Origin of the sequence: Streptomyces sp. NPDC127068, assembly GCF_042724695.1 — a bacterium.
Classification (GTDB): domain Bacteria; phylum Actinomycetota; class Actinomycetes; order Streptomycetales; family Streptomycetaceae; genus Streptomyces.
This window is the reverse complement of the sequence record NZ_JBHXEN010000004.1, coordinates 166632-224302: the sequence shown is the minus strand read 5'-3', so window position 1 is coordinate 224302 and position 57671 is coordinate 166632. Positions and strand designations below refer to the sequence as shown.

Genomic DNA, 57671 nt, shown 5'->3' with positions numbered 1-57671 from the left:
GGTGGCGGGGTCGGGAGCGGCGGCCGGGGCGGGGCCCCGGGTCTAGATCAAGCCCCCGAAGCGAGCGCCAGGTAAACGGCGGCGAAATCTGTGACGGCGATCAGTTCGGCGAGTGCTTCGAGTGCGTCGTCGCCGGTGCGGTCGGCGTCGTCCCGGGGTTCGCCGGGGGTGCCGGGTCCGCCGTGGTCGCCGGGGTCGCCCGATCCGTGGGGTGCGTGCGGGTCGTCGTCGCCCGTGAGGCCGGGTTCGAGTTCGCTGATGGCGGTGTCGTGGCCGAGGGCGAGTTCGCGGGCGGCGGGGGCGGCGCTGAGCTTGCCGGTGGCCCGGTCGCGGAGGAGGACGACCCGGGCGCGCAGGGCGGGGGCCTCGTCGACGCGGTCGCGGAAGAAGTCGTCGGGGTCGGCGCCCGCCGCGAGGGTGCCGGTGAGGAGCGCGCCGTGCGCGGGGAGGGCCTCGGGGAGTTGGGCGGCGAGGGCGGGGCGGCCGGCGAGTTCGCCGATGGCGGCGGCGAAGCGGCGGCCGGCGGGTCCGGCGGACGGGCCTTCGGTCCAGATCAGCGGCAGCGAGTCGGCGAGTTCGGCGGCGAGGGTCTTCGCGGGGTTGGCGTAGGTGGCGGTGGCGGGGCCGCAGCGTTCGGCGGTGCGGTCGAGGCGGTCGGCCACCCGTTCCAGGGCGTCGGTGGGGGCGCTGACGAGTCCGGTGCGGTCGAGGAGCATCAGCAGCGGGGTGAGCAGGGCCCACAGGGCGCCGGGCGCGGAGGCCGCGTCGGGTTCGTCCTGTTCGTAGGGTGCGGTGGCCATCGGCAGGGCGAGGCCGTGGACGCCGTCGACGGCTTCCCCGAGGGGGGTGCGGTCGGGTGCGACGGAGACGACGGTGCAGCCGCGGCGGTAGGCCTGTTCGGCGAGCAGGGCGAGGCCGGGTTCGGTGCCGTCCGGGGTGGCGATGAGCAGCAGGTCGACGGGGCCGGCCCAGCCGGGCAGGGCCCAGCGCAGGGCGCCGGGGGCGGCGGCCACTCCGGTGGGGTCGAGGCGGACGACGGGGCAGCCGGCGCCGGCGAGGGAGCCGAGGATGTCGGCGGCGGCGTTCGCGGCGGCTCCGGGGCCGGCCATGAGGACGGCGCGGGGGCGGCCGTCGGGTCGCAGGTCGGCCAGGCCCGCTTCGGCGGCGTGTCGGGCGGCGGTGCGGACCCGGGCGCCCGCTTCGGCCGCGCCCCGCAGCAGGCGTCGCCGGTCGGCCCTGGCGAGTGCTTCGGGTGCGTCCAGCAGCGATTCGTCGAGCATGGGGGCGGCCTCCGATTCGCTGGGGGGTGGTGCGGGGTGCCGGGTGGCGGGCGTGGAGCGGCGAAGGGTGTGGTCCATGGTCGGACGGGTGCGGCTCGGGTGTGCGGGTGTGCTGCCGGGTGGGCGGTGTCGTCAGTCGGGGCGGCGGGCCTCGTCGACGAGGAGCACGGGGATGTCGTCCCGGACGGGGTAGGCGAGGCCGCAGTCCTCGCCGGTGCAGATCAGCTCGGCCTCCGCCTCGGTCAGGGGGGCGTGGCAGGCCGGGCAGGCCAGGATCTCCAGGAGTCCGGCTTCGAGCGGCATGGCGGTGGTTTCCTTCCGGGTGGCGGGCGCGCGGGCGTCGGGTCCGCGGCGTGGTCAGCGTACCGCTGTGCCCTGGTCCGTGCCGGGCTGGCGGGGGTGCCCGGCCGGGGGTCCGGGGCGGGTGGGGACGGGTACCGGGGGCCGGTACCCGTCCGGGTGCGGCGGCGGGGGGTCAGCCGCGGATGAGGTCCAGGACCTCGTCGCGGACCTTGGCCATGGTGGCCTGGTCGCGGGCTTCCGCGTTGAGGCGGAGCAGGGGCTCGGTGTTGGAGGGGCGGACGTTGAACCACCAGTCGGCGGTGGTGACGGTGAGTCCGTCGAGTTCGTCGAGGGTGACGTCGTCGCGGCCCTCGTAGGCGGCGCGGACCGCGGCGAGGCGGGCGGTCTGGTCGTCGACGGTGGAGTTGATCTCGCCGGAGCCGGCGTAGCGGTCGTACTGGGCGACCAGGGCGGAGAGGGTGCCGTCCTGCTCGCCGAGTGCGGCCAGCACGTGCAGGGCGGCGAGCATGCCGGTGTCGGCGTTCCAGAAGTCGCGGAAGTAGTAGTGCGCCGAGTGTTCGCCGCCGAAGATCGCGCCGGTGTTCGCCATCTCCTGCTTGATGAAGGAGTGGCCGACGCGGGTGCGCACGGGGGTGCCGCCCTGTTCGCGGACGACCTCGGGGACGGACCAGGAGGTGATGAGGTTGTGGATGACGGTGCCCCGGCCGCCGTGCTTGGCGAGTTCGCGGGAGGCGACGAGGGCGGTGATCGCGGACGGGGAGACGGGGTCGCCGTTCTGGTCGACGACGAAGCAGCGGTCGGCGTCGCCGTCGAAGGCGATGCCGAGGTCGGCGTGCTCGGTGCGGACGCGGGCCTGGAGGTCGACGATGTTCTTCGGGTCGAGGGGGTTGGCCTCGTGGTGGGGGAAGGTGCCGTCGAGTTCGAAGTACATCGGCACGAGGTCCAGGGGCAGGCCGTCGAAGACGGTGGGGACGGTGTGGCCGCCCATGCCGTTGCCCGCGTCGACGACGACCTTGAGCGGGCGGATGCCGGTGAGGTCGACCAGGGAGCGCAGGTGGGCGGCGTAGTCGCGCAGGGTGTCGCGCTGGGTGAGGGTGCCGGGGGTGGCGGCGGGTTCCGGGGCCGCGGCGGTGCCGGCGGCCCAGCCTTCGACGAGGGCGCGGATCTCGGCGAGTCCGGTGTCCTGGCCGACGGGGGCGGCTCCGGCGCGGCACATCTTGATGCCGTTGTACTGGGCCGGGTTGTGGGAGGCGGTGAACATCGCCCCGGGCAGGTCGAGGGCGCCGGACGCGTAGTAGAGCTGGTCGGTGGAGCAGAGTCCGATCTCGGTGACGTCCACGCCGCGGGCGGCGGCGCCCCGGGCGAAGGCCCGGGACAGGCCGGGGGACGAGGGCCGCATGTCGTGCCCGGTCACGATCGCGTGAGCGCCCGTCACCTGTGCGAAGGCCGCGCCGAAGAGTTCGGCGAGCGACTCGTCCCACTGGTCGGGAACCACCCCGCGGACGTCGTACGCCTTCACGATCTGCGACAGATCAACAGCCACGGCCAACCCTCCTGGAGGTCCTCTGAGGCCCCCAAACTACCCGCAGGGTGCGGGGGCCGGGTGGGCGACGCGGTTCCCCGACGGGGTCGGGGCCGGGTTTCGGCCGCGGGGGTGTCGGGGCTGGTCGCGCGGGGGTTGTTCGAGGGCCGCTGCGGGGGCGGGAGTTGGGGTCAGGAGTCCGGGGAGCGCAGGACCCGCAGGTGGCCGCGGCGGCCGACCTCGACGGGGTCGGCGCCTGACCTGCCGCCCGCGTCGGTGGTGCGCTCGTGGGGGCGGGCCGCCTCGCGCACGGCGTTGGCGAGGGCTTCGAGGTCGTCGCCGCTGGGGCGGGCCGGGCCGCTGGCCTCGGCGAGCCGGACGACCTCCCAGCCGCGGGGCGCGGTGAGGCGCTCGGAGTGCTCGGCGCAGAGGTCGTAGCAGTGGGGTTCGGCGTAGGTGGCGAGGGGGCCGAGGACCGCGGTCGAGTCGGCGTAGACGTACGTCAGCGTCGCGACGGCGGGACGGCCGCAAGCGGTGCGCGAACAGCGACGTACAGGGCTCACGATGATGGACGCTACCGCACTCTTGAGCGGGCCGCGACGACTCCTCGGCACGTCACCCCACCGTGTCGTGGCGTGAACTCGATCCTCGTGGTTTCTGGTATTGCCCCTCGGTCCCGCCGGGTGACCTCCGGCCGGAAGAGGAGGGCGGGTGACGACTGGTAATGAATAGGGGCATTCTCGTCATTTTGCAAGGGGGCACCCCCTTCTGAAGTGATCAATTTCGATCATGACCTTGGCTGGAATGGTCAGTAAGTGACATGCCCTACATCGGTTCGCCCGGGTGTGCCGCCGTGCAGGTCACCCGGGGTGCGGCGGAGCGCTGACACGGGCCGCGCCGACGACCGCGGAGTCCACCGGAGGACTACGCTTCGTCGGTGATGGACAACCCCGTGCCCCCCAGCGCCGCCGACCGCGGTCCCCGCCGCCGTGACCGGCACGGCAGGGGGATGCGCGGCCCCGTGGCCCCGCCGCAGGTGCCGCTCGCCGCCAGCCGGGCCGAGCTGTTCACGGACCTGGTGCAGGACTCGGTCGAACGGCTGGAGCGGCGCTGGCCCCAGCTCGCCGACTTCGACTTCATGGTCCTGGAGGTCCCCCGCTTGGACGCCTCCGAAGACGGCTGGAACGAGGACCCCGTACCGCTGGGCGGGATCGTCCCGGCCCGGGAGGGGCGCCGCGCCCGGGTCGTGGTCTACCGGCGGCCGGTGGAGATCCGCACCAAGGGGCGCGACGAACGCGCCGCCCTGGTGCACGAGGTGGTGGTGGAGCAGGTCGCCGAACTCCTGGGCCTCACCCCGGAGACCGTCGACCCCCACTACGACGAGGACTGAGCCCCCGGACCGTCCCTCACTCCTGGAGCACGGACAGGTCCTGGTCCGCGTCCGGCACCGAGACGGTGCCCCGGTCGTCGGCGAGGGCCTGCACGGTGAACATCGGAACGCCGTCGTCCGGGGCTTCGAGCATCCGCGAGGCGTGCACCGGGCCGCCGGAGAGCGACTCGACGGTCAAGGCGTACGTCCCCTTGAGGCCCCGCGGCACGGGCGGGCCGGCCAGCAGCGTCGACCCGCTCTTGACGGTGTACGTCTCGGTGACGGCCTCGCCGCCCTCGCTGCCCGCCGATGCGGTGACCCGCACCTTGGCGGCGCCGCCGGGGGCGACCAGGGACAGCGCGGTGCCCTTGGCGCGGTTGCCGGCGACCGTCGCCCGGGCGCCGACCGCGGTGCTGGCGGGGAGGTACGCGGTCTCCTGGCGGTCGCCCTTGCCCCGGACGACCTGGAGGGCGGCCACCACCGGCGCGGCGGACCGGCCCTTGGGGGTCAACAGCAGGGAGCCCGCCTCGCCCTTGGTGACGTCACCCAGGTCGACGACGGCCGTCATCCCCGCCTTGACGTGCAGGCTCTCGTTCCCGGCGGGAGTGATCGGCCCGTTCGGGGAGGCCACCCGGACGTCGACCTCCGCGTCGCTCTCACCGGGGGCGAAGACGATCAGACGGGCCGAGGTGACGTCCGTGGGGATGCCCGGCACCACCAGCGCGGGCGCGGGGTCGGCGGCGGGGGTCAGCCAGTCGGAGCCGCGCCGGGCGTCGGTGGCCCGCACGGCGGCGGCCACCCGGCCGCTGCGGACCGTGACGTGCGCCGTCAGATCGGCCTGGGGCTTCTCGGTCAGCGTGGACAGCAGCACCGGCACGCTCGCCCGCGGCTGCACCTGGATGCCGTCGCCGAGCGCGGACTTGAGGGCGCCGTCCTTGCCGTAGAGCTCGATGTCGACGACGGCCGCCGCATCGTCCGGGTTGGTCAGGTGGAGGTAGTCGGTGCGGTCCTCGGCGGTGCTGACGCCCGGCAGCCAGAAGTCGGTGTCGGGAGCGGCGCAGGCGAGGCCGAGCACCCCGCGGCCCTGGCCCGCCGGGACGGTGGTGGTCTGCTGGACGGTCCAGCCCGGGGCGAGGTCGCCCTCGGCGGCGCCGATCAGGGCGGGCGCGTCCGCACCCGACTCCTCGCCGGTGACCTGGACACCGGGTTCCTTCGGTACGAGGAAGGGTGCGGTGTCGTTCGCGTTCTTCCCGCCCTTGCCGTCCTTGCCGGTGCCCGAGTCGCCGGTGCCCTTGGTGCCCTTGGGCTTGCCCGAACCGGTGGACCTCTCCTCGGCCGGGGTCAGCCGTGCCGTGCCGGTGGCGGCGGTACCCGCGGACTTCGGGGTGAAGGAGCTGTAGACGGTGTCCGCGAGGTCCGAATCGCTGGGCGCGGGGCACAGCACCCCGGAACGCTCGACGGGCAGCCGGGCGGCGGCCGGGGCGCCGTCGGCCCCGGCCTCCTCGGGCACGGACACGAGGGCGAGTCCGGTGACGGCGGCCAGCGCCGCCGTGACGGCGAACAGGGACAGGGTGGTGCGGTTCACTGCTGGCTCCCGTCGGGGCGCTCACGTTCGGTGCCGTGCGGGTGCCCGGACCCCTCGGGGCCGGGCTGTCCGTACACGGGGGTGTTGCTGTCGTAGCCGCCGTCGTAACCGGAGTAGCCGTAACCCGGCGCGTCCGGCGGGGCCTGGTGGCCCGGGGCGGGGTCGGGGTACGGGGACACCGCGGCGTACGGGTCGTGGGTGCCGTCCTGCGGGTACGGGGCGTAGCCGCCGCCCTGGTACGGGTCCTCGTACGGGGTCTGCTGGGGGACCGCGGCACCGGGGTACGCGGGGCCGCCCTCCGGGAGCGGGGGGACCTGCGGGGCCGGGGCGTCGTCCCAGGCGGGGTGCGCGACCTGGTGCGGGACGGGGGCCGGCGGGGCCTCGGTGGCGGGGTCCGGTGCGGGCGCCCGGTCGCGTAGTCGGCGGGCCCGGCGCCCCTCCGGCTGTGCAGGGGGTGCGCCGGGTTCGGTGGCCACCGGTGCGGCGGCGACGGGCTGCTCCGCGTCGGGCAGGTCGTCGTCGACCTGCCGGCGGCGGCCGGGCAGCGCGAGGACGACCAGGACCAGGGCGAGCGCGCCCTGCGCCCACACCCACGCGGTGTGGGTGAGGGGCGCGTCGTAGGTGATGTCGAGGCGTCCGCCGGAGGTGGGCAGGGTGAAGCCCTGGGCCCAGCCGTCGACGGTGACCCGGGGCAGCGGCTCGCCGTCCAGGGTCGCCGTCCAGCCGGGGGCGGCGGTGTCGGCGAGGCGCAGCACCCGGCCCTCGGGGCCGGGGCGGAGGTCGGTGTGGACCTCGACGGGACCGGCGGCCACGGGCTGCGGGTCGCCGGACTTCGGGACGACCGCGGCGCGGGAGACCTGCCGGTCGACGCGCCACAGGGAGTTGCCGTCCTGTTGGCTGAGCCGGGACAGGCCGGGGGTGGTGTCGAGCACCCGGCTCATGCCGCGGGGGGCGCCGTCGCGCACGAGGACGTAGCGGACGGCGTAGCCGCCGAGTTCGTCCGCCTGGTCGGCACCGGAGCCGGCGACCAGGTTGGCGACGACCTCGTCCAGCCGGGGGGCGGCGGGGGCGGCGGGGGCGGCGGCGGTGAGTTCGGCGTCGCCCAGCCGGGCGCCGGAGCCGCGGACCAGGGTGTAGGCGACGCGCGCCGGGGTCTCGCCGTCGAGGACGAGGGTGCGGGCCTGGTCCTGGGTGCCGCTCTCCTCGGCGACGAAGGCGGGCACCTGGACCGGGTCGCGGCGGTCGAGGGGACCGTCGGCGCCGCGGATCATCCAGCCGGCGGCGGCGAGGAAGGTGCCCGCGGCGGCGGCGAAGGCGATGAGCGCGGCGACCGGCTGGCGCCAGCCGAAGCTCTGTTCGGCGACGCGGTGGCGGGCTCCGTCGGCGCCGATGATCGCCGCGCCGAGCAGGGCGATGCCGTAGACGAGGGTCGCCGGGCCGGCCCAGCCGGAGCCGTTGGACAGGGCCGCGAAGACGAGGGCGACCAGGGCGACGGTCCAGGCGGTGAGGACGCCGGTGCGGCGCTCGGCGCGCAGCAGAGCGGCGAGCGCGGCCAGGACGATGCCGACGAGCAGCAGCCCGCCGACGGTGCCGGGGCCGCCCGGGGAGGCGCCGAGCAGGTCGAGGGCGCTGGCGGGGTCGACCCGGTGGTCGAGTCCGGCCTCCTGGAAGAAGCCGGTGGGCAGCAGGGACAGCGACCAGGGCGCGAGGACCAGCAGCGGGGTGGCGAGGGCGGCGAGGAAGCGGGTCGCGTAGGCGATCGGGTCGCGGCGGCGCACCGCGAGCAGGGCCAGGCCGAGGACCAGCGCGAGGGGCCACACCACGGGGGTGAAGGCGGTGGCGACGGTCAGCAGCAGGGCGAGCGCCCAGGTGGCGCGCCAGCTGCCGCGCTTGGTGGACGTGCCGGACAGGGCCAGTCCCCCGGCGGCGACCGCGGCGCGGGCGATCAGCGGGAGCAGCACGGCGAGTACGGTGGTGCCGATCCGGCCGCTCGCGAGGGCGCCGGTGACGGCGGGCAGGAAGGCGTACGCGATGGCGGCCCAGGCGCGCAGCAGCCGGGACATGACGAGGGGTCGGGACGCGAAGTAGGCGGCGATCCCGGCGAGCGGCACGGACCCGATGAGCAGGACCGTGACAGCGAGCCCGGTGGAGCCGAACAGGGCGCTGCCGAGCAGGGCGACGAGCGCGAGGTAGGGCGGGGCGGCCTGGGTGCCGCCGGTGCCGACGGGGTGCCAGCCGTCGGTGTAGCGGGCCCACAGGTCGGCGGCGTCGGCGGGTGCGGGCAGCAGGGCGCCGCCGGCGAGGGCGCCGCCGCCGAGCAGGGCCCGGCAGGCGATCAGGGAGAACAGCAGCAGGACCACGAAGAGCACGGGGCCCGGCTTACGTCCCACGCGCTTGAGCCGGGCGAACTGTTCGACTTCGAGGAAGTCGGCGTCGTCGCCGCCGGGTCCGGACTCGACGGCTCCGTGGCGTCCGCCGGTGCCGGCCTCGGCGTCGCCGCCCGCGCCGCCGACGAGGTTGCCGGTCACCTGTTCGACGGTGGCGCGGATCGTGGCGCCGGGCGGCGGGAACAGGGGGCGCAGTTCGCCCTTGTCGACCTGGGGGCGCCCGCGCGTGCGGCGGGCGGCGAGGACGCGGCCGGGGCGCAGCAGGGTCGCGGCGAGGCCGGTGATCTCGTCGAGGGCCTGTCCGGGTGCCTTGCCGACGAGGTAGGCGAGGGCGCGCAGGACGGTGCCGACGACGAGTCGGACGAGGATCCAGGGCAGGGCCGCGGAGCGTGCGTTGGCGAGCAGCGCGTAGGCGGCGCCGGCCTTGTCGACCTTGCGGGGGGAGGTGGCGCCGCGGCCCGCGCAGTCGACGCTGCGGCGTTCGCGGGAGGCCGCCTCGGCGTGTCGGACGACGGCCTCGGGGGCGACCAGGACCCGGTGGCCGGCGTGGTGGGCGCGCCAGCACAGGTCCACGTCGTCGCGCATGAGGGGCAGGTGGCGGTCGAAGCCGCCGAGCTGTTCGAAGACGTCGCGGCGGACGAGCATGCCGGCGGTGGAGACGGCCAGCACGGGGCGTACGTGGTCGTGTTGGCCCTGGTCCTGTTCGCGGCGGTCCAGGCCGGTCCAGCGGCGTCCGCTGTGGGCGAGGGTCACGCCGACTTCGAGGAGTTGGCGGCGGTCGTACCAGCCGCGGAGCTTGGGGCCGACGACGGCGACCTGGTGGCCGAGTTCGCGTTCGTTCTCCACGACGCGCAGGAGCTGGTCGAGGGCGTCCGGTTCGGGCGCGCAGTCGTCGTGCAGGAGCCACAGCCACTGCTCGGGCTCGCCGTGCGGCAGTTCGGGCAGGTCGTACGCGTCGTCGTGCCAGGTGCGGCTGACGGGGTCCCAGCCGCTGGGGCGCTTGAGGTACGGGAGGTCGTCGGGGGTGAGGGCCGGTGCGCTGCGCACGGCTTCGTCGACGGCCTGGCCGAAGCCGGTGCGGCGGGCGAGGTGCAGGACGCGGTCGTCGCCCAGCGCTTCGGTGACCAGTCGGGCGGATTCGTCGGCGCTGCCGGTGTCGGCGGCGACGGCGTCCTGCACCGGGCGGGTCTGGCCGAGGAGACCGGCGAGGGTGTCGGGCAGCCAGCGGGCGCCGTCGTGCGTGACGACGACGGCGGTCACGACGTGTCGCGGGTGCGCGGGCGGGCTGGTCGGATCGGGCAGGGCCGGTCGTGGTGACGCGGGCGCGCTGGCCGGGACGGCGTGGTGGCTGTGCAGGGACATCGAGGTGCGGGCCCCGGTTCGCTGGACTGTGGTCGACGCGCACGGCGCTCCGGTGGCCCCGGGCGCGGTGGCCGCGGGTCACGGAGGTGGTGGGTCTCGGACGAGCGACCACACTAACGGCTGGCCGCGGAACCGGTCGCCGCCGTGGACAACCCCGTGACCGGCGCTCCGCGACGGGGACTTCGCCGTCGGGGTGCCCTTCGGTGTCCGGTGCACCCGGTGACCCCGCCGGCCGGGCCCCGCCGGGGTGGGGGCGGGCGCCGGGCGGTGGAGCGGGGGCAGCGGGTGCGCGGGGGTGGGTACGGGTGCGGGTGCGTGGAGTGGGGGTGGGATGGTGATGGAGGTGGTGGGGGTGTGGGTAGGGGTGGGGTGCGAGCGGCTGGGACGGGCGCGGGGCTGTCGGGGCTCCCGGTGCCGTCGGGCTCAGATCGCCGCCTTCTTGAGGCGGCGGCGCTCCCGCTCGGACAGGCCGCCCCAGATGCCGAAGCGCTCGTCGTTGGCGAGCGCGTATTCAAGACACTCGGAGCGGACCTCGCAGGCGAGGCAGACCTTCTTGGCCTCGCGGGTGGACCCGCCCTTCTCGGGGAAGAACGACTCGGGATCGGTCTGGGCGCACAGTGCGCGCTCCTGCCAGCCGAGTTCCTCTTCGTCCATGCCCTCGACGGTCTCCACTGATTCGATCAGCAGGTGCTGGAACAGCTCGGTCATGTAGCGCCCCTCGTCTGTTTTTGCGTCCCCGTGATGGTGTCGCGCCTGCTCGGGCCGAACGACACGAGTGAAATTACAAGTGTGCTGATCCAAGCCAGTCAAGCCGGGATCTGCTATTGGGCCCCTTATTCACTCTGCGGAACCAAGGGTATACGGTAAGTGTTCAAATCGGCATAAACCGAGACACCGATGAGGGGCCGCTTCCTGGCACCGTCTCACCAGGGGAGACGGCTCGGGACGAGGTCTCGTTGCGGTGACGGTGCGGAAGCGAAACTGATCACACCCGCGTCACGGCTCCACGACGCCACGGGGGACGGCCGGCGCCGCCGTGCGTTGCCGCGTGTTTCCTAGTCAAGGGGCGCGCAATCCTTTCGGCAATGGGCGCCACCGGAACAGGTGAATCTCAGCCAGCCAACCGGCGTCCTGGTTGACATACCGGGCATGAACCGGTTGCCTGGTGGGCATGCTCGCGAACTTGGCGCTTTCCGCGACCCGCCCCGGGTTCCTCGGTGCTGCCCGCTCGCGCTGTAGCTGTTGCCGTTCCTGCTGTTGAGCCCACTGCGCTCCGGCCGCTGATCCGCATCTGCCGCGCCACCCCCTGGTCTGCGTTCCGCCCGTCCGCGTCGTCGGGCACGCCGCCCTCCCCCACTCTTCTTTTCTCTTCGCCGAGGACATCACCGCACCCCATGAACAGCGACAGCGACCTCCAGATCGCGGGCGACATCCTTGAGGTACCGCACCTCCTCCAGCCCGCGCGCGAACACCCGTTCACGGTGGCGGAGTTCGCCGGGCTCGCCCGGTCCATCGCCGCCGACCGCGCCCAGTGGGCGCACCTGGTGCGCTACGACGCGACCAGCCGTTGGTACCACCGTTTGCGCACCGGGCCCGGGTACGAGGTGTGGCTGCTGTCCTGGGTGCCCGGGCAGGGCAGCGGGCTGCACGACCACGGGCCCTCCAGCGGGGTGCTCACGGTGCTGGAGGGGGAGCTCACCGAGCGCACGCGGCAGGCTTCGCACGTGGTGCGGCCGGGGGCGCAGCGGGTCTTCGCGCCGGGGTACGTCCACGAGGTCGTCAACGCGGCGATGGAGCCTGCGGTGAGCCTTCATGTGTACTACCCCGGGCTCACGGAGATGCGGATGCATGCGGCGCAGTGTGCGGGTGCGGCTGCTTCTGTTTGAGCGTTTCGCTCGGGTGCGTGCACCTGGCGGTGTGCGGTCCGGTGCGGGTGCGCTGTCCAGTGCGGGTGCGTGGTGCGTTTCGCGCAGTTCCCCGCGCCCCTATCGGGTGCGTTCGCCTGGCCGTGCGCTGTCCGGTGCGGGTGCGCTGGGCTTTCGCGCAGTTCCCCGCGCCCCTTGATCTCGGGCGCTACTCGGCGTCGTCGTCCGCCCCGCCGAAGCCGCAGCCAAGCCCCGGCCAGGGCCCCGACAGGGGCGCGGGGAACTGCGCAACAGCCCAGCGCACCCGAAGTGAACAACGCACCACCAGATGAACGCACCCGACAAGGGGCGCGGGGAACTGCGCAAAACGCACCGCGCACCCGCACGGGACGGCGCAGGCGAGCCGGAAGGCGCACTTCGTGCCTGACAGACTGGGCCGCATGCGCATTGTGGTTCTGGCAGGCGGCATCGGCGGCGCCCGATTCCTCCGCGGTCTCAAGGAGACCGCACGGGAGTTCGGGGTCACCGACATCACCGTCATCGGCAACACCGGGGACGACATACACCTCTTCGGTCTGAAGGTCTGTCCGGACCTGGACACGGTGATGTACACCCTCGGCGGCGGCATCAACGAGGAACAGGGTTGGGGACGCGAGGACGAGACCTTCCGGGTCAAGGAGGAGCTCGCGGCGTACGGCGTGGGCCCCACGTGGTTCGGGCTGGGCGACCGGGACTTCGCCACCCACATCGTGCGGACGCAGATGCTGTCCGCGGGCTACCCCCTCAGCGCGGTCACCGAGGCGCTGTGCGAGCGCTGGCAACCGGGCGTGCGGCTGCTGCCCATGTCGGACGACCGCATCGAGACGCACGTGGCGATCACGGTGCCGGAGGGCGAGCCGGGCGCCGGTGAGCGCAAGGCGGTGCACTTCCAGGAGTACTGGGTCCGGCTGCGGGCCGCCGTCGACGCCCATGCCGTGGTCCCGGTCGGCGCCGACCGGGCGAAGCCCGCGCCGGGGGTCCTGGAGGCGGTGGCGGGCGCCGACGTGGTGCTGTTCCCGCCGTCGAACCCGGTGGTCAGCATCGGCACGATCCTCGCCGTGCCCGGCATCCGGGAGGCCATCGCGGAGGCCGGGGTGCCGGTGGTGGGCCTGTCCCCGATCGTCGGGGACGCACCGGTGCGCGGGATGGCCGACAAGGTCCTGGCGGCGGTCGGCGTGGAGTCCACCGCCGCGGCGGTCGCCGCGCACTACGGCTCCGGGCTGCTGGACGGCTGGCTGGTGGACACCGTCGACGCGGACTCCGTCGCCCGGGTGGAGGCCGCGGGCATCCGCTGCCGTGCGGTGCCGCTGCTCATGACGGACCTCGACGCCACCGCGCGGATGGCCCGCGAGGCGCTGGCCCTCGCCGAGGAGCTGCGGGCATGAGTACGGACAACGGCACCGGTTTCCGGGTGTGGGCGGTGCCCGGCATCGGCGAGGTGGTGCCCGGGGACGACCTGGCGAAGCTGATCGCCGCCGCCGAACCGGCCCTGCGGGACGGCGACGTCGTCCTGGTCACCTCGAAGGTCGTCTCCAAGGCGGAGGGCCGGGTCCTGGACGCGGTCGACCGGGAGGCGGCGATAGACGCGGAGACCGTGCGGGTGGTCGCGCGGCGCGGACCGCTGCGGATCGTGGAGAACCGGCAGGGGCTGGTGATGGCCGCCGCCGGGGTGGACGCCTCCAACACCCCGAACGGGACGGTGCTGCTGCTGCCCGAGGACCCGGACGCCTCCGCCCGTGCCGTGCGCGACGGGCTGCGGGCCGCCCTCGGGGTCGAGGTCGGCGTCCTCGTCACCGACACCGCCGGCCGGCCCTGGCGCAACGGGCTGACCGACATCGCGATCGGCGCGGCCGGCGTACGGGTCCTCGACGACCTGCGGGGCGGCACCGACCCCCACGGCAACCCGCTGACCGCCACCGTCGTGGCCACCGCGGACGAACTCGCGGCGGCCGGCGACCTGGTCAAGGGGAAGACCGCCGGGCTGCCGGTCGCCGTGGTGCGCGGGCTCGCGCACACCGTGCGGACGGACGACGCGGACGACGTGCCCGGGACGGGGGCGCGGGAGCTGGTGCGTCCCGCGCGGGACGACATGTTCCGCCTGGGCACCTCGGAGGCGGTGCGGGAGGCCGTCACCCAGCGGCGTACCGTGCGGGCGTTCACCGAGGAGCCGGTCGACCCGGGAGCGGTGCGCCGGGCGGTCGCCGCCGCGGTCACCGCGCCCGCGCCGCACCACACCACGCCCTGGCGGTTCGTGCTGCTGGAGAGCGCCGACTCCCGGCTGCGGCTGCTGGACGCCATGCGGGACGCCTGGGTCGCCGACCTCCGACGGGACGGGAAGTCGCCGGAGTCCATCGCCCGGCGGGTGCGCCGCGGGGAGGTGCTGCGCCGGGCGCCGTACCTGGTGGTGCCCTGTCTGGTCACCGAGGGCGCCCACCACTACGGGCACGCGCGGCGGGACGCCGCCGAGCGGGAGATGTTCGTGGTCGCGATGGGCGCGGGCGTGCAGAACTTCCTCGTGGCGCTGGCCGGGGAGCGGCTGGGTTCGGCCTGGGTGTCGTCCACGATGTTCTGCCGGGACGTGGTCCGGGAGGTGCTCGGGCTGCCCGCGGACTGGGACCCGATGGGCGCGGTGGCGGTCGGGCACCCGGCGGGCGAGCCGAAGGAGCGGCCGGCGCGGGAGACGGAGGCGTTCATCGAGGTGCGCTGACCGGGAGCGGCGGGCGGCGGGGCGACGTCGCCCCGCCGGGCGGGGCACCATGGAACGCGGGGACCGGTTCCGTAGGACCCCGGCGACGGGGAAGCGGACGAGCACAGGACGCGGGCGATGGCTGGACGTTTCGAGCAGCGGCCCACACGGGTGACCGTGCGGGGCGGTGTCGTCGGCGTGCCGTCCGCACGGCCGGGCCGGGGCGCCGTACCGCCAGCGACGGGCCGTACCCGGGTGTGGGCCCCCGACGGGCCGGTCGACCTGGGGCTGGTGCTCGGGCCGCTGCGGCGGGGTCCCGGCGATCCGACGTTCCGGGCGTTGGCGGACGGCTCGGTGTGGCGGGCCTGCCGGACGCCCGCCGGGCCGGGGACGCTGCGGGTGGCGGCGCGCGGGGCGGACGTCGAGGGCACCGCCTGGGGTCCGGGGGCCGAGTGGCTGCTCGACCGGCTGCCCGTGCTGCTGGGCGCGGCGGACCGGCCCGAGGAGTTCGTGCCCCGGCACCGGATCGTCGCGCACGCCTGGCGGCGGCGGGCCGGGCTGCGGCTGGTCCGGACGGGGCTGGTGATGGAGTCGCTGATCCCGTCCGTCCTGGAGCAGAAGGTGACCGCCGACGAGGCGTACCGGGCGTGGCGGCTGCTGGTGCGGGGCTTCGGCGAGCCCGCGCCCGGTCCGGCCGGGGAGGGTGACCGGGCGCCGCTGCTGCACGTGCCGCCCGCCGCCGGCAGCTGGCTGCGGGTGCCGTCCTGGGAGTGGCACCGGGCCGGGGTGGACGACAAGCGGGCGGCGACGATCCTGCGGGCGGTGCGGGTCGCCGGCCGGTTGGAGCAGGCCGGTGCGCTGGAGCCGGAGGCCGCGCGGCGGCGGCTGGAGGTGATCCCCGGGGTGGGCCCCTGGACCTCGGCGGAGGTGGTGCAGCGCAGCCACGGGGCCGCCGACTGCGTCACCGTCGGCGATCTGCACCTGCCCGGGATCATCGGGTACGCGCTGGCCGGGGACCGGGACGCGGACGACGCCGAGATGCTGCGGTTGCTGGAGCCGTACGCGGGGCAGCGGCACCGGGCGGCCCGGCTGGTGCTGTTGTCCGGGCGGGTGCCCGCGCGCCGCCACCCCAAGATGCCCCGCACCGACATCGGACTGCTGTAGGACGTGCCGTCGGTGCGGGGGCGGGGCTCACTGGTCCGAGGAGAAGCGCACCGCGCCGGCGGGCAGGGCCGCCCCGCACCACACCCGGGCGCCGTCGCGCAGTTCGTTGTCGGGGCCGACCTGCGCGTCGTCGCCGATGACGGTGTCCCGCAGCGTGGTCCGGGCGCCGATGTGGGCGCGGGCCCCGACGAGGGAGTCGGTGATGACGGTCCCGGGGGCGATGACCGCGCCCGACAGGACGGTGCTGCCGGTGATCCGGGCGCCGGAGCCGACCCGTGCGCCGTGTCCGATGACGGTGCCCCCGGTGAGTTTGGCGTCGGCGGCCACCTGTGCGGTGGGCAGCACCAGTCGGTCCCCGCAGCGGCCCGGCACCGCGGGGGACGGGGCGCGGCCGAGGACCAGGTCCGCCGAGCCGCGCACGAACGCCCGGGGCGTGCCGAGGTCGAGCCAGTAGGTGGAGTCGACCATGCCCTGGAGGTGGGCGCCGGAGGCCAACAGGCCGGGGAAGGTCTCCCGTTCCACGGAGACGGGGCGCCCGGCGGGGATGGTGTCGATGACGGAGCGGCGGAACACGTACGCGCCCGCGTTGATCTGGTCGGTGACGATCTCCTGGGGGGTCTGGGGCTTCTCCAGGAACGCGGTGACCCGGCCCGTGGGGTCGGTCGGCACCAGTCCGTAGGCGCGCGGGTCGGGGACCCGGGTGAGGTGCAGGGAGACGTCGGCGCCGGATTCGTCGTGGGTGGCGTACAGGGCGCGGATGTCGAGCCCGGTGAGGATGTCGCCGTTGAAGACGGCGACGGGGTCGCCGGGGCCGGCCTGCAACCGGGCCGCGGCGTTGCGGATCGCCCCGCCGGTGCCGAGGGGTTCGCGTTCGGTGACGTACTCCAGGCGCAGCCCCAGGGCGGAACCGTCCCCGAAGTACGGTTCGAAGACCTCCGCGAGGTAGGAGGTGGCGAGCACGATGTGGTCGATGCCCGCCGCCCGGGCCCTCGCCAGCTGGTGGGTCAGGAAGGGCACCCCGGCCGCCGGGACCATCGGCTTGGGGGTGTTGACCGTGAGCGGGCGCAGTCTGGTGCCTTTGCCGCCCACCAGGAGGATCGCTTCTGTCACCTGTCGTCTCTGCCTTCTGCCAGGGCCGACCGAACGCGTCGCCGGCCGGCCGGTGTGTGGACCAACCCGCCGGGCAGACGCGATCAGGGGTGACGGTGGTTGCGTGATCAGCGTCCCTGGAGGCGGGCCGCACTGCTGCGGGCGGTCCCCAACTTGCCGTAGAGGCGGGCCCCTGGGCACTCCGTGGCGAAACCGTCACGGTGACCGGAGATCACCTGGAGCCGAACCTTCTCGCCCTTTCGGTACAGATTGCCACCGCCCGAGGTGAGATATGTCTTGGCCTTCGGATTGACTCCATACAGCCCCAATTTCCAGGCCGCGAGCTTGGCGATGCCCTTCACGGCGGCGGCGGGCGGGGTGGTGCTGCCGTAGGAGCCGAGGACCGCGATGCCCGTGGTGTTGGTGTTGAAGCCCCGGGTGTGGGCGCCGAGCACGGCCTTGCTCACTCCGCCGGCGCGGCCCTCGTAGACGGTGCCGCACTTGTCGACCAGGAAGTTGTAGCCGATGTCGCGCCAGCCACTGCTCACCACGTGGTAGCGGTAGATACCGCGAATGACCGAAGGCGCTTGGGAGCAGCGGTAGTTGTTGCCGGTGAAGCTGTGGTGGACGAAGGCCGCCTTGACGGAGTTGGTGTACCCGAAGCCGCTTTCCCGCAGGCTCTCGTCGGCGCCCCACTTCTTGCGGGAGACGATCTTGGGTCGGGGTGCGGTGTGGGGGCCGGCGGCGGCCGGGGCGCGGTCCTGGTCGGTACCGAGGACGTCAGAGAGGTGGGAGAGGTCGGAGAGGTCGCCGAAGTCGGGGATCTCGGGGACCTCGTACGCCCCCGGGACGTCCGCGGAGGCCGCCCGGCGTCCCCTGGAGACGGCTCCGCCCGCGGGCGCGGCCACGGGTCCGGACGCGCGGTCGGGGGCGGGCTCCGGGCCCGGGTCGACGAGTTCGAGGCGCAGGCCCTCGGGGAGGGGGGCGGGTCGGTGGGCGTCCCGGTGGGAGTGGCCGGTGACGCGCACCTCGACGCCGTCCGAGTCGCCGACCCACAGGGGGGCGGTGGCGCCGCGGACCCGTCCGGAGCGGGCCTCGGCGGAGCCGGGGTCGGCGGCGTGGTCGTGGCCGTGGGTGTTGACGGACCGCCAGCCGGACCAGGTGCCGGTTCCGGTGGCGCGGGTGCGGACCTGCACCTCGCCGTCGAGCACGGTGCGGACCTCGTCCCAGACGACTCCGAGGAGCGAGAACGGGCGGACGTCCCGCGGCGGGACGCCCTGCTCCTGCGCGTCGGGGGCCAGGGTGCGGTCGGTCGGTCGGGCCGTGAGCGGGAGGGACTGGGTGCTGCCGGGGAGCGGGGCGGGGTCGAGGGCCGGGGCACCGGGCCGGAGGCCGGGTGGCGCGGCGTCCGTGCCGCGCGGCGCGGCCTGGGCTCCGGAGGGGAGGGTGAGCGGGAAGGTCAGTGCGATCGCGCACGTGACGCCGATCGAAGAAGCAATGAATCCACGCATACGCCCGATACTGGACATGAATGTGACGATATGTCCATCCGGGAGCTGACGGGCCGTTCGCTCGCGACGGACTGCGCCCCACCCGCGCGGAGCGCACCTTCACCCGGCCGGCCCGGCCGCTTCACCCGGCCGGCCGCCCGGCCGGTCCGCGCCGTCCCGCGCGACCCCGTGCGCCCCTGCGCGACCCCGTGCGACCGCCCGGGCCGGCCGCGTAGCCTTGCGCGCGTGAACGCATCCGACCGCACCCCCGCCGACCTGCTGCGATCCGCGCTCGCCGCGGACCCGTCCCGCCCGCTGGTGACCTTCTACGACGACGCGACCGGAGAACGGGTCGAATTGTCCGTGGCGACGTTCGCCAATTGGGTGGCCAAGACCGCCAACCTGCTCCAGGGCGAGCTGGGCGCGGAACCCGGCGACCGGGTCGCCCTGCTGCTCCCCGCGCACTGGCAGACCGCCGTCTGGCTGCTGGCCTGTTCCTCGGTGGGCGCCGTCGCCGATGTCGGCGGGTCGGCCGGGCGCGCGGACGTGGTGGTGGCCGGCCCCGATGCGCTGGAGACGGCGCGGGCCTGCGGCGGGGAGCGGATCGCCCTGGCACTGCGTCCGCTCGGCGGACGTTTCCCCGTAACGCCCGAGGGGTTCGCGGACTACGCGGTCGAGGTGCCCTCGCAGGGGGACCGGTTCGTTCCGTTCGCGCCCGTGGACCCCGCCGCCGACGCGCTGATCGTCGCGGGCGCCGAGTACTCGGGCGCCGAGGTCGTGGAACGTGCCGTCGCCGACGCCGGACGGTTCGGGATCGCCGGTCCCGGTGCCCGGGTGCTGTCGCTGCGCGGGTACGACACCTGGGACGGACTGTCGGCCGGACTGTACGGGCCGCTCGCCGCCGGCGGCTCGGTGGTGCTGTGCCGCAACGCCGAGGCACTCGACGAGGAGGCGCTCGCGAAGCGCGTCGAGGTCGAACGCGTGACCGCCACGGTGCGCTGACCGGCGCCCCGACCCCGGCCGCTCCCCCGCCGGAGCACGGGGCCGCCCGAAGACCGGCCCCGGATCTCCGTAGCGCACGACTCCGCCGAACGTATGAGCCGGATTGCCCGGTTATCAAGACGTGCAATGTGTCACCGTCATCGCTCTACGCCCAATTGGGCGGATAGTGTGAGCGATCCCGGTGCCTGCGGTCGTCGCGCACCGAGCACCGAGAGACCGAGCTGCCGTGCGCCTTCGAGGGGGGTGGCGTCGCGTGGGGCCTGACGGAGGACGCTAACAACCGTGGACGCGCAAGGCCGTGGGCCGGGGGACGACGTGGACCCCGCCGACCAGTGGGTGCTGAACCCGCAGACCGGTGACTACGAACTGCGACTGGGCCCCTCCCCCGACCCGCCGGCGGCGCCTTCCCCCCGGGGAACCGGCCGCCGCGCCCCGGGCCCCCGCACCTCCCCCGACGCCCCGCGCCGCACCGGTACGGGCACAGGTGACGTACCGGGCCAGCGCAGGCGCCGCGGGGCGCCGCCCCCGCCGCCGAACCGCCGCCGGGGACGTTCCGCCGGTTCCGGCAAGTCGTCCCGGGGCAAGAAGGTCCTCGCCTGGACGGGCGGCGTCCTCGCCGTCGTCCTCGTCGGGGCGGGCACCGGTGCCTACTTCTACCTGGAGCACCTGAACGGCAACATCACCACCACCGACGTGGGCAGTGCGGGCGCCGGCGGCTTCAGCAAGGACAAGGCCGTCAACATCCTGCTGATCGGCACCGACAAGCGCACCGGTGAGGGCAACGGCGGCTACGGCGACAAGAACAGCGCCGGCCACGCCGACACCGCCCTGCTGCTGCACGTCGCGAAGGACCGGACGAACGCGACCGTGCTGAGCATCCCGCGGGACCTCATCACGGACATCCCCGACTGTCCGACCAAGCAGCCGGACGGCAGCACCGAGGTGATCCCCGGCGAGACGGGCGTGCGGTTCAACACCAGCCTCGGCCAGGAGGGGCGGGACGCGGGCTGCGCGATGCGGACGGTCAAGGAGCTGACCGGCATCCAGCCCGACCACTTCATGCTCGCGGACTTCAACGCGGTGAAGACGCTGACGACGGCCGTGGGCGGCGTGGAGGTCTGCGTCGCCAAGGACGTCGACGACCCCAAGTCGCACCTCAAGCTCTCCGCCGGCAAGCACACCCTGAAGGGCGAGGACGCCCTCGCCTTCGTCCGGACCCGGCACAGCTTCGGCAACCAGGGCGACCTGGACCGCATCCAGGTGCAGCAGCAGTTCCTCGGCTCGCTGATGCGCAAGCTCAAGTCGAGCGACACGCTGACCAGCCCCAGCCGCTTGTTCGACCTCGCCGAGGCGGCCACCGAGGCGCTGGAGGTGGACACCGGGATCGGCAGCATCACCAAGCTCAAGGACGTGGGCATGGAGCTGGCGAAGGTGGACCCGAAGAACATCAGCTTCGCGACGCTGCCCGTGCTCGACAACCCCGCCGAACGCGTCAAAGCGACCGTCGTGGTGGACCGCGCCAAGGCCGACCCGCTGTTCGCGATGATCAGCAACGACGTCTCGCTGACCGAGGTCGAGCAGCAGAAGAAGGCGAAGGCCAAGAAGGAGAAGGCCGCCCAGGCCGGACTGTTGAAGGGCCCGATGGCGGACCCCGCCGATGTACGGGTGCACATCTACAACGGCGGCGCCGAAGCGGGCTCCGCTCAGGAAACTCTCACCTACTTGCAGAACACTGGGGGCGTGCTCAAGTCCAGCCAGCTCGGGAACGCGCCGGCAGACGTCTCGAAGACCCAGCTCGCGTACGCTCCCGAACAGGCCGACCAGGCCCGCCGACTGGCGAGTCTGATGGGTCTGTCCGCCTCCGCCATGAAGCCGGGCGAGAGCGAAACGAACGCACAGGGGCTCCCGGCGATCGTGCTGACGCTCGGCCCGGACTTCAAGGGCGCAGGAGCAGCGATGAAACCCCCGGAGAAGGTGCCGGAGGGGGTTCAGAAGGTCGAGGCGGACAAAGCGGTCTGCGCGGAGTAACCCTTTGGGTGTCTCGGGCGTCTAACGGGATACCTGGGTTCTACGGCGGCGTGCTGGGAGGGGTGGCGAATGGGCCGAAGTGGCATGCGTGGGGAGGAGTCCCGTCCACGCGTCCGCCGCGGCGACGCGCCCGCCCGGAGCGGAACGGACCTCGCGGACGAGCAGTCGGGGGCGGACGCCGACGCGGCGCCGGCCCTGCGGGACCCGGAGGGCGGGGCAACCGGGGAGAGCGTCGCCGCACTCGCCGAGGACGCCCCCCGCGACCGGGGCGCCTCCCGTCGGCCCGCCGGGGGCAAGCGCCCCGCCGGCGCGGCGGGTTCCCGCCCGGGGCCCGCCGGCCGCGGTGCCGGTCGGCCGGGCGGCGGGGGCCGCGGGCCGGGCGTCCGGCCGGCGCGCCGCAAGCGCCGCATACTGCGCTGGGCCGCACTGGTCCTCTCGGTCGTCATACTCGGCACGGCCGGCGCCGGATACCTCTACTACCGCCACTTGAACGGCAACATCCGCAAGGGCGAGTTGAACATCGGCGAGCACAAGGCCCCGACCCCCACCCCGAACGCCGCGGGGCAGACCCCCCTCAACATCCTCCTCATCGGCTCGGACAGCCGGAACACCAAGGAGAACCTGCGGCTCGGCGGCTCCCGGGAGAGCGTCGGCGCGGCCCCGCTGGCCGATGTGCAGATGCTGGTGCACCTGTCCGCGGACCGCTCCAACATGTCCGTGGTCAGCATGCCCCGGGACACCCTGGTGGAGATCCCCAAGTGCACCGACCCGGAGGGCGAAACGCACCCGGCGAGCAACGGGCGGGTGATGACCAACCAGTCGCTGGGGCGCGGTGGCGCCGGCTGCACGGTCGCCACCTGGGAGAAGCTCACCGACATCCACATCAACCACTTCATCCAGGTGGACTTCGCGGGCGTGGTCGACATGGCCGACGCGATCGGCGGCGTCCCCGTGTGCGTGGACAAGAACATCTACTCGCACACCGCCAGCAACAAGGGCTCCGGCCTGAAGCTCCCCGAGGGCACCCACTCCATCAAGGGCGAACAGGCCCTCCAGTGGCTGCGCACCCGCTACGGCTTCGGCGACGGCAGCGACATCGGCCGGGCGAAGGCCCAGCACATGTACATGAGTTCGATGGTGCGGGAGTTGCGGAAGAACGCCACCCTCAGCAACCCCGGCAAGCTGCGGGGCCTCGCCGAGACCGCGACCCGGGCGCTCACCGTCGACAAGGGGCTGGACGACGTGATGAAGCTGTACGAACTCGGCAACGAGCTGCGCAAGGTGCCGCCGGACCGCATCACCATGACGACGATGCCGTTCGACTACCTCGGCCCGCGGGTCGTGCCCAAGCCCGGGGACGCGGAGCAGCTGTTCCGGCTGATCCGCGAGGACATCTCGCTGGACGGCAAGGACAAGAAGCGGAAGAAGAAGGCGAAGCTGTCCGACGACCCGCCCGCGCCGGACGCGCAGATCGCCGTGCAGATCGTGAACGGCACCCGTACCGACGTGCTCGCACCGGCCGCGGGGCGCGCCTCCACGGTGGCGCAACTGCTGGCGGGCAAGGGCTTCGACCGGTCGGTCGCCGACACCCAGCGGGCGGTGTCCGAGGCCCAGACCGTGATCACGTTCCCGAGCGCGGACCTGGAGGGGGACGCCCAGCGGGTCGCCAAGGCGCTGGGCATCCCGCTGTCGTCGGTGGAGCAGTCCACCGAGGTCTCCGGGGTGACCCTGACCGTGGGCGCGGACTGGCGGGAGGGTTCCGTCTATCCGAAGGACGGCGGTCTTGACGACTCCGCGCCGAAGTCCGCGAACCTCCTGAACGGCGCCGACGAGCAGACCTGCATGGAGGTCAACCCCGGCTTCACCTACTGAGGCGATCCGGGGCGACCTGAGGCGGGGGTGACCGGTGGTCCGGCCGGAGCGTCGGACCACCGGTCACCCCGGGGCGTCTCAGCGTCGTGAGGCGATGACCCGCTTGGCGAGGGACTTGGGGCTGGTGAGGAACCCCCAGCCCCAGGACATGTGCATGGTCGCGAGCGCCACCGGTATCCGCAGCCGCGCCCCGAACGACAGTCCCCGCCCCGCGGGCACCGACCCGGCGGCGATCGCCGCGAGGTACCCGGCGGGCACCACGAAGCCCAGCGGGGTGACCGCGGCGCCGACCACGACGCCCGCGGCGATCGCGCACACCGCGGTCGGCGGTGCCAGGTAGCGCAGGTTGATGGAGCCCGAGTGGTACCGGGCGACCACGTGCCGCCAACGGCCGTAGTCCTTGTACTGCTTGGCGAGCGCCCGCACGCTGGGCCGCGGCCGGTAGGACACCCGCAGCTCGGGCGAGAACCAGATCCCGCCGCCCGCCTCACGGATGCGGAAGTTCAGCTCCCAGTCCTGGGCGCGGATGAACTCCTCGTTGTAGCCGCCCTGTTGCTCCAGGGCCTCGCGACGGAACACCCCGAGGTACACCGTCTCGGCGGGCCCGGCCTGACCGCCGGTGTGGAAGGCCGCGTTGCCCACGCCGATCTTGGAGGTCATCGCCGCGGCGACGGCCCGCTCCCAGTCGTTCTCGCCCTCGGCGTGCATGACGCCGCCGACGTTCTGCGCCCCGGTCTCGTCCAGCAGCCGCACGGCCGTGGCGATGTAGTCCGGCGACAGCATCCCGTGCCCGTCTACCCGGACGACGACCGGATGGCGGGACGCCTTGATCGCGGCGTTCAGCGCGGCCGGGGTGCGTCCCGTGGGGTTGGGCACGGTGTGCACCCGGGGGTCCTCGCGGACCAGTTCGGCGGCGATCTCGTCGGTGCGGTCCTTGGACGGGCCGAGGGCGATCACCACCTCCATCTCGCCCGCGTACTGCTGGGCGAGGATGGCTCGGACGGCGCCGCGCAGATGCCGTTCCTCGTTGAGGACGGGCATGATCACGGACACGGGGGGAAGCTTCGGGGAGGGCGTGGCGTTCATCGTCCTTCACGTTACCGCGAACGGGGGACACGGTCGCGCGCCGTCCGGCCGATCGCGTGGGCAGCATTTCCTATGGACGTACCGTCGCCTTGGCCCCACGGCCCCGGCCGGACCCGCACGGCACCGGTCCGACGGTCACGCCCGCCGAACCGCACCCGTACGCAAAGGTGTCCTTCCCGTGCCCCAGCCGCCCCGCCGTCCCGTCCGTCCCGTTCCCCCGGGCGGACGCAGACCCGCTGCCGCGGCCCCGGGACGGCGCACGGGGCGCGGCGGGCGGCCCCGCTGGGCGCGCCGCGCGGTGACGGCGCTGTCGGTGACCGTGCTGGGCGCGGCGGGCATCGGACACGCGCTGATGACGGGCATCGACGCGGAGATCCAACGGGTGGACGCGTTCAAGGACATGAAGAACCGGCCGAGCGCCGGCCACGGCACCAACTTCCTGCTCGTCGGCACGGACGGCCGGGACCGGATCACCCCCGAGGAGAAGGAGAAGTACCACCTCGGCGGGGCTCCGTGCCGCTGCACCGACACGATGATGATCGTGCACCTCTCGGCGGACCTGGAACGGGCGAGCGTGGTGAGCCTGCCCCGGGACTCGTACGCGAAGATCCCCGAGCGCGTCGACCGGACGACCGGGAAGCGGTACGCGGCCCACCCGGTGAAGCTGAACGCGGCGTACGCGGAGGGCGGTCCGCCGCTGACCGTGCGGACGGTGGAGCACATGACGGGGGTGAAGATCGACCACTACCTGGAGGTCGACTTCACCAGCTTCATGCGGACGGTCGACGTGGTCGGCGGGGTCCGCATCTGTGCCGCCAAGCCGCTGAAGGACTCGGCGACCGGTCTCGACCTCGCGGCCGGACCGCACGACCTGAACGGCGGGCAGGCCCTCCAGTTCGTCCGCTCCCGGCACATCGACGGCGCCGCCGACCTGGGGCGGATGCAGCGGCAGCAGACGTTCATGGCCGCGTTGATCGCCAAGGCGACCTCCTCGGGGGTCCTGTTGAACCCGGTGCGGTTCAGGGAACTCGCCCAGGCGTCGCTCGGCTCGCTGCGGGCGTCGAAGAACTTCGGCACGGACGAGATGTTGACGCTGGGCCGGGCCATGCGGGGCTTCTCGCCCTCGTCCTCGGAGTTCACGACGGTGCCGATCGAGAACGTCGCGCACCCGGTCAAGGGGCTCGGCTCCACCGTGAAGTGGAACGACGCCAAGGCGGGGCGCCTGTTCGAGGCGCTGCGCGAGGACGAGCCGCTCGCCGCGCACAAGGTGCGGCGCAAGGCGGTCAGGGTGGAGGTGGCGCCGGACCAGATCCGCGTCCAGGTGGAGAACGCCACCGGTACGGCGGACCTCGGCGGCACGGTGGACGCGGCCCTGCGCGGCACCGGCTTCCGCACGACGGGACGCCCCGTGAACGCGGCCGACCGGACCGCGGAGCGCACGGTGGTGCACTACGACCCGCGCTGGGACCGCTCGGTGCAGTCGCTGGCCGCGGCCCTGCCGGGGGCGGAGCTACGGCCGGAGCCGGGGCGGGGCGCGGTGATGCGGGTGGTCGCGGGCGCCGACTACCGGGGGGTCACCCGGGTCCGGGTGGCCGATCCGGCGGACTCCGGTGAGTTCGGCGCGGTGTCCGGCGACGAGGTGACCTGCGGCTGACGCGTCACGCATGACGCGGATACGGAACGGGCGGGCACCCGGAGGGGGTGCCCGCCCGTTCGACGGTGCGCGGTGCTGCGTACGGGGTCAGTTGCCGGTGACGGTGATCTTGTCGCCGTTGTTCAGCTGCTCCACCAGGGTCTTGACCTTCGCCCGGTCCCAGACGAGGTTGCTGCCCCGGGAGCCGGACATGGGGATGTTCATGGAGACGCCGTCGCCGCTGGTGACGCCCTTCATGCCCCAGAACATCTCGCTGAGGTCGAACAGGCCCATGTCGTGGTCCACGACCAGGGTGCCGAGGCCCGCGCCCAGCGTCGGGTAGAGCTTGAACGGGTTGAGGACCGTTCCGACCGTCGCCGTCTGGCTGGCCAGCGCGGACAGGAACTTCTGTTGGTTCTTGGTCCGGTCCAGGTCGCTGCCGAGCGCGTAGCGAGTGCGGACGAAGGCGAGCGCCTCCTGACCGTCGAGGGTCTGCTTGCCGGCCTCGAAGTCGGCGCCGGAGCGCTTGTCCTTGAAGCCCTTCTCCAGGTTCATCTCGACGCCGCCGATCGCGTCCACGATCTTCGCGAAGCCGCCGAAGCCGATCTCCGCGTAGTGGTCGATGCGCAGTCCGGTGTTGTGCTCGACGGTGCGGACGAGGAGCTCGGGGCCGTCCTCCGCGTACGCGGCGTTCAGCTTCACCCGGCGTCCGGTGTTCTCGTAGCGCTTGCCGGACTCGGAGCCCACGAACGAGGGGATCTCGACGTCCGAGTCACGGGGCAGCGAGATCATCGCGTTTCCGCTGTCCCCGACGTGCAGGATCATCATCGAGTCGGTGCGCTTGCCCTTGGCGGAGCCGGTGCGCAGGTCCTTCTTCTCCTGGTCGGACATGCCCTCGCGGCTGTCGGAACCGACGATCAGGTAGTTGGTGCCGTCGCCGTCCTTCGGCCGTTCGATGACCTTGGACAGGTCGACCTCGCGCTTGAGCTTGGAGTCGGCCCAGAAGTAGGTGCCGACGGAGACCACGAGCAGCAGGATGAACAGGGTGAGGGAGCCGATCTTGATGCGGCGCTTCCAGTCGGGTGCCGGGCGGGAGCCGCCGCCGCCGGGGCGCAGATGGCCCTCGTCACCGCCGCCGCCCCGGCCCCCGCCCTGGGGGTTGCCGTAGACCTGGCCGGTGTTGTAGCCGCTGTCGTACTCCTGCTGGCCGTGCTGGCCGCCGCCCTGGCCCTGCGGACCGTAGCCGTGCTGCTGCGGAACGCCGCGGGGCGGTGCCGAGGGGCGCGGGCCGGGGCCCTGGCCCCGCTGGACCTGCCGCATCACGCGGGCGCTCTCGGGCCGCTCGCTCGCGCTGCCGCGGCCATATCCTTCACCGTCGCGGCTCCGGCCGCTACGCCCCTCGGGCCACTCGTTCATGGGCTAAGTGTGCCGGGTCACAGCGGTGTACTGACAGGGCGGACGGAAACTCGGGGCAGCGCTGTTGCAGAGCTGATGCAATCTTGACCGTCTCCGGTCATCTGGTGGGGGTGCGCGGTGGTTGTCCCGCGCAGTTCCCCGCGCCCCTGATCAGGTGCGATCCGCTGCGCGTGCGCTGTCCTGTGGGGTGCGCTCGTGCTTCGCGCAGTTCCCCGCGCCCCTGATCAGGTGCGATCCGCTGGCCGTGCGCTGACCTGTGCGGTGCGCTCGTGCTTCGCGCAGTTCCCCGCGCCCCTGTCGGGGGCGCCTTCGCTTGGAGGTGCGCTGGTGGGGCGGGCGGCAGCGGCGGGTAGCGACCGGAATCCAGGGGCGCGGGGAACTGCGCAACCGCGGGGCGCACCCCGACCGAACAGCGCACGTCCAGCGGGACGCACCAGTAAGGGGCGCGGGGAACTGCGCAACGGCCCAGCGCACCGCACAGAACAACGCACCGCCAGGTGGACGTACCGGTAAGGGGCGCGGGGAACTGCGCAACGGCCCAGCGCACCGCACAGAACAACGCACCGCCAGGTGGACGTACCGAAAGGGGCGCGGGGAACTGCGTGGGCAACCACCGCGCACGCCCAGCGCAACGCACCCGATGGACCGCACGCCGCACGCCATACAGTGGAGGACATGACAGCACAGCCCCCTGCCGTGGAGCCCGGCGATCCCGGCACCCACAGCAGCCCCAGCGTCCCGGGCAAGCCCACCTCCGCCTCCCGGACGACGCTCAGCCACATCATGACCCACAACGACACCAACCTCCTGGGCACCGTGCACGGCGGCGTGATCATGAAACTGGTCGACGACGCGGCGGGAGCGGTCGCGGGACGGCACTCCGGCGGCCCGGCGGTCACCGCGTCCATGGACGAGATGGTGTTCCTGGAGCCGGTCAGGGTCGGTGACCTGGTCCATGTGAAGGCGCAGGTCAACTGGACCGGGCGGACCTCCATGGAAGTGGGCGTCCGGGTCATGGCGGAACGTTGGAACGAGTCGACGACCGCCACCCAGGTCGGCTCCGCGTACCTGGTGTTCACCGCGGTCGACGCGGACGGCAAGCCCCGGATCGTGCCCCCGGTGGAGCCGGAGTCCGAGCGGGACCGGCGGCGCCACCAGGAGGCCCAGATCCGCCGCACCCACCGGCTCGCGCGCCGCGAGGCGATCCGTGAGCTGCGGGCCCGCCGGACCGCGGACGGGATCGTCGACTGACCCGGAAACCCGCTGGCCCGGCGCTCGACGCACACCTAGGGTGCCCGCATGAGTTCTCTGGTGCGACATGTGACCTTCGACTGCGCGGACCCCTACGACCTGGCCTCCTTCTGGGTGGGGGCGCTCGACGGACGGCTCGGTGACGACGACCACCCCGGCGACCCCGAGGTCCTGGTGGCCTCGGCGGGCGTCGACCTCCTGTTCATCCGGGTCCCGGAGGGCAAGACGGTCAAGAACCGGGTCCACCTCGACCTCCAGCCGCAGGACCGCACGCGTGAGGAGGAGGTCGAGCGGCTGCTCGCCCTCGGCGCCACCCTCGTGGAGGACCACCGCCGCCCGGACGGTACGGGGTGGGCGACGCTGGCCGACCCCGAGGGCAACGAGTTCTGCGTGGAGCGCAGCGCGGCGGAGCGGGCTGCGGCCTGACGGTCGGGTCGCGCCCGACCGTCAGGCGGGCGGCGCGTTGCTCAGGCGCCCGGCCGGCGGCTGCCCCGGAACGCCGACTCCAGTGCGGCGGCCTGGCTGAGGGCCGCCGGTACGCGCAGGGCGTGCGCCTCGCAGGCGTACACGTCCAGGCCGGGGCCGCTGGCGCTGTGCACCTCCTCCACCAGTACGGGTTTCTCGGTCAGGGCGCCGCATCGGTAGCAGTACTGAGGGTTCATGGAGAAAGCGTCGGCCTGGACGCGCGACAGCTCAAGGGGGTTGCAGAAGCTCGCTGACATTCACCCGTTTGCGCGCGTCGAACCTGCTCGTTGCGCACGTTCGGCTCAGCCGGAGCGCAGGCGTGCGGTCTGCGCGTCCGCGACGGCCTGTCCCGGCTCGGCGCGATCGTCGGCCCCCACGACCCCGCCCCCGGTGCCGAGGGCAGCCGGGGGCGGGGGTGGTGCGAGGGGTGGGGTCAGAGGAGACCCAGGGCGCGGACCGCGTCGCGCTCCTCGGCGAGTTCCTTGACCGAGGCGTCGATGCGGGCGCGGGAGAACTCGTTGACGTCGAGGCCCTGGACGATCTCGTAGGCGCCGTCCTTCGTGGTGACCGGGAAGGAGGAGATGAGCCCCTCGGGCACGCCGTAGGAACCGTCGGACGGGATGCCCATGGAGGTCCAGTCGCCGTCGGCGGTGCCGTTGACCCAGGTGTGGACGTGGTCGATGGCGGCGTTCGCGGCGGAGGCGGCGGACGAGGCGCCACGGGCCTCGATGATCGCGGCACCGCGCTTGGCGACGGTCGGGATGAACTCGTCGGCCAGCCACTTCTCGTCGTTCACCAGCTCGGCGGCGTTCTTGCCGTCGACCGTCGCGTGGAAGATGTCCGGGTACTGGGTGGCGGAGTGGTTGCCCCAGATGGTGAGCCGCTTGATGTCGGCGACCGTGGAGCCCGTCTTCTTCGCGAGCTGGGTCAGCGCGCGGTTGTGGTCGAGGCGGGTCATCGCGGTGAAGCGCTCGGCCGGTACGTCCGGGGCGGCGGCCTGGGCGATCAGGGCGTTGGTGTTGGCCGGGTTGCCCACGACGAGGACCTTGATGTCGTCGGCGGCGTGGTCGTTGATGGCCTTGCCCTGGGGCTTGAAGATGCCGCCGTTGGCCTCCAGCAGGTCACCGCGCTCCATGCCCTTGGTACGGGGGCGGGCGCCGACCAGGAGGGCGACGTTGGCACCGGCGAAGGCGACGTTGGGGTCGTCGCTGATGTCGATGCCCTGGAGCAGCGGGAAGGCGCAGTCGTCCAGTTCCATCGCGGTGCCCTCGGCGGCCTTGAGCGCCGGGGTGATCTCCAGGAGCCGCAGCCGGACCGGCACGTCCGCGCCGAGGAGCTGGCCGGAGGCGATACGGAAGAGCAGGGCGTAACCGATCTGGCCGGCTCCGCCGGTGACGGTGACGTTCACGGGAGTGCGGGTCATGGCGTTCTCCGTATGACAGCTGGCGGTGGGGCGTCCCTGCCCCGGAAACGGGACCCCGCGCGAGCGCCCACGTGATCGATCAGCGGTCCCGATGATCGATCTCTTGGCGTCAAGAGAGATCCAGCGGTCAGGCTATCGCGCTCCGGCGGTCCCGGATCGGCGGGGCCGTGTGGCCCGCCCCACAGCCGGGGCGGGGGCCCCGCGGACGGCTGGTTCCGTGCTGTGGGGGGCTCGGCGGTCGGTGGTCGGGGTGGCTGCGCGCCGGGCCGAGCGGCTCGTGCGGAGCGGGGACGGGCGGCGGAAACCGGGGGCGGCGGACGGTGCGGGATGGGCGGCCGTCCGCTCAGGGGGGGGAGAGCGGACGGCCGCCTCGGGGGTGGTGGCCGCTCCCGTGGGGGTATTCCTCCGTGTGCCCGGTGGTGTCCGTTCCATGCACGTTCCGCGCGTCGGTTTCCGTACGGGCTCCGGACGGGGCGCCGGACGGCTAACGGCGGTGGGGGCGCTCGGGTCGCGCGGCGCGGATTCGGCCGGAATGCAGCGACCGCACGGGCCCGGGGGCGGGCCCGTGCGGTCGGTGGGACGCGGGTCGCCCTACGGGGTGCAGCCCTCCGTTGCCGCCCGGACCGTGGCGCACGCCTTGGCGTCGCCGGCCTTCTTGACCGCCACCATCGCGGTGTAGGCGTCGGTGTCCGGTGTGGTGCCCACCGTGCTGAGCTGCTTCTTGGCGCCCGGCGCCGCTATCTCTATGGTGTCGCCGTCCGCGGCCTGGGTGATCCGCGCCCAGGCGGACTCGCAGGTCTTGCTGTAGCGGACCTCGACCGTGGAGGTGCCGACCCGGATGGTGGCCGTGGTGCGTGCGTACTCGCCGCCGCAGCCCATGGTCTCCGGGTCCTTGCCGGTGCAGTCCGTGCCGCTGCACTCGACGCCGGCCGGCAGCGGCTTCTTGCTGACCTTGGCGGCGGGGGACGGCTTGGCCTCCGCGTCGTCGTCGCCGTCGAGGCCGCCCGCGAAGTAGAAGGCCGCCGCGATCACGACCAGCGCGCCGACGGCTCCCCCGAGGAACATCGTGGTGCGGCGCTTGCCCGCGGCGCCGGGGCGCTGCTGCGGCGGTCGACCGCCCGGAGGGCCGCCTCCCGGGCCGCCGGGGCCGCCGAACGGACCGCCCGGGCCCGCGGCCTGCGGGACGGGGCCGCCGCCGTGGGCGGGGCGGCGGGTGGCGGGGCCGTTGGGGACGGCTCCGCCGAGGGGGCCCTGGTAGCGGACGCTCTGGAAGGTGACGTCGTTGCCGGAGGGGGGAGTGTCGGAGGCGGTCCCGGGGCCGCCGGAGAAGCCGAGGGCCGACTCCGCGGCGGGCCGGCCGGCAGCTCCGGTGCGGGGACCGCGGGCGGCGTGCGCACCGCCCCGGGCGCCGGGGGCGCGGTCCGGGCGGCCCGCGGGTCCGGTCGGGCCGGCGGGGCGTCCGGCGGTTCCCCGGTGGGCGGCGCGACCGCCCCGGACGTCGGTGCCCCCGGTCTCGCCGAGCGCGGCCCGCGCCTGGGAGATCCGGATGGCCTCCATCGTCATGTCGTGGCGCATCTCGGAGCGGCTCCAGGCCCGTTCCGCCAGCTCCCACAGCGTCGTCAGGTGGACCGGGTTGGTGCCGGTGACCTCGGCGAGCGCGACGATCGCGCCCTTCGGGGCGAGCAACCGACCGTTGAGGTAACGCTCCCAGGAGGTCTTGCTGTAGCCCGTGCGGTCCGAGACCGCCGCGATGCTCAGACCGCTGCGGTCGACCAGCCTGCGGAGCTGCCCCGTGAACTCCTTGACCTGTGGGTCGAGTTCTTCCGGCAATTCCTTCCAACGAGGCATTGTGTCCCCCTATCCCCCTGAACGTACCGGTACGCCGTCGCCGTCGCTGTGCGTACCCGTGAACCCACGAACCCGTGGCCCATCCCGGTCCGACTACCCACAGGGATGCCCGGGGCGGGAACGTCAGTTCCCCACCCGGGGGCGCACGGAAGCGTTCGAACCACCCTGCATGCGCCTCTCGCGCGCGGGTGGTCCGCTGCCTGCGCGCCAGTGTCCCACCGTCGGGGCCGTCCGCGATACGGAACCCGGCGTTCGGTTTCGACGGTCGTGGCGACGGGTCGATGCCCGGTCCATGGCGGCTTACCGCCGGTCACCGTACCGCGCCCGAGGCCCGTGCGCAGGGGGTGCGTGCGATTTCGACCGCGGTCGGCGCCCGGAGCCGTCGGCGCGCGGGGTGCGGACACGACGGCGGCCCGCACCCCGGTGGGGGGTACGGGCCACGAGCGGTCCCGGGCTACGTCTTGATGGTGAAGTGGAGCACGTCTTCGAGGAACGGGATCACCAGCAACGGTTCGGGCTGGGTCATCAGCGCCAGCAGCACGATCGCCCCGCCGAGCACCCCGTAAGTGATCATGTCCGTGAAGCGGGAGCGGGCCGCCAGCATGCCCACCGACGGCAGCGCCCAGCGCAGCAGCACGGCCACGAGCAGCGCGCCCCCGATCAGCAGCGCGCCGACCCGGGAGGCGTCGAGCGCGGTGAGCAGCAGCCCCGCTCCGACCGTGCCGAGCACGACGAGCATCGGCCACTGGCGGGCGGGGGCCGGTGCGCCACCCGGGGCCGCCCGGCCGCCGCCCTCGGGGCGGGCGGTGTCCCGGGTCAGGGAGAAGCGGCGGTTGCGGACCTTGACGACGGGCGCACCCGGGACCGGGCCGGTGGTCCCGGCGGCCCCGCTGGACCCGTCGGTCGCGCCCTCCGCGGGCTCCCCCCGACCGAGTGCGGTGGCGCCCTCGGCGGGAGCGGCGCGAGGGGCGTCAGCCGACACCGTTCGCGTTCCGTTCCGCCGCCTCGACGACGTTGACGAGGAGCTGGGCGCGGGTCATCGGTCCGACGCCGCCCGGGTTCGGGGACAGCCAGCCCGCGACCTCGGCGACACCGGGGTGCACATCGCCGACGATCTTCCCGGTCTCGTCGCGGGAGACCCCGACGTCCAGGACCGCGGCGCCCGGCTTCACGTCCTCCGGCTTGATCAGGTGCGGGACGCCCGCCGCGGCCACGATGATGTCGGCGCGCCGCAGGTGGGCGGCGAGGTCACGGGTGCCGGTGTGGCACTGGGTGACGGTGGCGTTCTCGGAGCGGCGGGTCAGCAGCAGTGGCATGGGGCGGCCGATGGTGACCCCGCGGCCCACGACGACGACCTCGGCGCCGTTGATCTCGACCCCGTGCTGGCGCAGCAGCCGGACGATGCCGAACGGGGTGCAGGGCAGCGGCGCCGGCTCGCCCAGGACCAGTCGGCCCAGGTTCGTCGGGTGGAGGCCGTCCGCGTCCTTGGCCGGGTCCATGAGTTCGAGGACGCGGTTCTCGTCGATGCCCTTCGGCAACGGGAGCTGGACGATGTAGCCGGTGCACGTCGGGTCGTCGTTCAGCTCGCGGACGACCGCCTCGACCTCCGTCTGCGTGGCGGTGGCGGGCAGTTCGCGCTGGAGGGAGGCGATGCCGACCTGCGCGCAGTCGCGGTGCTTGCCGGCCACGTACTTCTGACTGCCCGGGTCGTCGCCGACCAGGACCGTTCCGAGCCCGGGCGTGACGCCCCGCTCCTTGAGGGCCGCCACGCGGACGGCCAGTTCGGACTTGATCGCTGCTGCGGTGGCCTTGCCATCGAGAATCTGGGCGGTCATGGCCCCATCTTCGCGGATGGCACGCGCCGGGTTCCAATCCGGTGGGGGCGGGCCCGCACCGACCGGCGCGGGCGGGGGCACGTCACGGGACGGTGACCGTCGTCGCAGTCACCCGTCGATCAGCCGAGCAGGCTGGACAAATAAGCGAAGGCTAAAGAACCATGACCCCGCAGCACCGCGGGCAGTGTCGGGGGGTACGACCGCATCCGAGAAGACTTCCTCCGGGCCGATCCGCGTCGTCCCCAGCACGTTCGACGGAGGAAGAAGACGCCATGAGCTACGGCGACTCGCACAACCCCTACGGGCAGCCGCCGCCCCAGCAGCCCGGATACGGCCAGCCGCCGCAGGCTCCCCAGGCCCCGCAGGGCCCCGGGTACGGCTACCCCCAGCAGCAGCCCTACGGCCAACCCGCTCCCGCCCCGCAGCCCGGTTACGCCTACCCGCAGGCCCCGCAGCCCGTCTACCCCGCCTACCCGGGCGGCATGGGCGGCGCGGGGATGCCGATGAGCATGCCGGGTCTGATGGTGACCGCGCGGGTGCTGCTGTTCGTCCTCAGCGGCTTCCAGATCCTCGCCGGGTTGATCGTCGGGCTGACGGTGGGCGCCGCCCAGGACCTGTCCAACACCGCGGGCTCCGGCGAGGAGACGGACTTCGTCGCCGGGTTCGGGTTCGTCCTCGCCGCCCTGCTGATCGGGCTCGGTGCCCTGTCGATCGTCCTGGGCGTCAAGCTCGCCAAGGGCGGCACCGGCATCCGCGTCACGACGATCGTGTACGCCTCGCTGATGGTCGTCGGCGGTCTCGCGAACATCGTGAACGGCCAGGGCGGCACCGCCACCTTCGGCGGGGTCGTCACGCTGGTGATCGCGGGCATCATCATGGCCGCGATGGTCAACGGCCAGGCGTCCGCCTGGTTCAACCGGCCGCGCCACTGACGGCGACGGTCGACCGTACGACGACGGGCCGTGCACCCACCGGTGGGTGCACGGCCCGTCGTCGTCAGCGTCGGCGTCAGTGCCAGTCAGTGCCAGTGTCAGTGGAAGAAGTGGCGGGTGCCGGTGAAGTACATCGTCACGCCGGCCTTCTTCGCCGCCTCGACCACCAGCTCGTCGCGGACCGAACCGCCGGGCTGGACCACGGCCCGCACCCCGGCCGCGAGCAGGATCTCCAGCCCGTCCGGGAACGGGAAGAACGCGTCCGAGGCAGCGAACGAGCCCCGGGACCGCTCCGCGCCGGCCCGCTCGACCGCGAGCTTCGCGGAGTCGACCCGGTTGACCTGGCCCATGCCGACGCCGACCGAGGCGCCGTCCTTGGCGAGCAGGATCGCATTGGACTTGACGGCCCGGCAGGCCCGCCACGCGAACGCCAACTCGGCCAGCTCGCCCGGCGAGAGCGCGTCACCGGTCGCCAGCGTCCAGGAGGACGGGTCGTCGCCGTCGGCCTGGAGCCGGTCGGCGACCTGGAGCAGCCGACCGCCGTCGATCTGCTTCACCTCGACGGGCGCGGCGGGCGCCCGGTGGGCGCGCAGCACCCGGATGTTCTTCTTGCGGGTCAGCACCTCCAGGGCGCCGTCCTCGTACTCGGGCGCGACGATGACCTCGGTGAAGACCTCGGCGACCTGCTTCGCCAGCTCCTCCGTCACCGGCCGGTTGACGGCGATGACCCCGCCGAACGCGGACAGCGGGTCACAGGCGTGGGCCTTGCGGTGCGCCTCGGCGACGTTGGCGCCGATCGCGATGCCGCACGGGTTGGCGTGCTTGATGATCGCCACGCACGGCTCGTCGTGGTCGTACGCGGCCCGGCGCGCGGCGTCGGTGTCCGTGTAGTTGTTGTACGACATCTCCTTGCCGTGCAGCTGCTCGGCGTCGGCGAGGCCGCCGGTGCCGTCCACGTACAGGGCGGCGCCCTGGTGCGGGTTCTCCCCGTAGCGCAGGCTGCTGCGGCGCTCGAAGGTGGCGCCGAAGAAGTCGGGGAACGCCGAGTCGTCGACGGGCGCGTACGAGGAGGCGAACCAGGAGGCGACGGCCACGTCGTACGCGGCGGTGTGCTGGAACGCCTCCGCGGCGAGCCGCTTGCGGGCCGGCAGGTCGAAGCCGCCGGCGCGCGCCGCGGCCAGCACGTCCGCGTACCGGTCCGGGCTGGTGACGATCGCGACGGAGGGGTGGTTCTTGGCGGCGGCGCGGACCATCGAGGGGCCGCCGATGTCGATCTGCTCGACGCACTCGTCGGGGCTCGCGCCGGACGCCACGGTCTCCCGGAACGGGTAGAGGTTGACCACGACCAGCTGGAACGGCTCGATGCCGAGCTCGGCGAGCTGGGCGCGGTGCGCGTCGAGGCGGAGGTCGGCGAGGACGCCGGCGTGCACGCGCGGGTGCAGCGTCTTGACCCGGCCGTCCAGGCACTCGGGGAAGCCGGTCAGGTCCTCGACCTTGGTGACCGGGACCCCGGCGGCGGCGATCTTCGCGGCGGTGGAGCCGGTGGAGACGAGTTCGACGCCCTCGGCGTGCAGCCCGCGCGCGAGGTCTTCGAGCCCGGTCTTGTCGTAGACGCTGATCAGCGCCCGGCGGATGGCCACCTGCGCCCCCTCGGGGCTCTGCGTACCTTCGGCGGTCACGGGATAACTACCTTTCGTCCCTCGATCGAGTAGCCGTCGCGGGCCAGCCGGCCGACGACCTCGACGAGCAGCTTGCGTTCGACTTCCTTGATGCGCTCGTGGAGCGCGGCTTCGTCGTCCTCGTCCCGGATCTCGACCACGCCCTGGGCGATGACCGGGCCGGTGTCGACGCCGTCGTCGACGAAGTGGACGGTGCACCCGGTGACCTTGGCGCCGTACGCGAGGGCGTCGCGCACGCCGTGGGCCCCGGGGAAACTCGGCAGCAGGGCGGGGTGCGTGTTGACGATCCGACCGCCGAAGCGGGCGAGGAACTCCTTGCCCACGATCTTCATGAACCCGGCCGAGACGACCAGGTCGGGTGCGTGGGCCGCGGTGGCCTCGGCGAGTGCCCGGTCCCAGGCGTCGCGGGAACCGTAGTCCTTCACCTGTCGCACGAAGGTCGGCAGTCCGGCGCGTTCGGCGCGCTCCAGACCGAGGGTGCCGGGTCGGTCGGCGCCGACCGCGACGACCTCGGCGCCGTAGCGCTCCGGACCCGCGTCGGCGATGGCGTCGAGGAGGGCCTGGAGGTTCGTTCCTGATCCGGAGACCAACACGACGAGGCGCTTGGCGGCCACGGTGGGGCCCTTTCTTGCGGGGGCGTTTCACTGGTCCGGCGCGGCGTGAGCCGGACGGTCCGCCGTCGTCCGTCCCTCCCCGCCGTACGACTCCTTGGACGTTCGTACGAAGGCGTGGTCTCCCCGGATACGGGGAACTCTACGAAGCGGCCGACCGGCAGCAACGATACCGTCCGGGGCGGTGTGACCTCCTGGACGGGGGCGGAACGCGTCGGGCCGCCGGCGGGCCCCCGGGTCGGGCCCGGTCAGGCCTCGGGGGCGGGCGCGGGAGCGGGCGCGGGGGCGGGCCGGAACACCGGCCGGGTGTGGTTCGTTGAGCGGGTGCCCGGGCGGATGCGCGGCGACGGCACCCCGGATGGGGGGCCCGTACGGTCGCTCACCCGCGCGGGGCCCGTACCATCACTGGGGTCCACAGCGGTCACCGAAGACTCAGGCCGGATCGTCCCGGCCGCATCGGTGGACCGCGCGAGATCCACCGCGTTCCACCGAGGGGAAGTCGCACACCTGATGCCGGATCCCAGCCTCCGACTCCTGCCGCAGCACACGTGGCCCGCGCCCGGGTCCACCCACGGCGCCGTCCTGCTGCGGGACCGCGGACAGACCGAGCCCAAGGGGGCACCCGCTCCGCACGGCGGGGAGGGCTCCGGCAGCGAGAACGGCTCCGGCAGCCGGCCCGGCGCGGACCAGGACAACCCCTACGCACCGCCGCCCGAGGGCAGCCCCGACCGGCCGTGGCGGCCCCGGCGCCCCGAGGGCTCCGACGGTTCCGGCGGTTCCGGCGGCGAGGACGACGAGCGCGGCGGGCGCGGCCCCTGGGGCGGCCAGTGGAGCGATCGGCAGCCCGGGCGCTCCGCCGGCCGGTTCGGTGACCGACCCGGCCAGCAGGGCGGCGGCCCCGAGGGGCAGCAGTCCGGCATGCGCTGGGACCCCACGGACCCGTCGCAGCGGCGGGCCCGGTACTCGCTGCTCACCGGCATGTGGGCTTTCTTCTTCGCGTTGTTCAGCTGGCCGTACGTGGCGCTGATGTTGGGTGCCCTGGCGGTGTACTGGGGCGTGAGCGCGGTGCGGGGCGTGCCGCCGCGGGGCGAGCGGAACGCGACGGGTTCCGGTACGGGGTCCGCTGCGAACGGTTCCGGCTCCGGTTCCGGGAACGGGGGCGCCGCTGCCACCGGGGGCGCCGGTCGGGTCACCCCGCGGTCGATGAGCACCGCGGCGATCAGTGGGCTCGTCACCGGGGGGCTCGCGCTGGCGATGGTCGCCGCGACGTTCACGGCGCAGTTGGTGTACCGGGACTACTACGTGTGCGTCCGGGACGCGTTGACCGTTCCGCAGGAGGAGTCCTGCGAGGACTTGTTGCCGGATCAGTTGCGGCCGCTCCTCAGCACGAAGGACTGACGTCCGGTCGGGCGGTTCTCGGGTGCGATCCGCTGCGCGTGCGCTGTTCCGCTCGGGTGCGCGGTGCCGTTCGCGCAGTTCCCCGCGCCCCTTGTCAGGGGCGTCCACCTGGCGGTGCGCTGGTTCTGCTCGGGTGCGCGGTGGGTTCGCGCAGTTCCCCGCGCCCCTATCGGGGCGCACCTGTACCAGCGACTCCGGAAGGCGCCCCGATCAGGGGCACGGGCAGCGCACCCCGAGACGGAACGCACCCGATAGGGGCGCGGGGAACTGCGCAACACCACAGCGCACCGCGCAAAACAACGCACCGCCAGGCGAACGCACCCGATCAGGGGCGCGGGGAACTGCGCGAATCGCACCGCGCACCCGAGCGGAACAGCGCACGCGCAGCGAAGAGCACACCGACCACCGCGGTCCAGAGCATCGCGGACAACGCCAACTGCCACCACACGGGACCCACGTGGGCCAACGCCCCGGACCCCAGAGCCCCGCCGGACACCACCGCGAACCCCCCGGCAAGGGCCCCGCACCACACCGCCCCCTCCAGCACGCGCAACGCGACCCACCACGGCCCGCCGCCCAGGCGCCCCGCGGCCCACGCCACCGCAGCCCCCGCGGCCAGCGGAACGACGAGGACCCCCCAGGACGCCCACCCGGCGCCCCCGCCGGGCACCGCGGCGAGCAGCGGGAACGGCGGCAACGGACCGGCGTACCCGGAGGTGAGGAGACCGACGGGCACCGGGGAACCGAGCAGCAGCCCGGGCCCGAGCCCGTACCCCGCGGCCCACACCGCGGCGTTCGGCACCAGCGCCAGCGCCAGCAGGAGCACCGTGAACTGTCCGGACCACCCGTCGGTGAGCCCGGGGAACGAGGCGCGGACCGCGTCCCCGTGCCACAGCAGTGAGGCGCCGACGACGAGCGCCCCGGCGCCCACCAGCACCAGCGCTCCGGTCCACCCGACGAGCACCCCCGACCACACGTGCTTGCGCCAGGCGGCGCCCCGCCCGTCGCCGCGGAGCAGCGGGAAGCGGGCCGCCCGGCCGGACCCGGGCGGCGGCCAGGTGGGGCGCGGTCGCCCGTGCGCGGTCCAGATGCCGGCCGCGGCGGCGGGACCGACCAGCGCGGGGATCCAGACGCCTCCGCTCGGCCAGGAGGGCCGCAGGTCACCGCCCGAGGCGTACCCGGCGGCGACCACCGCGACCAGGAGGTAGCCGGCGACCACCCCGGACCAGACCGTCGCCACCCCGCCCCGTCCGGACCGCGCGGCGTCGCGGCCGGCCCGGTGGACCAGCCATGCGGGCAGCACGGCCAGCAGCAGGGGGGTGAGGCCGACGGGGGAGGCCGCCCCGGTGAGCGTGTCGGTGCGGACCAGGTCGGCGCCGTGGGCGAGGAGCCAGACGCCGGCGGCCGTGTGCAGCGCACCCTGGGGGCCGCTGTCCGGGTACGGCGAGCTGCTCCACAGGGCCAGGACCAGCACGGCGAGGCAGGCGAGGCCCAGCCCGGCCGCCGCCGCTCCGGTGAGCATGCAGGAGCCGAAGGCGGGGGCCCGTTCCCGCGCCCCCGCGAGCAGGGAGGGCGCCGGCGCGGGCTCCGGTACGGGTTCCGACGCGGGCGCGGGCACGGGCGGGGGTGCTGCCGGTACGGGCAGGGGCGCGGTGAGGGCGTGGGGGGTGCTCCGGGTCACGCGCGCCATGCTCCCAACGACACGCGCTTTCTTCGCGTAACGAGCGATTACCGGATGTGTCGCTCAAGATACTTTTATGTTCTTTTCTGCTCGGTGGCCCGACGTCTGCTCGGGGACGGCGTACGCGCGGTCGGCCCGCCCCAGGACGGGGCACCCGTGGTGAGCCGGCCCGCCGCCGCCCTGCCGCCGCCGAAGGAACGGCGCCGGCTGCGCGAGGCGGGAGCGCTGACCCAGGAGCAGGTGGCCGCCCGGGTGGGGGTCACCCGGGAGACCGTACGGTCCTGGGAAACGGGCCGGACCGACCCGCGCGGTCGCAAGCGCCACGCCTACGCGACCCTGCTGGCGGAACTGCGGGCGGAACCCACTGCACCCGATCGGGCGTATCCGAGGGAGACGGCTGAGGCGGTCGAGACGGTCGAGGCGCTACGGACGGCTGAGACGGTCGAGGCGGCGGGCGGGGTGGAGGAGCGGCGGGCCGCCACCCGGGCGCCCACCACCCCTGCCCGAGCGCCCGCGCCGCCCCGCGCACCCACCCGGCCGCCCGCCCACGGGCGCCGCCCCGGCACCGCGCCCCCGCGCTCCACCGCGCCCCCGCTCGCGGGCCAGGTCCGCCACCACAGTCACGCACCGCCCGGAGGGCAGTCATCCGTGAACGCCATCGCCCAGCCCCTGCCCGTGACGGGCCCGTTCGGGCGCCGGCACGCGGCCGACGGTTCCGTGGTCGTCGCCGAGCGCGCCGACGGACTCACCGCCACCCAGGCGTTCGACCAGCTGTACGGGCACAGCGCCCCCGCGCTGGTGCGTCAGGCGTACCTGCTCACCGGGCGGCGGACGCTCGCCCAGGAGTCGGTGGAGCGGGCGTTCCACCAGGCGTGGCAGCGGTGGCCGGAGGTCGCCGTGGACCGGGACCCGGCGGGTTGGGTGCGGGCCGCCGCGTACGAGTACGCGATGTCGCCCTGGCACCGGTTCCGGCGGGCGCACCGCCAGCCCGAACCGCCCCCGGCGCACCCCGACGACCGTGCGCTGCTGGGCGCGCTGCTGGAGCTGCCGCCCGCCCACCGCCGGACGCTGTTGTTGTACGACGGTGTCGGGCTGGACCTGCCGGAGACCGCGGCGGAGACCGAGGCGAGCACCCCGGCGACGGCGAACCGGCTGACGAACGCCCGCCGCAGCGTGGCCGAGCGCGTGCCCGGGCTGGACGACCCGGCCGCGCTGCACCAGGGCCTCGACCGGCTGGCGCGCGGCGAGAAGCTGCAACCGCCCCGGGTGGGCACGATCCGGGAGGACTGCGAGCGCCGCACCCGGTTCTGGACCCGGACGGCCATCGCGTTCACCGTGCTGATCCTCGGGGCGACGGCGTTGACCCTGCGCACCGCACCGACCGCGTACGAGCCGCCCGAGGCCCCGCCGGAGAGCGTGCGGGGCGTCCCGCCGCGGATGGGTCCCGGTCCGCTCACGGACGAGCGGGTGACCCTGCGCGACCTGCTCCGCGAAGCCCCGCGCCGTGGCCCGTACCGGACCCATCCGGAGCTGCGCTGAGCGGTGCCCGCAACGGCCGGTGGGCCGCACCCCGTGAGGGTGCGGCCCACCGGCCGTGATGTGCTGTGCGCTGGCGGTGCGGGAACTACTTCAGCAGCTCGCGCGCCAGGGTCGCCGTCTCGGTCGGGGTCTTGCCGACCTTGACGCCAGCGGCCTCCAGGGCCTCCTTCTTGGCCTGCGCCGTGCCGGAGGAACCGGAGACGATGGCGCCGGCGTGGCCCATCGTCTTGCCCTCGGGCGCGGTGAAGCCGGCCACGTAGCCGACGACCGGCTTGGTGACGTTGGCCTTGATGAAGTCGGCCGCCCGCTCCTCGGCGTCGCCACCGATCTCGCCGATCATGACGATCAGCTCGGTCTCGGGGTCGTCCTGGAACGCGGCGAGCGCGTCGATGTGCGTGGTGCCGATGATCGGGTCGCCACCGATGCCGACGGCGGTGGTGAAGCCGATGTCGCGCAGCTCGTACATCATCTGGTACGTCAGCGTGCCGGACTTCGAGACCAGGCCGATGCGACCCGGCTTGGTGATGTCGCCGGGGATGATGCCGACGTTCGACTGGCCCGGGGTGATGATGCCGGGGCAGTTCGGGCCGATGATCCGGGTCTTGTTGCCCTTCTCGACCGCGTACGCCCAGAAGGCCGCCGAGTCGTGCACCGCGATGCCCTCGGTGATCACCACGGCGAGCGGGATCTCGGCGTCGATCGCCTCGACGACCGCGTCCTTGGTGAACTTCTCCGGGACGAAGATGACCGTGACGTCGGCGCCGGTCTTGTCGATCGCGTCCTTGACCGAGCCGAAGACGGGGATCTCGGTGCCGTCGAAGTCGACCGAGGTGCCCGCCTTGCGCGGGTTCACCCCGCCGACGACGTTGGTGCCGTCACCGAGCATGAGGCGGGTGTGCTTCATGCCGGTCGCCCCGGTCATGCCCTGGACGATGACCTTGCTGTCCTTGGTGAGGAAGATAGCCATGGCTGTGAGAACCTCGTCCCTTACTTCGCAGCCGCGAGCTCGGCGGCCTTGTCGGCCGCTCCGTCCATGGTGTCCACGCGCTGCACCAGCGGGTGGTTGGCGTCGGACAGGATCTTGCGACCCAGCTCCGCGTTGTTGCCGTCGAGGCGCACGACGAGCGGCTTGGAGACCTCTTCGCCCTTGTCCTTGAGCAGCTGGAGGGCCTGGACGATGCCGTTGGCGACCTCGTCACAGGCGGTGATGCCACCGAAGACGTTGACGAACACGGACTTGACGTCCGGGTCGCCCAGGATGATCTCCAGGCCGTCCGCCATGACCTGCGCGGAGGCGCCGCCACCGATGTCGAGGAAGTTGGCGGGCTTCACGCCGCCGTGGTTCTCACCGGCGTACGCGACGACGTCGAGGGTGCTCATCACGAGCCCCGCGCCGTTGCCGATGATGCCGACCTCGCCGTTCAGCTTGACGTAGTTGAGGTTCTTGGCCTTGGCCGCGGCCTCCAGCGGGTCGGCCGCGTCCTTGTCCTCCAGGGCGGCGTGCCCCGGCTGACGGAACTCGGCGTTCGCGTCCAGGGAGACCTTGCCGTCGAGGGCGATGACCCGCCCGTCGGCGACCTTGGCCAGCGGGTTGACCTCGACCAGGAGCGCGTCCTCGGCCTTGAAGGTGTCCCACAGCGTCACCAGGATCTCGGCGACCTGCTCGGCCACCTCGGCCGGGAACTTCGCCTGGGCGACGATCGCGCGGGCGGCCTCGATGGTCACGCCCTTGTTGGCGTCGACGGGGACCTTGGCGAGGGCCTCGGGGGTCTTCTCCGCGACCTCCTCGATGTCCATGCCGCCCTGGACCGACGCCATGGCGAGGAAGGTCCGGTTGGTGCGGTCGAGGAGGTACGAAACGTAGTACTCCTCGACGATCTCGGGCGCGGTCTCGGCGATCATCACCTTGTGGACCGTGTGGCCCTTGATGTCGAGGCCGAGGATGTCCGTCGCGCGGGCGACGGCCTCGTCCGGCGTCGCGGCCAGCTTGACGCCGCCCGCCTTGCCGCGACCGCCGACCTTCACCTGCGCCTTGACGACGGACTTGCCGCCCAGTCGCTCGGTCGCTTCGCGCGCCGCCTCAGGCGTGTCGATGACTTCACCGGCCAGCACCGGTACACCGTGCTTGGCGAAGAGGTCCCTCGCCTGGTACTCGAACAGGTCCACGCGCGTCCGTCCCTATCGTGGTCTCGCGGTTCGTTGTCTGCGTGGGCGTGCCGCGAGGGGCAACGTGACTCCGCGGTCACTTGGGGGGCGCACACGGTCGGCCGGGTACGCGGCATGTCCGTCTCGCAGGTTATCCCCGACTGACGGGGGACCTTGAATCTCGGGTGGTCCGGGGGCGGTGATAACAGTCACAAGGCCCAGTGGGGCACGTGGGAGGCGTGTGATTCACGAGACCCGCCCCACCACGAGCGGCGGGTGTGCGGCAGGTCGGACCCCGCGGTCACGGTGCGCAGCGGTGCCTAGTCGACGGGCACGGGAAGGGGTCTGCGCTCGATCGCGGCGGCCATCACCTCGGGGAACGCCTCGGGCGTGCAGGCGAAGACGGGCACGCCGAGCGCGGCGAGCGCCCGCGCGTGCTCCCGGTCGTACGCGGGCGCGCCCTCGTCGGACAGCGCCAGCAGTGCCACGAACTGCGCCCCGGACGCCTTGATCGCCGCCACCCGCTTCGGCAGCTCGCCCCGGACCCCGCCCTCGTACAGGTCGGAGATCAGGACGACCACCGTGTCGGCCGGCCGGGTGAGGTGCCGCTGGCAGTGGGCGAGCGCCCGGTTGATGTCGGTGCCGCCGCCGAGCCGGGCGCCGAACAGCACGTCGACCGGGTCGTGCAGCTCCCCGGTCAGGTCGACCACGGAGGTGTCGAAGAGCACGAGCCGGGTGGCGAGCGACCGCATCGACGCCAGCACCGCGCCGAACACCGACGCGTAGACCACCGAGGGCGCCATCGACGCCGACTGGTCGACGCAGAGGATCACCTCCTTCGCGAGCGACTCGACGGCCCGCCCGTGGCCGACCAGCCGCTCGGGCACCACCGTGCGGTGTTCGGGGAGGTAGTGCTTCAGGTTGGCGGCGATCGTGCGGTTCCAGTCGATGTCGCGGTGACGGGGCCGACGCACCTTGGCGCTCCGGTCGAGGGCGCCCTTGACGGCGGCCCGGGTCCGGGTCGCGAGGCGTTGCTCCAGCTGCGTCACGACCGTGCGGACGACCGTACGGGCGGTCTGTCGGGTCCGTTCCGGCATGGCCTGGTGCAGCGACAGCAGGGTGCCGACCAGGTGGACGTCGGCCTCCACCGCTTCGAGCAGTTCCGGTTCCAGGAGCAGCGCGGACAGTCCGAGCCGGTCGAGGGCGTCCCGCTGCATGACCTGCACCACCGGGGACGGGAAGTACGTACGGATGTCCCCCAGCCAGCGCGCCACGGACGGGGCCGAGGCGCCGAGCCCGCCGGAGCGGTCGCCGCCGGTGCCGGGGTCCGCGGCGGGAGCCTCGTAGAGGGCGGCGAGGGCGCCGTCCATCGCCGCGTCACGGCCGTGGAGCGGGGGGCCGGGGCCGTCGGCCGCCGCGCCGAGGACCAGTCGCCAGCGTCTGGCCCGCTCGTCGGCCGCCGGGCCCCGTTCGCGACGGTCGGGGCTTCCTCCGGTCGGTGCGGTCATGCGGGGGCCTCCTCGGAGTGCGGGGCGGTGTCGGGGTGCGGGGCGGTGGAACGGTCGTCCGTCGGGCCGGGCGGGGTGGCGGGTGCCGGGGCGCCGAGGAGCAGGGCCAGCACCGGCAGCACCGCGGCGGACCGGGCCGGGTCGGCTTCCGGACCGAAACCGTCGGGGCCCGCGGTCGTCGCCGCGGCCCGGGGTCGTCCGCGCACCAGTTCGCCCAGGGTGCGGCGGACCGCGGGCCCGTATCCGGAGAACGTCCTACGGAGCAACGGGAGCACGTCCGTGAACGCCTCCTCCGGGACGGCGCACAGCCAGCCGTCGACCAGGTTCCGCAACCGCTGGTCGTGCACGAGGAGCAGGCCGCCGTCGGGGCCCTGGCCGAGGAATCCGTCCAGCCAGGCGGCGGCCTCGCGGGGTGGGGTGCCGGGCGACAGGGCGAGCCCCATCAGCCGGGCCGCCCCGTCCTCGGAGAGTTCCCCGTCGTCCAGCAGGATGCGGGCCGCGCGGCCCCGGACCGTAGCGGACACCCTGTCCCGAGCGGCGAGCACGCGCAGCACGGCGTACCAACGGGGCAGCGGGCCGGGGGCGGGAGCAGCGCTGTCCGGCGCTCCGGCCGTCTCGGCTGTCTCGGCCGTCTCGGCGAGCAGCCGCACCGCGCCGTGCACCGCCTCCAGCTGGCCGCACATCCGGACGGCGGCCTCCTCGTCCAGCGAGGCGCACGCGGACGGCAGGCCGACGCAGATCCGGTCGGCCAGTCCCTCGGCGACCCTCCGCAGCGGCCCGGTCCCGGTGCCCCGGACATCGCCGTACCGCACCGAACGCACCAGGGCGGGCAGCGCCACGGCGAGCCGACCGACGTCCGTGTCGAGGGCGGCCCGGTCGGCGAGGACCCGCAGCACCACCGGGAGCGCGTCCCCGAGCCCGGCGAGCAGACAGCGCTCGGCCAGTGCCGTGACGTCCGCGAGGTGCCCGGCCGACACCGCGTCCGCCCGGGCCCGCGCGGTCGCGGCGGCGCGCACCGTGGTCCCCCACACGCCGGCCTCGGCGACCCGCACCGACAGTTCCGGTTCCCACCGCAGCCGCCACCCCTCCCGGAAGGTCCCGGTGGAGCCGGGCGCCTCGGACGGCTCCCCCCAGGCCACGCCGAGCAGGCGCAGCCGGTGCAACAGTCGGCTGCGGGCCGCGTCGGTCTCGTTGCGCAGGTCGAGGTGGCGCTCCCGGTCCCCCGCCTCCGGGGTGAGCCGCAGTCGGCGTTGGAGCCGGGTGAGGTCCCGTTGGAGCGGCACGGCGGGCGTCCCGTCGGGCACCTGTCCCAGGACGTCCCCGACGACGAGCCGGTCGTGGACCAGGGCCAGCGGGACGTCCGAGCCGTCGCACATCACGGCGCGCACGGCGTCCCGGGTCTCCGGCAGGCCGGGCAGCGGACGGCCGCGCAGTGCCGCGAGGGTCCCGGCGAGCCGCACCGCCTCGATGACGTGGGCGGGCGAGACGGTCCGGCCCTCGTGCCTGAGGAGGCCGGCGACCTCGGTCAACCAGCGCTCCACGGGACGGTCGACGCAGCGGAACAGGTGCCCGTACCAGCCGGGGGACTCGATGCCGGCGCCGTAGCCGCTGCCCTGGGCGAGCCTGCGGTGGGTCCACGGCACCCAGGTCAGTTCCGCCTTGACCTTGGGCAGTCCGCGGAGTCGGGCCCGGTCCGCCGCGACCGTGACGCGGGCGTCCAGCGCGGGGACGTGCCAGGCGCCGCACACCACGGCCACGTCGTCCCCGAACTCGCGCCGGGCGGCCCGCAGGCGCAGCCGCATGTGGGCCTCGCGGATCAGGTCCCACTCGTCGACGTGCCCCGGGTCGGTACCGGTGCCGGCGGTGGCGGCGTCGGGGGGCGTCTCGCGGAGCGCGGTCATGGCCTCGGCGAGCGCTTCGAAGGGGGCGAAGGGGTCAGACGTGGTGGGGGCGGTGGTGCCCCGGTGCTCCACGACGTCCTCCCACCAGTGCTCCGGGTCCTCGTACCCGGCGAGCCCCGCCAACACGGCGAGGGGGTCGGTGCGCTGCGGCGCCGGGACCCCGTCGGGTGCGTCCGGATCGGGCGTTTCGGGGGCCGCGCGGGCCAGTGAGTGGGCGGCCGGGAGGTCGATGAACCGGACCGGGACACCGTGCCGCAACGCCCAGCGCAGGGCGACCCACTCCGGGGAGAAGTCGGCGAACGGCCAGCACTCGTAGGACACCGCGGCCCCCGGGGACGCGGAGGGCCCCGGCCCGTCCAGCACATGGGCGAGCAGGGCCACCGGGGGCCGCATCGCCGGGTCCGCGGCGAGCGGCAGCAGCGCGTCCGCCTCGGGCGGGCCCTCGATGAGCACGGCGCGCGGGCCCGCCGCGTCCAGGGCCGCCGCCACGGCCCGCGCCGAACCGGGGCCGTGGTGCCGTACGCCCAGCAGCAGCGGTCCGGCGGGCCCCGCGCCGGACCGTCCGGTCATCCGTCCACCTCGCGGCAGGCGCGGTAGAGGTCGGCCCAGCCCTCGCGTTCGCGGACCACCGTCTCCAGGTACTCCCACCAGACGGTCCGGTCGGCGGCCGGATCGCGGACCACCGCCCCCAGCAGTCCGGCGGCGACGTCGGCGGGGCGCAGCACCCCGTCGCCGAAGTGGGCGGCCAGCGCGAGGCCCTGGGTGACGACCGAGATCGCCTCGGCGGTGGAGAGGGTGCCGCTCGGGGACTTCACCTTGGTCCGCCCGTCCGCGGTGATCCCGCCGCGCAGTTCGCGGAAGACCGTGACGACGCGTCGGATCTCCCGGGCGCCGTCCGGTGCCGACGGCAGGTCGAGCGAACGGCCGAGCTGTTCGACCCGCCGGGTGACGATCTCGACCTCGGCCTCGGCGTTCTCGGGCAACGGCAGGACGACCGTGTTGAAGCGGCGGCGCAGCGCGCTCGACAGGTCGTTGACGCCGCGGTCCCGGTCGTTGGCGGTGGCGATGAGGTTGAACCCGCCGACGGCCTGGACCTCCTCGCCCAGTTCGGGGATCGGGAGGGTCTTCTCGGAGAGGATCGTGAGGAGCGAGTCCTGCACGTCGGCGGGTATGCGGGTCAACTCCTCGACCCGGGCCGTGGCGCCCTCGGCCATGGCCCGCATCACGGGGCTGGGGACGAGGGCGTCGCGCCGGGGGCCGTGGGCGAGCAGCCGGGCGTAGTTCCAGCCGTAGCGGATCGCCTCCTCCGGGGTGCCCGCGGTGCCCTGGACGAGCAGGGTGGAGTCCCCGCTGACGGCCGCCGCGAGGTGTTCCGACACCCAGGTCTTCGCCGTGCCCGGCACCCCGAGCAGGAGCAGCGCCCGGTCGGTGGCGAGCGTGCTGACGGCGACCTCGACGATGCGGCGCGGGCCCACGTACTTGGGGCTGATGGCGGTGCCGTCCGGGAGCGTGCCGCCGAGCAGGTAGGTGGCGGCGGCCCAGGGGGAGAGCCGCCAGCGCTCGGGGCGCGGACGGTCGTCCTGGGCGGCCAGCGCGTCGAGTTCGGCCGCGAAGGCGTGTTCGGCGTGCGGTCGCAACACCCGCGCGGCCGGTCCGTCCGCCTCTTCGGCTCCTTCGGTCCCCTCGGCTCCTTCCGTGCCCGACCGGACGGACGGCGTGGGTGTGGGCGCGGACACGGACATCGGCGTTCCCCCTCCAGATCGACGGTTCTGATCCGGTGTCCACCGTGCACCACGCCACTGACAGTGACCCAGCTGAAGGGTGAACTCGCAGGTCAGGGGCGATTGTCAGTGGGAGGGCCTACCTTCGGTGACATGGCTGGGCAGGGGGTGGGTGTGATGACGGACGCGAGGGGGGCGGGCCGGGCTGACGCGGTGTCGGACCGCGGCGCCGGGCCCGACGCCGCGTCGGCCCGGGCCGCGGCGCGCCGGCGGGCGGAGCGGCGGGAGGCCCGGGTGACGGCCGGGGCCGAGGAGTTGGAGCGGCGGCTCGCGGACGTGCTGCGCGGTGGGTTGGCGGCGGCGGAACGGGAGGGGCGGGCGTTCTGGGAGGAGACGGCGGCCCGGATGGTCGATGCGCAGGCGCCGGGGCTGGCCGCCCGGGCCCGGGAGTTGGCCGCGCTCGCCGGTTCGGGCCCGGGGTGGCCGGTGCGGATGCTGGAGGAGTGCGCGCTGTTGCACCTGTTGGCCCGGGGCTGGCTGCGTCGGGACGCGTTGCCGGGGGACCTCGCGGCCACGGTGCGGACGCGGGTCGGGCTGCCGTGCGCGCCGGAGGGGGAGCCGGTGCCGGACCGGTGGTCGGTGCTGGCGCAGTACGACACGGTGGAGCCCCCGTTGACGACCCGGCGGATCTGGGTGCACGGGGCGCGGTCCGGGCGGACGGCCCTGGTGCTGTCGTACGGGGCGGCCGGGCGGGCGCCCGCACTGTCCCTCCCGGTCGGGGGCGTGGTGGAGGCCGCGGTCGTCGCGTACCCGGGGGCGGGCCGGTCGCGGGTGGACCTGGGGGCGGATGCCGTGGTGTCGGCCCCGGCGCACGACCTCGCGCTGCCGACCGGGGTGCGGGTGGCGGAGGCGGTCGCGGCGTACGGGGCGGGTGTGGCGGCCGATCCCTGGGCGGAGCACCGGGCGGTGACGGTCGCGGGGGTGGTCCCGGTGCTGGCGGGGGACCTCGGGCAGGTGGTCGATCCGGGGACGGGACGGGCGTTGCCGCTGACGCCCGGGTTCCTGGGCGGCGCGGGGCTGTGGCGGCTGGTGTCCCTCGCGGGCGGCTCTGCGGTGACCGTGTTCGGTGAACTGGGGCATACGGGTCTGCGACCGCTCGCCGCGTGGGCCCGTGACGGGCCGGTGGTATCGCTCGCCTGACCCCGGGCGGCGCACCTTTCCCTGCGGGTGCGTTGTCCCGTGCGGGTGCGTGGGGGTTGCTCGCGCCGTTCCCCGCGCCCCTTTGGTGCGTCCCCCTGCGGGTGCGTTGTTCCGTGCGGGTGCGTGGGGGTTGCTCGCGCAGTTCCCCGCGCCCCTATCGGGGCCCGTACCCGGGGGGGGGCGTGTCGGGGGCGGGTGGCGCGGAGGAGGGCCCCCTCAGGGGCGCGGGGAACTGCGCAAAACAACAGCGCACCGCACGGAAACAACGCACCCGCAGGCAAGCGCACGGACGGGAGGCAATTCAGTGAGCGGCAAGTGGGACGACTGGATCGTGGCCGCACTACTCGGCACCGCACGCCGGGAGACCCCGGGTGTGACGCCGGGCCCCTGGGGCCTGTTGGACGCAGCAGCCGGGGAAGTCCTACGCCGCCGCGCGGGCCTGACACCCGCAGCGGGGGCCCCGTTGCCCGCGCCCGCGCCCGAAGACTCCCGGCCGCCGACCCCGCGAGAAGCGGCGCGCCGCTTGACGGTGCTGCTCGCGGACCGTCCACGGACGAGCGGTACGGCGCGCCGGGCCGCCGCACCGGATCTGACGGAGCTGCTCCCCCAGTGGCTGACCGCCGCGAACGCGCACGGTTACGCACCCCCGCCGGAGCTGCTGCCCGACCTGCTGGACGCGGCCCGTTCCCGTACGGACCTGCGCCCCGCGGTCCTCGCGTACGCGGGTCCCCGAGCCCGATGGTTGGCCGGGCTCAACCCCCGGTGGCGGTTCGTGCTGCGGGCGGTCCCGGGCCCCGGATCGTCGCTGCCGTCCGTCGACGAGCCGCAAGCGGTGGCCCGCGTCTGGCGGGAGGGCCTGTTCGCCGAACGGGCCGCCCTGCTCGACACGGTGCGCGGCCACGACCCGGCCGCCGCCCGGGCCCTGCTCCGCAGCACCTGGGGCGCCGAACGCGCGGAGGACCGGCTGATGTTCCTCGATGCGTTCCGCGCGGGGCTCGGCGCGGCCGACGAACCGTTCCTGGAGGTGGCGCTCGCCGACCGCAGCCGCAACGTCCGGGCGACGGCGGCCGACCTCCTCGCGGCGCTGCCCGGCTCGGCGCTCGCCGCACGGATGGCGGAGCGGGCCGCGGCGTGCGTGGCCCCCGATCCCGCGGGAGGGGCCGCCGGGATCGTGGTGACGGCGCCGCGGACGTGCGACCCGGACATGGAACGCGACGGCGTCCTGGCGAGAGCCCCGGCGGGCCGGGGCGAGCGGTCCTGGTGGCTGGGCCAGCTGGTGGAGGCCGCCCCGCTGGCCACCTGGCCGGGGCGCCTGGGCGTGCCGGACGCCCGGGCGGTGCTCGCGCTCCCGGTGGCCGAGGGCTGGCGCGACGATCTGCACGCCGCGTGGTGCCGGGCGGCGATCCGGCAGGGGGATGCCGACTGGGCCCGGGTGTTGCTCGGCGCCCCCGCCGCACCGGGCGCGGGCGGCCCCGGCGCGGTGTCCCTGGCGGAGCGGGCGAAGCTGCTGGCCGTGCTCGGCGACGGGGAGCGGGCCGACTGGGTGGCCGGGTTCATCGCGGCGCACGGCCTTTCGGAGGCGTTCCAGTTGCTCGGCGGCTGTGCGGTCCCGTGGTCCCGGCCGCTCGGCCGGGCGGTGGTCGACGCGCTGAACATCGCTCGGGACGCGGGGAGTTACCCGTGGAGCTTCAGCGGGGTGATGGGCTTGGCGGAGCGGTGCCTCGACCCCGCCGAAGGGGAGCGGCTGACCGGGTTGACGGCGACTCCGGACGAGTCGGAGGACGCGGCGCCCGGCGCGGGCGGCTACTGGGCGGAGTCCTTCCAACGCCTACTGGGCACCTTGGAGTTGCGTGCGGTGATGCTGGCCGAGTTGTCTCCGGACGCCCCGTGACCCGGCGCGGGTGCGCGGTGGTTGCTCGCGCAGTTCCCCGCGCCCCTATCGGGGGGCGGCGACGGTGAGGGGCGCCCCGTCAGGGGCGCGGGGAACGGCGCGAGCAAGCACGACGCACCCGCAGGGACGGGCCGGGGCCGCCCGGAGACCTCGGTCACGCTCCGGCGGACTGGCGGACGTTCGCCCGCACCCAGTCCACGATGGAGGTGGTGGTGGCACCGGGGGTGAAGATCTCGGCGACGCCGAGTGCCTTGAGCGGGGCGATGTCGGCCTCGGGGATGATGCCGCCGCCGAAGACCAGGATGTCCTCCGCGTCGCGTTCCCTGAGCAGTTCGATGACCCGGGCGAAGAGGGTGTTGTGCGCGCCGGAGAGGATGGACATGCCGATCGCGTCGGCGTCCTCCTGGATCGCGGTGGCGACGACCTGCTCCGGGGTCTGGTGGAGCCCGGTGTAGATGACCTCCATGCCGGCGTCCCGCAGCGCCCGCGCGATGACCTTCGCCCCCCGGTCATGACCGTCGAGCCCCGGCTTGGCGACGACCACACGGATCGGCCCGGCTGCCACACCCATCACTGCCTCCCAGTACGTACGAGAACGAACCCGCCCGAGGGGCATGTACCCACGGTCACCCGACGTGTGCACGGCGGTGGTTCCCGCCGTGCGCGGCCGGTGCCCCCGGCCCCACGGGCCCGGTCAGTGAACGAACGTTATCTCGGGCGTCCGAGGGCCGGCAGTTTCGCGGTGCCGACCGAGGGGGAAATCACACCGTGGGACACGTTCACCGCGTCCGTCACCGCGGCGACCCGTGAGGGCCGTCCCGGCAGCGGGCGCGCGGGAGCCACGGCACGCACCGCTCCCCCCGCTCCCCCGGGACCGCGCGCCACGCGGACCGGCGGTGGGGAACGGGCCGCACGCCGTACGGTCGTCCGCGCCGAGCCGGGCGCGGGACGGACGGGACGGGCGCCGGGTTCCCCTGAGGGCATCCGAGGACAGAGCCGTCCCCGGGGTGCCGACGGGAGGTCCGCCGATGAAGGTGACCCGCGTGGGGCCCTTGTCCCCGCCGCTGCTCCGGTGCCTACCGTTGGCCCGGGCCCTGTCGCTGGGCGACCAGCCGGTTCCCCCCGGTCGGGGCCTGCCGCCGCTGCCGTTCCTTCCGGTCTCGCTCTCCCTCTTGCGGCTGCCGCTCCCGTTCCCCACGGCCGGCGCGGAGCGCGCCGAGCCGACCCGGGCCGCCCTGCTCAAGGCCACCGCGCTGGAGGCCGCGGTCCTCGCCGGGCACCTCCTGCTCTACCCCTCGGGGCTGGTCCAGGAACGGCGCGGCACCCTCACCCACTCCTCGGACGGGCCACCCGTCCCCGACGGCCCGCCCGAGGTCCCGCCCGACGATCGACCGGCCGCCCTCCCGGCACCGCCGCTCCCCCGCGACTCCCGTGGCTCCCGTGGCTCCCGTGGCTCCCGTGGCTCCCGTGACGAACGGCCCGACGGATGGCCCGACGTGCGGTCCGACCCGCCCGACCCGACGGACCCGGGCCCCCCGGTGGTCCTGCTGCACGGCTTCGTGGACAACCGCTCCGTGTTCGTCCTGTTGCGACGGGTGCTCGGGCGGCACGGACGGCGGGTCGAAGCGCTGAACCACTCCCCGCTGACCTGCGACATCCGGACCGCCGCCGAAAACCTCGGCCGGTACGTCGAGGAACTGTGCGTCCGCACGGGTCGGGCGGAGGTCGACCTCGTCGGACACAGCCTCGGCGGACTGATCGCCCGCTACTACGTCCAGCGCCTCGGCGGTGACGCCCGGGTGCGGACCGTGGTGACGCTGGGGACCCCGCACGCCGGGACCCGGGCCGTGCCGCTGATGGACCTGCACCCGGTGGTGCGGCAGATGCGGCCGGACTCCGAGGTGATCGCGGAGCTGGCCCTTCCGGCACCGGGCTGCCGGACCCGGTTCGTGAGCTTCTGGAGCGATCTGGACCAGGTGATGGACCCCCTGGAGACGGCGCGCCTGGACCATCCCGACCTACTCGCCCGCGCGGTGCGCGTCAGCGGGGTCGGCCACCTCGCCCTCCCCGTCCACCCCACGGTCACGGCGGGCGTCCGGGCGGCTCTCGACGGTGACGACCCCGACGCCGAAGCCGCCGACGACCCGCGGCACGCACGGACACCCCGACCACAACGACGCAGAACTGTGACTGACGTCACACCCCATTCCGGCAACCGTGGCGCCGGCGGTCGCACCGCGGCCTGATCCCCACCATCCGACGGAGACGCCGACCGGGACTCCGACGACCCGCCGACACCAGGGCCGACACGGGCGTCACCGCACCACAAGCGCCCCCGGCGCGCCCCACACCACCCTCCAACACCCCAACGCGCTCCCATCCCCGCACCCCCGGGACGCGTAGCCCCCTTGGCTTCTGCGAATCGAACGCCGTTCGAACGCACGGCCAAGGCTCCGTCGAGGCCCCGTCAAAAGGCGGCTGAATGCCCGTTTCCCCACCCCAGGAAGCCCGACGAAGATTGTCGCGCCCGCATACCGCCGGGTACAGTCGCCGCACTGTTCCGCCCCCTGGGCCCGCTCCCTCAGCGGCACCGCCGTCAGGTCCCAGCCCAGCTCCTGCTTCCGAGCGAAAGAGAAGTTGGTGAACGACCGTCACCCGGCGGGGACCGCAACTCCCCCGGCAGCACCCCAGGAAGCGGCTCCGTCCCCCTTCGGGTCGTACGACCAGGGCACGCAGCACGGCGGGTACGGGGGGTACGACGACCACTCCAGCTCCTCGTTCACCACCACCTTCGCCGCCGACCCCCTCTTCGGGGACATGGCCGCCCCGGCCGACACGTACGACACCGGTTCGTGGGGCACGGTCGCCGACACCGGCACCCACGCCTCCCTGAACTACGACGCGTACGCCGCGCAGCACCACGCGTACGACACCGGGGCCACCGGTTCCTACACGACCACCGGCACCTGGGACGTTCCCGCGTACCCGCTCGGCGGCATCCCCGAGCAGCAGCTCCCCGAGTCCGCCGACACCGGGCAGTGGCAGACGCAGCAGTTCACGGGTGCCACCTACGACACCCGCACCTTCGCCGCGCAGGAGTACGACTCCGGCACGTACGACGCCACCGCCTGGAACTCCGGCGGCCCGACGCCTTCCTACGACGAACCCGGGGAGTACGGCGAGTACGGCGAGTACGAACAGCCCGTCGCCCCGCAGGAGTCGTACGCGGAACCCGAACGGGTCGCCTTCGCCCAGCAGGAGACCATCTGCGGCCCCCTCGACGTCTACGGGGATTCCGGAGCCGACGCGACGACCGTCCTGCCCGAGGTCGTCCCCGCCGACGAACCCCCCGCGCCCGGCACGCCCGGTGGGCTCCCCGCCGAGAGCGAGGCGGACCGCCACCACCCCGACGCCGCGCCCGTCGTGCTGTCGCGCCGCGCCGCCCCCGCCTCCCGGTCCCGGGCCCGCCGCCGGCCCCCCGCCAAGCGCTCCGCCCTGCTGACCGTCGCCGTGCCCTCCGCCTGTGTGATGGGCGTGGCCGGGATCGCCGCCGCGTCGGTGACCATGGCCAGCGACGGCGACAGCAAGGAGAAGACGGTCGCCGCGCCGGACCCGACCGCGGTCAAGCCGTCCGTCGCGAACAACAAGCTGGACTCCCAGATCGCCGGCCTCTCCGCCGACGCGGGCGACTTCGCGGACCGCGCCAGCCGGACCCAGGAGCGGATCGACCTCAAGGCCAAGCAGGAGGCGGACCGCAAGAAGGCCGCCGAGGCCGCCGCCCTCAAGGAGCGGCTGCGGCCCAAGTTCATGCTGCCGGTGAAGCAGAACGGGCTCAGCGCCTACTACGGCCAGGCCGGCATCAACTGGATGTCCCTGCACTCGGGCATCGACTTCCCCGTCGGGTACGGCACGCCGGTGATGGCCGCGACCGACGGCACCGTGCGGACGCAGGTCCACTCCGCGTACGGGAACATGGTCATCGTCACCGCCAAGGACGGCACCGAGACCTGGTACTGCCACCTGTCGCGGTACGGGATCGTGAACGGCCCCGTGAAGGCGGGCGACGTCATCGGTTACGCCGGCGACTCCGGCAACTCCACCGGTCCGCACCTCCACTTCGAGGTCCGTCCGGGCGGCGGGTCACCCGTCGACCCGCTGGCCTGGTTCCGCAGCCACGGCCTCGACCCCACCTGATCCCCGCACCCCCGGCCCGTCACCGGGGCGGCCCCGAGGGACCGCCCCGCCTGCGACGACTAGGGCTTCACAGCTTCTCGACGGGGGCGTACCGCAGCACCAGCCGCTTCGGCCTGGCGTCCCCGAAGTCGATCGTGGCCGTGGCCTTGTCGTCCACGCCGGCCACCGAGACCACCGTGCCCAACCCGAACTGGTCGTGGGTGACCCGGTCCCCCACCGCGAGGGCGATCACCGGCTTGTCCGACACGCGTCGGGTCGCGAACCCGGAGGCACCGGACGCGGAGGTCCGTGACCGCGTACCGGACAACGAACCCGCGATGCCCGCCGCCGGACCGGAGACGGAAGGCGCCGCCCCGCCCGTCCGCTTCCACCGCAGATGGGTCTCGGGGATCTCCTCCAGGAACCGCGACGGCGGGTTGTAGGAGGGCTGGCCCCAGGCACTGCGCAGGGTGGACCGGGTCAGGTACAGCCGCTCGCGCGCCCGGGTGATGCCCACGTACGCGAGACGCCGCTCCTCCTCCAGTTCCTTCGTCTGACCGAGGGCCCGCATGTGCGGGAAGACGCCGTCCTCCATGCCGGTGAGGAACACCACCGGGAACTCCAGGCCCTTGGCGGTGTGCAGGGTCATCAGGGTGATGACGCCGGAACCGTCGTCCTCGTCGGGGATCTGGTCGGAGTCGGCGACGAGGGCGACCTTCTCCAGGAACTCGGCGAGCGTGCCCCCGGTCGGACCGGCCGCCTCGCCCTCCGCTGCGCCGGCTTCCGCCGCGGCGCCCCGCTCCTGCTCGAACTCCAGGGCGACCGCGGCGAGTTCCTGGAGGTTCTCGATCCGGGTCTCGTCCTGCGGGTCGGTCGAGGACTGGAGTTCGGCGAGGTATCCGGTGCGTTCGAGGACGGCTTCCAGCACGGTGGCCGGGCCCGCCCCGGACTCCACGATGGTCCGCAGCTCCTCCATCAGCGTGTTGAACCGCCGCACCGCGTTGGTGGACCGGGCGGCCATCCCGTACGCCTCGTCCACCCGGCGCAGGGCCTGCGGGAAGCTGATCCGCTCGCGCTGCGCGAGGGCGTCGATCATCGCCTCGGCCCGGTCCCCGATGCCGCGCTTGGGCACGTTCAGGATGCGGCGCAGCGGTACGGAGTCCTCCGGGTTGGCGAGCACCCGCAGGTACGCGAGGACGTCCCGGACCTCCTTGCGCTCGTAGAAGCGGACCCCGCCGACGACCTTGTACGGGAGGCCGACGCGGATGAAGACCTCTTCGAAGACGCGGGAC

The 57671-nt window shown here is 74.1% G+C and carries 44 protein-coding genes (1 of these 44 only partly in view); 18 read left to right on the top strand and 26 right to left on the bottom strand.

Annotation, left to right across the window (positions count from 1 at the left end):
* Positions 1-47: 47 nt before the first annotated feature.
* The 4 genes from ACFWIA_RS04125 to ACFWIA_RS04110 form a co-directional block, all read right to left on the bottom strand.
* Positions 48-1280 carry an SIS domain-containing protein gene (locus ACFWIA_RS04125; RefSeq protein ID WP_387000184.1) on the bottom strand — a complete coding sequence of 411 codons (1233 nt, stop codon included), beginning with the start codon at positions 1278-1280 and terminating at the stop codon, positions 48-50.
* 132 nt (positions 1281-1412) lie between these two features.
* A complete protein-coding gene (locus ACFWIA_RS04120) occupies positions 1413-1583 on the bottom strand; it encodes a Trm112 family protein (RefSeq protein ID WP_385493461.1) in 171 nt (56 codons plus the stop codon).
* Positions 1584-1755: 172 nt separating this feature from the next.
* Positions 1756-3126: a phosphomannomutase/phosphoglucomutase gene (locus ACFWIA_RS04115; RefSeq protein ID WP_387000153.1), complete on the bottom strand. Its 1371-nt coding sequence runs from the start codon at positions 3124-3126 to the stop codon at positions 1756-1758.
* 170 nt (positions 3127-3296) lie between these two features.
* Positions 3297-3719 carry a DUF3499 domain-containing protein gene (locus ACFWIA_RS04110; protein ID WP_387000151.1) on the bottom strand — a complete coding sequence of 141 codons (423 nt, stop codon included), beginning with the start codon at positions 3717-3719 and terminating at the stop codon, positions 3297-3299.
* A 326-nt stretch (positions 3720-4045) separates the two neighbouring features.
* On the opposite strand from ACFWIA_RS04110, the gene ACFWIA_RS04105 reads away from it, so the two are divergent.
* Entirely contained in the window at positions 4046-4495 is a 450-nt protein-coding gene (locus ACFWIA_RS04105) for a metallopeptidase family protein (RefSeq protein WP_387000182.1), read from the top strand.
* 16 nt (positions 4496-4511) lie between these two features.
* Here the strand turns inward: ACFWIA_RS04105 and ACFWIA_RS04100 are convergent, their stop codons facing one another.
* From ACFWIA_RS04100 to ACFWIA_RS04090, 3 genes are all read right to left on the bottom strand, one after another.
* Positions 4512-6059 (bottom strand): DUF5719 family protein, encoded by a 1548-nt coding sequence (locus ACFWIA_RS04100; RefSeq protein ID WP_387000149.1) that lies wholly within the window; start codon positions 6057-6059, stop codon positions 4512-4514.
* Positions 6056-9808 (bottom strand): glycosyltransferase, encoded by a 3753-nt coding sequence (locus tag ACFWIA_RS04095; protein ID WP_387000147.1) that lies wholly within the window; start codon positions 9806-9808, stop codon positions 6056-6058. Before ACFWIA_RS04095 ends, ACFWIA_RS04100 begins: the two co-directional genes overlap by 4 nt.
* A 423-nt stretch (positions 9809-10231) precedes the next feature.
* Positions 10232-10516 (bottom strand): WhiB family transcriptional regulator, encoded by a 285-nt coding sequence (locus ACFWIA_RS04090; protein ID WP_385493467.1) that lies wholly within the window; start codon positions 10514-10516, stop codon positions 10232-10234.
* Positions 10517-11202: 686 nt separating this feature from the next.
* Here ACFWIA_RS04090 and ACFWIA_RS04085 point away from each other — a divergent pair.
* The 4 genes from ACFWIA_RS04085 (at position 11203) to ACFWIA_RS04070 (ending at position 15562) form a co-directional block, all read left to right on the top strand.
* Positions 11203-11694 (top strand): cysteine dioxygenase, encoded by a 492-nt coding sequence (locus tag ACFWIA_RS04085; protein ID WP_387000145.1) that lies wholly within the window; start codon positions 11203-11205, stop codon positions 11692-11694.
* A gap of 419 nt (positions 11695-12113) precedes the next feature.
* The gene (cofD, locus tag ACFWIA_RS04080) at positions 12114-13097 is read left to right on the top strand and encodes a 2-phospho-L-lactate transferase (protein ID WP_387000142.1); all 984 of its coding nucleotides are present in this window, start codon (positions 12114-12116) and stop codon (positions 13095-13097) included.
* A complete protein-coding gene (locus ACFWIA_RS04075) occupies positions 13094-14419 on the top strand; it encodes a coenzyme F420-0:L-glutamate ligase (RefSeq protein WP_387000139.1) in 1326 nt (441 codons plus the stop codon). The genes cofD and ACFWIA_RS04075 overlap by 4 nt, the downstream gene beginning before the upstream one ends.
* Before the next feature lie 117 nt (positions 14420-14536).
* The gene (locus ACFWIA_RS04070; protein ID WP_387000137.1) at positions 14537-15562 is read left to right on the top strand and encodes a DNA-3-methyladenine glycosylase family protein; all 1026 of its coding nucleotides are present in this window, start codon (positions 14537-14539) and stop codon (positions 15560-15562) included.
* A gap of 27 nt (positions 15563-15589) precedes the next feature.
* Here ACFWIA_RS04070 and ACFWIA_RS04065 read toward each other — a convergent pair whose 3' ends face one another.
* Positions 15590-16672 carry a sugar phosphate nucleotidyltransferase gene (locus ACFWIA_RS04065; protein ID WP_387000135.1) on the bottom strand — a complete coding sequence of 361 codons (1083 nt, stop codon included), beginning with the start codon at positions 16670-16672 and terminating at the stop codon, positions 15590-15592.
* A gap of 107 nt (positions 16673-16779) precedes the next feature.
* Complete coding sequence (locus tag ACFWIA_RS04060; RefSeq protein ID WP_387000132.1) at positions 16780-18180, bottom strand: N-acetylmuramoyl-L-alanine amidase; 1401 nt, start codon at positions 18178-18180, stop codon at positions 16780-16782.
* Between the two features lie 207 nt (positions 18181-18387).
* Here ACFWIA_RS04060 and ACFWIA_RS04055 point away from each other — a divergent pair, with 207 nt between their 5' ends.
* From ACFWIA_RS04055 to ACFWIA_RS04045, 3 genes are all read left to right on the top strand, one after another.
* Positions 18388-19143: a TIGR03089 family protein gene (locus ACFWIA_RS04055; protein ID WP_387000130.1), complete on the top strand. Its 756-nt coding sequence runs from the start codon at positions 18388-18390 to the stop codon at positions 19141-19143.
* Positions 19144-19425: 282 nt separating this feature from the next.
* Entirely contained in the window at positions 19426-21171 is a 1746-nt protein-coding gene (locus tag ACFWIA_RS04050; RefSeq protein ID WP_387000128.1) for an LCP family protein, read from the top strand.
* Between the two features lie 84 nt (positions 21172-21255).
* On the top strand, positions 21256-23043 hold the full coding sequence (locus tag ACFWIA_RS04045; protein ID WP_387000126.1) for an LCP family protein: 1788 nt from the start codon (positions 21256-21258) through the stop codon (positions 23041-23043).
* 78 nt (positions 23044-23121) lie between these two features.
* Here ACFWIA_RS04045 and ACFWIA_RS04040 read toward each other — a convergent pair whose 3' ends face one another.
* Entirely contained in the window at positions 23122-24129 is a 1008-nt protein-coding gene (locus ACFWIA_RS04040; protein WP_387000124.1) for a glycosyltransferase family 2 protein, read from the bottom strand.
* A 178-nt stretch (positions 24130-24307) separates the two neighbouring features.
* On the opposite strand from ACFWIA_RS04040, the gene ACFWIA_RS04035 reads away from it, so the two are divergent.
* Positions 24308-25783 carry an LCP family protein gene (locus tag ACFWIA_RS04035; RefSeq protein ID WP_387000122.1) on the top strand — a complete coding sequence of 492 codons (1476 nt, stop codon included), beginning with the start codon at positions 24308-24310 and terminating at the stop codon, positions 25781-25783.
* 87 nt (positions 25784-25870) lie between these two features.
* Here ACFWIA_RS04035 and ACFWIA_RS04030 read toward each other — a convergent pair whose 3' ends face one another.
* Complete coding sequence (locus tag ACFWIA_RS04030) at positions 25871-27178, bottom strand: LCP family protein (protein WP_387000120.1); 1308 nt, start codon at positions 27176-27178, stop codon at positions 25871-25873.
* A gap of 675 nt (positions 27179-27853) precedes the next feature.
* Here ACFWIA_RS04030 and ACFWIA_RS04025 point away from each other — a divergent pair.
* Together ACFWIA_RS04025 and ACFWIA_RS04020 are read left to right on the top strand one after the other, a co-directional pair.
* Positions 27854-28429, top strand: a complete 576-nt coding sequence (locus ACFWIA_RS04025) for an acyl-CoA thioesterase (protein ID WP_387000118.1) — start codon at positions 27854-27856, stop codon at positions 28427-28429.
* Positions 28430-28477: 48 nt separating this feature from the next.
* On the top strand, positions 28478-28855 hold the full coding sequence (locus ACFWIA_RS04020) for a VOC family protein (RefSeq protein WP_387000116.1): 378 nt from the start codon (positions 28478-28480) through the stop codon (positions 28853-28855).
* Positions 28856-28896: 41 nt separating this feature from the next.
* Here ACFWIA_RS04020 and ACFWIA_RS04015 read toward each other — a convergent pair whose 3' ends face one another.
* The 5 genes from ACFWIA_RS04015 to ACFWIA_RS03995 all read right to left on the bottom strand — a co-directional run bounded on the left by ACFWIA_RS04015 (position 28897) and on the right by ACFWIA_RS03995 (position 34000).
* Positions 28897-29091, bottom strand: a complete 195-nt coding sequence (locus ACFWIA_RS04015) for a hypothetical protein (RefSeq protein WP_385493484.1) — start codon at positions 29089-29091, stop codon at positions 28897-28899.
* Positions 29092-29327: 236 nt separating this feature from the next.
* Complete coding sequence (locus tag ACFWIA_RS04010) at positions 29328-30317, bottom strand: malate dehydrogenase (RefSeq protein WP_387000114.1); 990 nt, start codon at positions 30315-30317, stop codon at positions 29328-29330.
* A 591-nt stretch (positions 30318-30908) separates the two neighbouring features.
* Positions 30909-32165 carry a DUF2690 domain-containing protein gene (locus ACFWIA_RS04005; protein WP_387000112.1) on the bottom strand — a complete coding sequence of 419 codons (1257 nt, stop codon included), beginning with the start codon at positions 32163-32165 and terminating at the stop codon, positions 30909-30911.
* A gap of 454 nt (positions 32166-32619) precedes the next feature.
* Entirely contained in the window at positions 32620-33147 is a 528-nt protein-coding gene (locus ACFWIA_RS04000; RefSeq protein WP_387000110.1) for a DUF3017 domain-containing protein, read from the bottom strand.
* Positions 33137-34000: a bifunctional methylenetetrahydrofolate dehydrogenase/methenyltetrahydrofolate cyclohydrolase gene (locus ACFWIA_RS03995; RefSeq protein WP_387000108.1), complete on the bottom strand. Its 864-nt coding sequence runs from the start codon at positions 33998-34000 to the stop codon at positions 33137-33139. Before ACFWIA_RS03995 ends, ACFWIA_RS04000 begins: the two co-directional genes overlap by 11 nt.
* A gap of 272 nt (positions 34001-34272) precedes the next feature.
* Here ACFWIA_RS03995 and ACFWIA_RS03990 point away from each other — a divergent pair, with 272 nt between their 5' ends.
* Complete coding sequence (locus ACFWIA_RS03990; protein WP_387000106.1) at positions 34273-34932, top strand: hypothetical protein; 660 nt, start codon at positions 34273-34275, stop codon at positions 34930-34932.
* A gap of 98 nt (positions 34933-35030) precedes the next feature.
* Here ACFWIA_RS03990 and purH read toward each other — a convergent pair whose 3' ends face one another.
* Together purH and purN are read right to left on the bottom strand one after the other, a co-directional pair.
* Positions 35031-36611 carry a bifunctional phosphoribosylaminoimidazolecarboxamide formyltransferase/IMP cyclohydrolase gene (gene purH, locus ACFWIA_RS03985; RefSeq protein WP_387000104.1) on the bottom strand — a complete coding sequence of 527 codons (1581 nt, stop codon included), beginning with the start codon at positions 36609-36611 and terminating at the stop codon, positions 35031-35033.
* On the bottom strand, positions 36608-37225 hold the full coding sequence (gene purN, locus ACFWIA_RS03980) for a phosphoribosylglycinamide formyltransferase (protein ID WP_387000101.1): 618 nt from the start codon (positions 37223-37225) through the stop codon (positions 36608-36610). The genes purH and purN overlap by 4 nt, the downstream gene beginning before the upstream one ends.
* Before the next feature lie 507 nt (positions 37226-37732).
* Between purN and ACFWIA_RS03975 the strand changes: the two genes are divergently transcribed.
* Positions 37733-38620 (top strand): hypothetical protein, encoded by an 888-nt coding sequence (locus ACFWIA_RS03975; RefSeq protein ID WP_387000100.1) that lies wholly within the window; start codon positions 37733-37735, stop codon positions 38618-38620.
* 325 nt (positions 38621-38945) lie between these two features.
* On the opposite strand, the gene ACFWIA_RS03970 is transcribed toward ACFWIA_RS03975, so the two are convergent.
* Positions 38946-40301: a DUF6350 family protein gene (locus tag ACFWIA_RS03970; protein ID WP_387000098.1), complete on the bottom strand. Its 1356-nt coding sequence runs from the start codon at positions 40299-40301 to the stop codon at positions 38946-38948.
* Positions 40302-40457: 156 nt separating this feature from the next.
* Between ACFWIA_RS03970 and ACFWIA_RS03965 the strand changes: the two genes are divergently transcribed.
* A complete protein-coding gene (locus ACFWIA_RS03965; RefSeq protein ID WP_387000180.1) occupies positions 40458-41840 on the top strand; it encodes a helix-turn-helix domain-containing protein in 1383 nt (460 codons plus the stop codon).
* Positions 41841-41925: 85 nt separating this feature from the next.
* Here the strand turns inward: ACFWIA_RS03965 and sucD are convergent, their stop codons facing one another.
* The 5 genes from sucD to ACFWIA_RS03940 form a co-directional block, all read right to left on the bottom strand.
* Positions 41926-42807, bottom strand: coding sequence for a succinate--CoA ligase subunit alpha (sucD, locus tag ACFWIA_RS03960; RefSeq protein ID WP_385493497.1), 882 nt, complete (start codon positions 42805-42807; stop codon positions 41926-41928).
* 20 nt (positions 42808-42827) lie between these two features.
* Positions 42828-44006 (bottom strand): ADP-forming succinate--CoA ligase subunit beta, encoded by a 1179-nt coding sequence (sucC, locus tag ACFWIA_RS03955; protein ID WP_387000095.1) that lies wholly within the window; start codon positions 44004-44006, stop codon positions 42828-42830.
* Positions 44007-44305: 299 nt separating this feature from the next.
* A complete protein-coding gene (locus ACFWIA_RS03950) occupies positions 44306-45493 on the bottom strand; it encodes a VWA domain-containing protein (protein ID WP_387000093.1) in 1188 nt (395 codons plus the stop codon).
* The gene (locus ACFWIA_RS03945; protein WP_387000090.1) at positions 45490-47964 is read right to left on the bottom strand and encodes a DUF5682 family protein; all 2475 of its coding nucleotides are present in this window, start codon (positions 47962-47964) and stop codon (positions 45490-45492) included. Before ACFWIA_RS03945 ends, ACFWIA_RS03950 begins: the two co-directional genes overlap by 4 nt.
* On the bottom strand, positions 47961-49136 hold the full coding sequence (locus tag ACFWIA_RS03940; RefSeq protein ID WP_387000089.1) for an AAA family ATPase: 1176 nt from the start codon (positions 49134-49136) through the stop codon (positions 47961-47963). The genes ACFWIA_RS03945 and ACFWIA_RS03940 overlap by 4 nt, the downstream gene beginning before the upstream one ends.
* 156 nt (positions 49137-49292) lie before the next feature.
* Here ACFWIA_RS03940 and ACFWIA_RS03935 point away from each other — a divergent pair, with 156 nt between their 5' ends.
* Together ACFWIA_RS03935 and ACFWIA_RS03930 are read left to right on the top strand one after the other, a co-directional pair.
* Complete coding sequence (locus tag ACFWIA_RS03935) at positions 49293-50315, top strand: SWIM zinc finger family protein (protein WP_387000087.1); 1023 nt, start codon at positions 49293-49295, stop codon at positions 50313-50315.
* A gap of 304 nt (positions 50316-50619) precedes the next feature.
* The gene (locus ACFWIA_RS03930; RefSeq protein ID WP_387000085.1) at positions 50620-52206 is read left to right on the top strand and encodes a DUF5691 domain-containing protein; all 1587 of its coding nucleotides are present in this window, start codon (positions 50620-50622) and stop codon (positions 52204-52206) included.
* 154 nt (positions 52207-52360) lie between these two features.
* Here the strand turns inward: ACFWIA_RS03930 and ACFWIA_RS03925 are convergent, their stop codons facing one another.
* Complete coding sequence (locus tag ACFWIA_RS03925) at positions 52361-52777, bottom strand: cobalamin B12-binding domain-containing protein (RefSeq protein ID WP_385493506.1); 417 nt, start codon at positions 52775-52777, stop codon at positions 52361-52363.
* A 457-nt stretch (positions 52778-53234) separates the two neighbouring features.
* Here ACFWIA_RS03925 and ACFWIA_RS03920 point away from each other — a divergent pair, with 457 nt between their 5' ends.
* On the top strand, positions 53235-54452 hold the full coding sequence (locus ACFWIA_RS03920; RefSeq protein WP_387000083.1) for an esterase/lipase family protein: 1218 nt from the start codon (positions 53235-53237) through the stop codon (positions 54450-54452).
* 394 nt (positions 54453-54846) lie between these two features.
* Positions 54847-56400 (top strand): M23 family metallopeptidase, encoded by a 1554-nt coding sequence (locus ACFWIA_RS03915; RefSeq protein ID WP_387000081.1) that lies wholly within the window; start codon positions 54847-54849, stop codon positions 56398-56400.
* Between the two features lie 67 nt (positions 56401-56467).
* Here ACFWIA_RS03915 and pcrA read toward each other — a convergent pair whose 3' ends face one another.
* A protein-coding gene (gene pcrA / locus ACFWIA_RS03910; RefSeq protein ID WP_387000079.1) for a DNA helicase PcrA crosses the window boundary here: on the bottom strand, positions 56468-57671 show its 3' portion. The gene runs 1334 nt beyond the window's last position; 1204 of the gene's 2538 nt are visible here — the last part of the coding sequence; its start codon lies beyond the right edge, outside the window; the stop codon is at positions 56468-56470.

Coding starts and splice junctions, on each gene's coding strand:
- ACFWIA_RS04020 (WP_387000116.1), top strand. CDS start 28,478: ATGAGTTCTCTGGTGCGACATGTGACCTTCGACTGCGCGGACCCCTAC.
- ACFWIA_RS04075 (WP_387000139.1), top strand. CDS start 13,094: ATGAGTACGGACAACGGCACCGGTTTCCGGGTGTGGGCGGTGCCCGGC.
- ACFWIA_RS04085 (WP_387000145.1), top strand. CDS start 11,203: ATGAACAGCGACAGCGACCTCCAGATCGCGGGCGACATCCTTGAGGTA.
- ACFWIA_RS03935 (WP_387000087.1), top strand. CDS start 49,293: ATGACGGACGCGAGGGGGGCGGGCCGGGCTGACGCGGTGTCGGACCGC.
- ACFWIA_RS03975 (WP_387000100.1), top strand. CDS start 37,733: ATGCCGGATCCCAGCCTCCGACTCCTGCCGCAGCACACGTGGCCCGCG.
- ACFWIA_RS04090 (WP_385493467.1), bottom strand. CDS start 10,516: ATGACCGAGCTGTTCCAGCACCTGCTGATCGAATCAGTGGAGACCGTC.
- ACFWIA_RS03925 (WP_385493506.1), bottom strand. CDS start 52,777: ATGGGTGTGGCAGCCGGGCCGATCCGTGTGGTCGTCGCCAAGCCGGGG.
- ACFWIA_RS03940 (WP_387000089.1), bottom strand. CDS start 49,136: ATGTCCGTGTCCGCGCCCACACCCACGCCGTCCGTCCGGTCGGGCACG.
- ACFWIA_RS04105 (WP_387000182.1), top strand. CDS start 4,046: ATGGACAACCCCGTGCCCCCCAGCGCCGCCGACCGCGGTCCCCGCCGC.
- ACFWIA_RS04045 (WP_387000126.1), top strand. CDS start 21,256: ATGCGTGGGGAGGAGTCCCGTCCACGCGTCCGCCGCGGCGACGCGCCC.
- ACFWIA_RS03990 (WP_387000106.1), top strand. CDS start 34,273: ATGAGCTACGGCGACTCGCACAACCCCTACGGGCAGCCGCCGCCCCAG.
- ACFWIA_RS04015 (WP_385493484.1), bottom strand. CDS start 29,091: ATGAACCCTCAGTACTGCTACCGATGCGGCGCCCTGACCGAGAAACCC.
- ACFWIA_RS04095 (WP_387000147.1), bottom strand. CDS start 9,808: ATGTCCCTGCACAGCCACCACGCCGTCCCGGCCAGCGCGCCCGCGTCA.
- ACFWIA_RS04025 (WP_387000118.1), top strand. CDS start 27,854: ATGACAGCACAGCCCCCTGCCGTGGAGCCCGGCGATCCCGGCACCCAC.
- sucD (WP_385493497.1), bottom strand. CDS start 42,807: ATGGCTATCTTCCTCACCAAGGACAGCAAGGTCATCGTCCAGGGCATG.
- ACFWIA_RS04120 (WP_385493461.1), bottom strand. CDS start 1,583: ATGCCGCTCGAAGCCGGACTCCTGGAGATCCTGGCCTGCCCGGCCTGC.
- ACFWIA_RS03995 (WP_387000108.1), bottom strand. CDS start 34,000: ATGACCGCCCAGATTCTCGATGGCAAGGCCACCGCAGCAGCGATCAAG.
- ACFWIA_RS04060 (WP_387000132.1), bottom strand. CDS start 18,180: ATGTCCAGTATCGGGCGTATGCGTGGATTCATTGCTTCTTCGATCGGC.
- ACFWIA_RS04030 (WP_387000120.1), bottom strand. CDS start 27,178: ATGAACGAGTGGCCCGAGGGGCGTAGCGGCCGGAGCCGCGACGGTGAA.
- ACFWIA_RS03945 (WP_387000090.1), bottom strand. CDS start 47,964: ATGACCGGACGGTCCGGCGCGGGGCCCGCCGGACCGCTGCTGCTGGGC.
- ACFWIA_RS04040 (WP_387000124.1), bottom strand. CDS start 24,129: ATGAACGCCACGCCCTCCCCGAAGCTTCCCCCCGTGTCCGTGATCATG.
- ACFWIA_RS03950 (WP_387000093.1), bottom strand. CDS start 45,493: ATGACCGCACCGACCGGAGGAAGCCCCGACCGTCGCGAACGGGGCCCG.
- ACFWIA_RS03920 (WP_387000083.1), top strand. CDS start 53,235: ATGAAGGTGACCCGCGTGGGGCCCTTGTCCCCGCCGCTGCTCCGGTGC.
- ACFWIA_RS04125 (WP_387000184.1), bottom strand. CDS start 1,280: ATGCTCGACGAATCGCTGCTGGACGCACCCGAAGCACTCGCCAGGGCC.
- ACFWIA_RS04070 (WP_387000137.1), top strand. CDS start 14,537: ATGGCTGGACGTTTCGAGCAGCGGCCCACACGGGTGACCGTGCGGGGC.
- ACFWIA_RS04005 (WP_387000112.1), bottom strand. CDS start 32,165: ATGCCTCGTTGGAAGGAATTGCCGGAAGAACTCGACCCACAGGTCAAG.
- ACFWIA_RS04010 (WP_387000114.1), bottom strand. CDS start 30,317: ATGACCCGCACTCCCGTGAACGTCACCGTCACCGGCGGAGCCGGCCAG.
- cofD (WP_387000142.1), top strand. CDS start 12,114: ATGCGCATTGTGGTTCTGGCAGGCGGCATCGGCGGCGCCCGATTCCTC.